Consider the following 57671-nt stretch of genomic DNA (forward strand, 5'->3'; position numbering starts at 1 on the left):
CGCCGTCGACCTCTCCGACGGCGGAGCGCACCCGCCCCTGGGCTGTGCCGAGCTCGTCCGTCGCCCCCGCGATGGAGGCGTTGGCGGAGGCGGCGCCGAGGCTGAGCGCGTTGGTGGACTCGACGAGCGCGGTGGAGGTGTCCGCGCTGAACCCGGCGGAGGACTTCTGTAGCTCGGCAATGATCCCTTCGACCTCTCCGAGGGAGGAGTCCACGGACCCGAGGGTGTCGTCGACGGAGCCGACGAGGGTGTTCAGCTCGGCGACAATCGGGCGCGCCCCGCTGATACTCTGGTTCATCGTGGCCACCCGCCCCTGGGCGGCGTCGAGGTCGGCGGCGACCTGGGCGAAGCTCCCGGAGGTCTTGTCGCGGGCCTTCTCGGCGCCGTCGCGGAGGGTGTAGCCCGTGCTACGCAGTTCGGTCGCCGCAGCCTCGCCGACCTTCTTCTTAAAGGCCTCGGACACGGCTGCGTCGACAGCGGAGGCGCCCGCGTCGGTGATCGAGGGGGTGACGCCGTTGCTCTTCTCGTTGACGTAGTACTCCAGCACCGGCTGCGTGTAGGTGCCGCTGACCAGGCTCAGCAGGTCCTCGCTGAATTCGGGCGGGATGAGGAACATGGCGTAGTAGTCGCCGCGCATGAGCCCGTCGCGGGCCTCGTCCTCGGGGAGGAACACCCACCCGATCTTGTCGTTGTCCTTGAGCTGCTCGGTGATCTGCTCGCCGATGTCGACCTCGCCGACGCGCTCGGCGGAGGCACCGCGGTCGTTGTTGACCACCGCGATGTGGATGTTCTGGGTGTGGGCGTAGGGGTCCCAGAAAGCGTTGATGTTGAACCACGCGTAGAGCGCGGGGGTGATAAGAACGCCGACGATGATGATGAAGGCGCGGGGAACGCGCAACAGGCGACGAATGTCCCGTTCAAGAATCTGCCCGCTTTTTCTCACGTGGCGAGCGTACCCTCGAATGGAGCGTTAGTGAAACGCTCCGCGGCGGCCCCGCTGGCCCGGAACGCATAAGCTTGCATTCATGCTTTCCGAATCAGCCCCCGGCCTGCTCGCCGCTGTCGGCGGCACGCCCCTCGTTTCCCTTTCCGAACTGCGGTACTGTCCTGATCGTGCCCGTCAAGCGGGCCCGCGGTTTAAGCGTCCGATTCGGTTGAACTCTCGCGCGGGCCGAGCTCTTCTTCGAGCACCTGCTGCGCGACCTTCATGGCGGAAAGGGCGGCGGGTGCCCCGCAGTAGCCGGAGGAGTGGATGATGGCTTCGGTGATCTCTTCGCGGGTGAGGCCGTTTGTCAGGGCGCCGCGGACGTGCCCGCGCAGTTCCTCGGTGGCGCGCAAGGCGACAAGCATGCCGATGTTGAGCAGGCTGCGGTCGCGGCGGTTCAACCCCGGGCGTGTCCACACTGAGCCCCAGACGGTGGCTGTGACGTGCTCCTGGAGTTCTTCGCCGTCGGTGCCAGCGGCGCGCCCGAGAGCGGCGTCGACAAAATCATCGCCCATGACCTCGCGCCGGACGCGGATTCCTGCGTCGTAGCGGCTGTCAGCATCAGACGGGGACGTGGTGGTGTGGGGGTTGGTGCCGGAATCAGTCATGGGACAAGCCTAAACCATCGAAGTCGGCATAAGCTTCCTGTTATGACTGAATTAGGGTGCGGAATACTTGGGGCCATCGGTAAAACTCCTCTCATTCGCCTCGACGACATTGCGGGGCAGGGGGGCGTGGCGTCTGACACCCGAGTGTGGGGGAAACTCGAGTCCTTCAATCCCGGCGGGAGCGCCAAGGACCGCACTGCGCGTGCGTTGGTGGGCGAAGCCGAGCGGCGCGGGGAGCTACGCCCAGGCATGAAGGTCGTTGAATCCAGCTCCGGCAACCTGGGTGTCGCACTAGCACGCGAGGCGGCTGTGGGGGGCTGGGAATTCCACTGTGTTGTTGACCAGCGGACCAACTCCGCCACATTGGCGTTGATCACCGCTCTCGGGGGAATTCTGCACCCCGTGACAGAGCCAGACCCTGAGACAGGTGATTGGCTCGTTGCCCGGCGCAAGCGTGTCGCCGAGTTGAAGGACGAGCTCGGCGCGGTGAATTTGGACCAGTACTCCAACCGGGCTGCTTTCGCGGCGCATGACGGGGGAACGATGGCGGAGATCGTCGATAAGCTTGGGCGCGCTCCCGATGTTCTGGTGGTGGCGGTGAGCACGACCGGCACGATCGGGGGTTGCTTGCTCCATATCCGCGAGCACGGGTACGACACACACGTTGTGGCGGTCGATGCGGCAGGTTCCGTGCTTTTCGGCGGCACCCGAGGATCCCGCCTTCTCCCCGGCTACGGTGCTGGCGTGGTGCCCGATCTCTCCACCGAAGTCGACCCCGGGCGGGTGATCCGGGTGGAAGCGGGCGACGCTGTGCGGGCTGCCCGCCGTATGGGTCGCACGACAGGGTTCCTGCCCGGGGCTTCCGGCGGTGCGGTTGCGCACGCGCTGCACGGGTTGCTTGAGGAGGGCGCACGCGGCGACATCGTCGGCATCTTCCACGATGATGGCCGTGCGTATCTGGATACGGTGTACAACGACGAATGGGTGGAAGAGAACCTGGGAAGCGGGGTAGTCGAATGAAGGTAGGCATCATCGGTGCGGGCCCGCGGGGATTGTGGGCCGCGGAGTCGCTCATGGAACGGGCGCGGCAACGTGGCGCCGCCATCGAGCTGACGGTGTTCAGCGACACTCCGCTCGAGGGTGCGTCCGCGCCCGGGGCGTTTGCGCAGGACCTTCCGGAGCAGTGGATCCTCAATGCCCCGAAGCACATCGTGCAGACGCAGTTGGGCAAGCTCGACGCCGCCGGTGAACACGGGGGCCAGTTCCCGCCGCGCAGAACAGTCGGGCATCTACTGCGGGAATCCTGGAATGCCCTGGAACACCATCTCCCGCCGCAATGCAGTGTCGAGCACCGCTTCACCCATGTCCGTTCGGTGCAGCCAGTGGACGGCGGGGTGGACGTGGAAGGCGAGCTCTTCCACGAAGTGCTTCTGGCCACCGGCCACGCGCACGATTGGCCGGGGTCGCTCGCCCACATGGATCTGGGAGAGTTGAGTGTGGTCGCGCCCGCGTACCCGCAGAAGAACCTCGACGCTGTCGGGGAAGATGATGTCGCCCTCGTCCGCGGTGCGGCTCTCACATTTGTCGACGTCGTCCGATACGCGAAAGCGAAGATCTTCTACCCGGTCACTCGTTCGGGCCGGTTCATGGAGATCAAAGCGTATCTCGACGGTGACAAGGCTAAGCAGGCGGCACCGGTGCTCGCGGCCGCATCCCGCGCGATTCTGCGGTGCGGCGGACTGGCTGAGCTGAAGGAGATCCTCGCGAACTGCGCGGTGGAGATCCTGCGGATCGCCGGCGGCGACGGCACACGTGCGGAGATCGCGGCCGTGATAGAGGGCGGCGACTTCAGCGGCGACCCGGTCGCGGAACTTCGGACGTCGCTTGCCGCGGCCCAGGGCACGCGCCCGTGGACACCGGCGTTGGCGGTGGCGCTCGCCTTCCGCGACACCTACGACGCGCTCATCGAGCGCGCGTCTTTTGGCGGCCGGGAGACGCTCGGAGGGAAGGACTTCGACGCATTCACCCGGACGATGGAACGCGTCGCTTTCGGTCCGCCGGCAGAGTCCGCCGCGGAAGTGCTCGCGCTCATTGATGCCGGGCGCATTCGCACGAACGTCATGGCCCGCGGCGGCGAGGATCTGCGCGAGGTGGCTGCATCCGTCGGGGCGAACATCGTCATCGATGCCGTTCTCGCTCCACCAGGGGTAGTCGAGGGAACACTAGTGGGAGACCTCGTGCAGGCCGGAGTTGGCCAACGCTACGCAGATACGAATGCCCTCCACGTGGGGCGCGACGGAACGCTCGTGGGACAGAAGCACATCGCCGCGGCGGGACGGATGAACGAAGGCCTGATCCTGGGGCACGACACACTGCGCCGCAGCGCCCACGATGTGGTGGAGCAGTGGGCCGACCGTGTCAGTGCCGTCGCCCTCGAGGACCCGCTGCGCGTCCACGGCTTGCCACCCCTGGAGCCGAGAACTTTTGACTGGTCGGCGCAGCTGCTGTCCGATGCCGAGGCATGCGCGGGATTGCTGGACACGTACGGAAGCCCCGTCAACGTGCTCAACGCCGGCCCGATGCAGGAAAATATCGCGGAATTGGTGAACGCCGGAGCCGCTGAGGGGGTGGAGACGAAGGTCTTCTACGCCCGGAAAGCCAACAAAGCGCTCGTTTTCGCGGACACCGTGCGCGATTCCGGTAACGGCGTAGACGTGGCGAGCGAGAACGAATTGCGCCAGGTCCTCGAGCGCGGGATGCCGGGGGAGCGGATCATCCTCTCCGCCGCCATCAAGCCGGAGAGCCTGCTCCAGCTCGCCATCGACAACGGTGTGGTCGTCTCCACCGACAACAGGGACGAATATGACAGGCTGTGCGCCCTGGCCGAGGAAGCGGGGACACGTGCGCGCGTTGCGCCTCGGCTAGCGCCTGACCCGGACACCATGCCCCCGACGCGATTCGGCGAGCGGCTGGACGACTGGTCCGGTCACCTGTCCATGCGGTCACCGCATGCGGATATCGTCGGCGTCCATGCGCACCTGCACGGGTACGCGGCACGGGACCGCCAGGCAGCGTTGCGCGAGTGCATGGAGCTGGTCGACCGTCTTCGACGCGCCGGGCACGCGCCCGAGTTCATCGACATCGGCGGCGGGGTCCCCATGAACTATCTGGCGCACAAAGAACAGTGGAACGCGTACCAGGAAGCAATCGCACATCAGCGCGCCGGGTACGCAGCTCCATTCACCTGGAAAGCCGATCCGCTCATCAACACGTACCCCTATTGGCAGACCCCGACGCGCGGGGAATGGCTCATGGAAGTGCTCTCGGACGGCATCGCGGACGGCATGCGGGAGCGGGGGTTGCGGCTCCACCTCGAACCGGGCCGTTCGCTTCTCGACGGCTGCGGTGTCATCCTCACCCGCGTCGCCTTCACCAAGACCCGCTCCGACGGGCTTCCCCTCGTCGGTGTGGAGATGAACCGGACGCAGTGCCGCACCACGTCGGACGACTTCCTGATCGACCCTGTGCTGGTCAAACGGCCGGGAAAACCGGATGGGGCGCGTGAAGCCGAGCCGGTGGAAGCATTTCTTGTGGGCGCGTACTGCATCGAAGATGAGGTGATTCTTCGCCGGAAGATCCGTTTCCCGGAAGGAGTGGCCGCGGGGGACATCGTGGCCATCCCGAATACAGCCGGCTACTTCATGCACATCCTGGAGAGCGCGTCGCACCAGATCCCGTTGGCGAAGAATGTCCTGTGGCCGGAAGGGGTTCTCGACGCAATTGACGGTTAAATCGCTTGTGTGAGGTTCCTCGCCGCGGCGAGGAGAGCCTTGCCCCACTTGTCGGCGGGGGAAGGCCTCAAGCGCTCCGCCGGACCGGAAATAGACAAGACGGCGAGCACTGTGCCGTTCGTCCCGTAGATAGGGGTGGAGAGACTGGCGAGCCCCACCTCGCGCTCTGCGACAGATTCAGCGACACCGGTTGAGCGGACCCCGGCCAATTCTTCCTCAGTGAATACGGCGTTGACGAGGTTGTGTGCAGCGAAGACCTTTGCGGCGGAACCGCGGTCGAGCGGCAGCTGTGAGCCGACGGGAACGGTGTGGGTGAGACCGCTCGGCGGTTCGACGGCGGCGACGCAGGTGCGCGAAGACCCGGTGAGTTCGTACAGCTGCACAGATTCGTTGGTGGTGTCCACAAGGTCCGCCATAATTGGCTTGGCAGCATCGATGATCTTCGACGGTGCCAGCGTGGCGTACCTGGCGAGTGCGGGCCCGATGGCCCATGCACCGTTATCGGTGCGGACGAGGATCTGGTGGACCTCCAGGGCAGTGGCGAGCCGGTGTGTTGTCGCCCGGGGAAGCCCAGTGTCGGCGCTGAGCTCGGAAAGGGTCTTCTCGCCGGACGCAGTGGCGTCGATAAGCGCGATCGAGCGGTCGAGGACCTTGATTCCCGAGCTGTTCTCCGCCGGGCTTTCCACAGAATTTCCCACGAAGTGGATCTTATCATCTCACTATATGGTCCTGGTGGCCCCTCGGGTTGGGTGCGGGCGGTGTGCGGGATAGGCACACGCTGCGCTAGACTGTCTCATTGAATGGAAACGTCCATCCCGTAATATGGAATGGCGCGACGACGGAGAAGGAGAGACCATGGCGCACGACCGACCCTTGACGCTGGCGGAGAAAGTGTGGCGCGACCACGTGATCACCAAGGGCGAGAACGGCGACCCCGACCTGATCTACATCGACTTCCAGCTGCTCCACGAGGTCACCTCCCCGCAGGCCTTTGATGGTTTGCGTATGGCCGGCCGCACGATCCGCCGGCCCGAACAGCACCTGGCTACCGAGGACCACAATGTTCCCACCGTGGGCATCAAGTCGGGCAACCTGCTGGAGATCGAAGAGCTCACCTCCCGCACCCAGGTATCCACGCTGCGCAAGAACTGCGAGGAATTCGGTGTGCGGCTGCACTCCATGGGCGACGTCAAGCAGGGCATTGTCCACACCGTCGGCCCACAGCTGGGCATTACCCAGCCCGGCATGACCATTGTGTGCGGTGACTCCCACACCTCCACGCATGGTGCGTTCGGCTCGATCGGCATGGGCATTGGTACCTCCGAGGTCGAGCACGTCATGGCCACACAGACGCTGCCGCTGAAGCCGTTCAAGACTATGGCCGTGGAAGTCTCGGGTGAATTGCAGCCGGGTGTCACGGCTAAGGACTTGATTCTGGCCATCATCGCCAAGATCGGCACCAACGGCGGCGCCGGGCACATTATCGAGTACCGCGGCGAGGCCATTGAGAAACTCTCCATGGAAGCCCGCATGACCATCTGCAACATGTCCATCGAGGGCGGTGCTCGTGCCGGCATGGTTGCGCCGGACGAGAAGACCTTCGAGTACGTCAAAGGCCGCGAGTTCGCGCCGAAGGGCAAGGACTGGGACGAGGCCGTCGCGTACTGGAAGACATTGCCGACGGACGAGGGCGCCGAATTCGACACCGTTGTGGAAATCGACGGCTCCGCGCTCACCCCGTTTGTCACCTGGGGCACCAACCCGGGGCAGGGCCTGCCGCTGGCGGAGTCCGTTCCGGACCCGGAGTCCTTCGGCGACGACACACTGAAGGCCGCCGCCGAGAAGGCGCTGAAGTACATGGACCTCGAGCCGGGCACTCCGCTGCGCGACATCAAGATCGACACCGTCTTCTTGGGTTCGTGCACCAACGCGCGCATCGAGGACCTCCGTGCCGCAGCTGAGGTGATCAAGGGCAAAACCATTCACCCGGAGACCCGCATGATGGTCGTGCCGTCTTCCGCCATGGTGAAGCAGCAGGCTGAGGAAGAAGGCTTGGACCAGATCTTCCGCGATTTCGGCGCGGACTGGCGCACTGCCGGTTGCTCCATGTGCTTGGGCATGAACCCCGACCAGTTGAAGCCGGGGGAGCGCTCCGCATCCACGTCCAACCGCAACTTCGAGGGCCGCCAAGGCCTCGGCGGGCGCACCCACCTTGTCTCGCCGCTCGTCGCCGCCGCCACGGCGATCACCGGCCACTTGTCCAGCCCCGCGGACCTCTAAGCACGTAAAAGGAAGGGCAACGAAAATGGAGAAATTCACCACCCACACCGGCGTCGGCGTGCCGCTGACCCGCTCCAATGTGGACACTGACCAAATCATTCCCGCCGTCTACCTCAAGCGTGTCTCGCGCACTGGTTTTGAGGACGGGCTGTTTTCTAACTGGCGCACCAATGAGCCGGACTTCGTCCTCAACCATGACGCGTACAAGGATGGCTCCGTGCTCTTCGCCGGCCCCGACTTCGGCACCGGTTCCTCCCGCGAGCACGCTGTGTGGGCGCTGATGGACTACGGCTTCAAGGCAGTATTCAGCCCCCGCTTCGCCGACATCTTCCGAGGCAACACCTCCAAGGCCGGTCTGTTGGCCGGGCAGATGACAGACGCGGACATCCAGTTGATCTGGAAGCAGCTTGAGCAAGAACCCGGGCTGGAGGTCACCGTCTCGCTCGAGGACCGCACCGTCACCGTCGGCGAGAACACCTTCACCTTCGAGATCGACGATTACATCCGCTGGCGCCTCATGGAGGGCCTCGACGACATCGGCCTGACTCTGCGCGACGAAGACGCCATTGAGCGCTTCGAGGAAGCCCGTCCGGCGTTCAAGCCGGCGATTTCGTAGGCGGCCGATCTAGCCGCTTACTCTGCAGTGCCCAGGGGGCGCGTTCCCCCTGGGCACTTAGCGCACCGGGAGCGCCGACGGCAGGTAGTCGGCGCCGGTGAGCCGGCCGTCGTTGAAGGAGAGGACCCAGACGGAGCCCTTCTTCGCCTTGATTTCCCCGTCGATGGGCAAGCGGCCAGTAGCCGATAGCCACGCGAGCATATTGGGGATGATGTCGCCTTGGGCACAGACGACGCTCACACCACCTTGGTCGACGACATCCATGAACGCCTTCTGCGCGCCGACCATGTCTTCCAGCCACGCGTGGTCACCGAAGCGCTGGTCAACTTCGACGGGGAGATTCAATTCGTCGGAAAGCGGGGCGACCGTTGTTTGGCAGCGGTCCGGAACTGCGGAGTAGATCCGGTCGGGGTGGAACGGCGCGAGCATGGGAACGAGCATCTCCGACTGGCGGCGGCCCTTCTTATCCAGTGGGCGCAAGTTGTCGTCGCCGGACCACTTCGCGCGGTCGTGCGCACGTGCGTGGCGGACGTAGAGAATGCGTGAGGTGCACGGCAGGCCGAAGCGCTTCTCGGCCTTCTGCAGCACCTGGCGGTCGAGATCGTAGGACATGATGTCCTTCGCCTCCTGGAACGGCAGCCAGCGGATCTCATCGACTTCCTCGTTGGCCTCGAATTCACCGCCGACGACTTCGCCGGTCCAGTAGTAGACCACCTTTGTGGAATCCTTCACCGGGTACACCGTCTTGCCCAGCAATTTTCCTAGGCGGACGTCGTAGCCGGTCTCTTCCTTGATCTCCCGCACAGCGGTGACCACAAGGGATTCACCCGGGTCGACCTTGCCTTTGGCGAGCGACCAGTCGTCGTAACGCGGGCGGTGAATGCACGCGACCTCGATGGTGCTGGGATCCGTAATTTCGCCCCGCCACAGAACGGCACCTGCCGCGAGCGTTGTGTTTTTGAATTCCTCGGCCGGTTTAGAGGGAATTTCCTGGTGGCGGCCGGTGAGGAACATCTCCCCATGGAGGTCTTTGTCCTCTTCGTGCATGTGTGACTTCTTGCCCATGATGCTCATTGTCCCGTATCTGCGGTGGGCGCGCATAACCTGATTTCAGTTTCGCGGTGCTCTACACTGTGACGGGCAGAAATCCGTTTCCTGCGGGGCGGCGGACGATGAAAAGAAAGGTGCACACATGGTCAAGGTCGCTGTTCTCGGCGCCGGGTCGTGGGGCACGGCTCTGGCGAAGGTCTTCGCTGATGCCGGCAACTCGGTGAGTTTGTGGGCCCGCCGCACGGAGCTGGCCGCCGCCATCCAGGAAACGCGCATCAATGCGGACTACCTCGACGGCATTGTGCTGCCGGACGCGATTGAGGCCACCGACGATGCGGCTGCCGCGATTGATTCCGCCCAGATCGTCGTCCCGGCGGTACCGAGTCAGACCATGCGGGAAAACCTCGCCGATTGGGCGCCGGCCATCTCCGCCGACTCGACGGTCGTGTCCATCTCCAAGGGCATCGAGTCCGGCACGTACAAGCGGATGAGCGAAGTCATCGCTGAGGTGACCGGGGTTGAGCAGGAACGCATCGCCGTGCTCACCGGGCCGAATCTGGCGCGCGAAGTCGCCGACGAGCAACCAGCCGCAACAGTCATTGCGTGCTCGGACTTGAACCGCGCCAAACTGGTGCAGGCGGCGTGCGCCACCTCCTATGTGCGCCCTTACACCAACACCGATGTGGTGGGCTGCGAAATCGGCGGTGCCTGCAAGAACGTCATCGCTCTCGCCTGCGGCATGGCGGCGGGCAAGGAGATGGGGGAGAACACCCAAGCCACTTTGATCACCCGGGGTCTCGCCGAGATCACCCGTTTGGGCATGCAACTCGGGGCAGACCAGCGCACCTTCGCAGGCTTGGCGGGCCTCGGCGACTTGGTGGCCACCTGCGGTTCAAAGCTCTCCCGCAACCGCACATTCGGCGAGCGGCTCGGCCGGGGCATGACGCTGGATGAGGCGCGCGAGGCGACCAACGGCCAAGTAGCAGAGGGCGTGATCAGCTCACAAAGCATTCACGAGCTGGCCATCGCCAACGGGGTGGACATGCCGCTGACGGAGGCTGTGTTCTCCGTGTGTCACCGGGATCTGCGCGTGGACGACATGATCGCCGCGCTGATGGGCCGTTCCAAAAAATCCGAGTAGCGGCTTGTAGTGTGGTCTCCATGATCACAATCGCCGTTATTTACGGTGGAATGTCCTCTGAGCATTCCATTTCCTGCATTTCCGCCGGCGCCATCATGGCGGAGCTTCCCCGGGAGAAATACGAGATTTTTCCGGTGGGCATTACCCAGGACGGCACGTGGGTCGCTGGCACGACCGACCCGGTCGGGGACTCCCAGCTGCCTAGCGTCGACGGCGGGCGCGAGGTCGCCTTGTCTGTGAACCCCGCACGCCGCGGCGAGCTCTACGATCCGAACACCGGCGAGGTTCTTGCCACCGTGGACGTTGTCTTCCCCGTGTTGCACGGCACGTTCGGTGAGGACGGCACGATCCAGGGGTTGCTCGACCTCGCGGGCGTGCCGTACGTAGGTACGGGCGTCTTGTCGTCCGCGTGTTCGATGGACAAGGAATTCACCAAGACGATCGCCCGCGCCGCTGGCGTGCCGGTCACGCGTGAGTTCATTCTCCATGAGCACGCTGAGGTCACAGCGGTGGACGACGAGGTGCGCGAGTACCTGGGCCTGCCTGTCTTCGTCAAACCCGCCCGCGGCGGATCCTCCATCGGCATCAATAAGGTCGAGTCCTGGGACAAGCTCGCCGACGCGGTGCGTTCCGCCCGCCTCTACGATTCCAAGGTGATCATCGAGGCTGAGCTCATCGGTGACGAGGTGGAGATCGGCGTGATCGAGCGCCCCGACGGCGAGCTCGTCGCGTCGCCGCCGGCCAAACTCAACGGCACCTCTGATTCGGACGAAGGCTTCTACGGATTCGAGACAAAGTACCTCGACAACGTCGTCACAGCCACGATTCCGGCGGGATACGACGATGAGCTCAACGAGCAGCTCGCCCAGCTGTCGCTCACGACCTTCCGTGCGCTGAGCTGCCAGGGTCTGGCCCGGGTCGACTTCTTCGTCACCGAGTCCGGCCCCATGCTCAACGAGGTGAACACCATGCCCGGCTTCACGTCGATCTCTATGTTCCCGCAGGTCTTCCAAGCTGCCGGAATGACGTACGGGGAGTTGCTGGAAACACTCATCGCTACTGCGCTGGAACGTTCTGCTCAATAGCGTTCGTCAACGCTGTGAGCGCTCCCTCACCGGCTCCTGCAGGTAGGGAGACCGCGATATCCGTCGCTCGGCCCAGCGCGTACAGGGTCGTCGCTTGGGTCAGGTTTCCTGCCTCAGTCTCCTCGAACCAGGGGATGCCGTTGATCTGCGTCAACTGTGCACCGGGCGCGTAGCTGGGCGGCGGAGCGACCCCGCACTTCAGCACAACGGGTTCTAGGCCGTCCGCACTCCACGCTGCGGCTTGATCGCCCAGGCCGTCGACAGCGGAGACGTCGATACGCGCATAGCCGTCCGCGAGTTCCTGCGGGAGCGCGGCAACGAGGTCGCGGCATGTCGCGCTGGACGCATTGCTTAGCGACGTCTCGAGCTCCGCCAACGGTGCCTTCCCCGGTGCCGGATCTGCGGCAGGCAGCGCGCTCACATCAAGGTCCTCGACGGGGGAAGTGCGGCCGCCGAGTGCCGCATCGTCGGCGGTGACTGCCACGACAGGGGAGCGGTCCACTGTGAACCATGTGGTCAGGTTCGATCCCGGGGTCGGGTCGACGACTTTCATCCACCGGGCACCCGCGATCTCTTCCGTCGGTGTGAGCTCGGTGAACTGCAGTGGCGCATCGACTCCGCAGCGCAGAGTCACGCGCTTGGCGGACGAGGACTGCCATACAGCTGCGCCGGCTGGCGCGGGGTCCAGCAACTCCGCGCGGGAATGCCCCGCAAGCTCATCGGGCAGGGAATCCACCAGCGCCGCGCACTCCGGGGAATCGGCGTCCGGTGACGGCAACTCGGTCAGCGCCACTGGCTGGTTGTTAAGCTGCTTGAGGTAAAGCTTCGACCCGATCAACACACCGGCGACGAGCAGCAGAGCCAGCCCGAGGCTGAGCAGGATCAGCGGGCGCCGCATGACGGATGTCTGGTCGCTATGGTCGGCGGGTGGTTCCGGGCGCGTCCTGCTGGTGGTCATACCGGGCCATTGTATTGCAAGACCATTTGACGGAAAGGCCCTCATCGACTGTGATCCAGACTGGTTTTCCTACGGGCGGCCCCACGCTTGGGGATGTGGGTGAGCGAGCCGTCATCCGGTCCATCGTCGAGGCGACCCCGTCGGCCATCAACGGCGACGATGCCGCGGTACTGTACTGGTCGTCGCCCAATTCTCGTGTTGTGGCTACCACTGACATGCTGGTCGAGGGCCGCCACTTCCGCCCGGATGTGACAACTCCGCGGCGTGTGGGCAGGAAAGCCATCGTCCAGAATTTCGCCGACGTTGAGGCGATGGGCGCGCGCCCTGTAGCGGCGCTGCTCTCCCTGTCCGCGCCGAAGAACCTGCCAGTGGCTGTTGTCGAGGAGCTCGCGCACGGCATCGGGGAAGAAGTGGAAAAATACGCCGCAGAGCTCGTCGGTGGCGATGTCACATCCGGGGACAGCTTGGTCATGTCGGTTACAGCGATCGGGTCGCTCGGCGGCAACCGCCCGGCTCTCACCCTGACAGGTGCCCGTTCTGGCCAGAACCTTGTTGCGCACGGACGCATCGGGTACTCAGCGGCAGGACTGGCCCTGCTCGAATCTGGGCGGAAGATTCCGGAGGAATTCGCGCCGCTCGTCGATGCGTACCAGGCACCGGAGATCACGCCCGGCTCCGGCGTCATTGCCCGTTCCGCTGGTGCGACGAGCATGACGGACAATTCCGACGGTATGCTCCACGACCTCACTCTCCTGGCTGTCCGGTCGGGCGTTCAGCTCGACATGGATTCCGCAGCGGTGGCGCCAGATGATGTTCTCCGCCAGGCAGGGGACTTCCTCGGCCACGATCCGTGGCAGTGGGTCTGCGAGGGCGGGGAGGACCACACGTTGCTGGGGACGTTGAACGCGGACGCTCCCGTCGGCTTCCGCACTATCGGAACTGTGTCGCGGCCCGGGCCCGGGGATCAGCCGGGAGTGACCATCGATGGCCGTGCCCCGCACTACGGCGGCGGATGGGAGAGTTTCGCATGAGTTTGCCAGTGCACCCCACCTGGGAGGAGCCGCTCGCGCCTGTGGAGGATACGATCCACCAACTCGGCGATTTTCTTCGGAGCCAGCCGGCGTACCTTCCGGCGGGCAACGATATTCTGCGGGCCTTCCACGACCCGTTCGATGACGTCCGGGTTCTCATCGTGGGCCAAGACCCGTACCCGACACCGGGCCATCCCATGGGTTTGAGCTTTTCCACCCAACCGGGCGTGGCCCCGCCGCGATCCTTGGTGAACATCTACAAGGAGCTTTCCGACGACCTGGGTATCCCGCCGCGCCCCGACGGCGATCTCTCCTCCTGGGCGAGTCAAGGCATCCTCTTACTGAACCGTGTTCTCACGGTCGCACCGGGCAAGCCTGGTTCCCACCGCGGTGTCGGATGGGAGAAGGTCACGGAGACGGCCATTCGCGCGTTGGCGGAGCGTGATCTGCCGTTGGTGGCCATCCTATGGGGCCGCGACGCACAGACGGCCAAGAGGTTCCTCGGCGACATTCCTTGCATCGAGTCGACCCACCCGTCGCCGCTATCCGCCCGTAACGGGTTCTTCGGCTCCCGTCCGTTCTCCCGAGCCAACGCAGCACTGCGGGCTCAGGGCGCGGACGGTGTCGATTGGGCACTGTAGAGTAAGGCCCCATGACCAATTCCCCGGTGATCGACGGTGCGCGACTGTTGTCGTGGGCCCGTCGCGCCGCGCGGGAACTGGAGCTCCACCGGGAGGAGATCAACAGCCTCAACGTCTTCCCGGTGCCGGACTCGGACACGGGCTCGAACATGGCCCACACGATGACAGCTGCGGTGCACAGCGCCGAGGCCCTCGGCCGTGACGCGAGTGCTGCAGACATCGCATCAGCGCTAGCTGTCGGAAGTGTCAGGGGAGCCCGCGGCAATTCCGGCGTAGTGCTCTCACAGGTCCTCCGCGGAGTCGCACAGGTGGCCGCCGAAGGGGACATTGACGGTTCGAGTGTCGCCGATGCCTTAGCCAACGCAGTGGAATACGTGGAGCGTGCCATCAACGAGCCGGTGGAAGGCACGATCATCACCGTCCTGCGGGAAGCGGCTACCGCTGCCCGTACGGCTCAAGAAAACACCGACGGCTCATCGCTCGCCGCAGTGACATCTGCGGCTCTCACAGCAGCCGAGGAAGCCCTAGAGAAGACACCGTCCCAGCTACCAGAATTACGCGCCGCAGGCGTCGTCGATGCCGGTGGACGCGGCCTCGTGCTATTGCTAGCGACGTTGCGCGACGAGGTTGACGGCCATCACCCAGACTCAAACCACCCCGATGGTTCGGTTGCGACAGGCGGGGCGACCTCCCCAGGGAGTGCTCACTCTCACGGCCGCGCCGGGTGGTTGGAGATCATGTTCATGTTCACTGGGCCGGTGGACGATCTTGAGGGCGCTCTTGCTCAGATGGGCACGAGTTTGGTCATTGCCCGCGCGACGGACACCCAAGCGATGATTCACATTCACTCCCTCGATGCCGGTGCCGTGATCGAGCACGCTTTCGCCTTGGGCGAGGTTTCCGAGTTGCGGCTGGAGATCTTGCCGGAGGCCGCGCACCACGACACAGCGATCGTTGCCCGGTGCATTGTTGCCGTGACGCCGGCTGGTGCTGTGGCGGAGCTCTTCCAGCAAGCGGGCGCGGTTCCTCTGCACCCTGGTGACTCATTCGAGGAACAGCTGAGGCGGGCAGTCACTGACCTCGGGGTGAAAGAACTGGTGGTTCTACCTAACGGGCATGTCGGTAGCGATGAGATGAAAGCAATCTCCGCTGTAGTCCGGGAAGCTGGCGCGGATGTCGCGGTCCTGTCTACACAGCGCCTCGTTGGAGGGATCGCTGCGTTGGCGGTGCACGACCCGCGCTTGCCGCTCGACGCAGCTGCCGCGCAGATGGATGAGGCAGCCGCAGACATGCGCGCGGCAGACATTATGGCGGGTCAGGGGCATCAGGCAATAGTGCTCGCGCCCAGTGGTGAAGTGCTGGCGGAGGAAGATTCGGTTCAGGGGGCCGTCGATAAGTCGTGCCGCGCGATGCTCGCTGATGGAGGCGAATTGGTGACCTTGCTGCTTGGGGCTGAAGCTGCGGCAGAGCTCAACGCCGCTGAGCTTGAGACGGCGCTCGGTGCCGAGGTGCTGGTCTACCCCGCGGACGGATTGGGCATGCTGGGACAAATCGGGGTGGAATAAGCACATGCTGGGCATCAATTACACCACCCCGCTGAACCTTCTCCTCCCCACGCGGCCCGCCCGCGCCATCGCGAAAGCCTTTGGCATCGAGACCGCGGAGGGGCTTTTGGAGCATTATCCGCGGAAGTATCTGCGTTACGGTAGTGGCTCCGCCCTCGAGGGTGCGCTGCCGGACGACCGCATCACGTTCATCGGAACCGTGATGTCCACGCGGATGCTCACCGGCAAACGTCCCATTTTCAAAGTGCAGATCTCCGACGGGCACGACACTATCCATGCGACGTTCTTCAGCGCGCGCTACGCGCCGCGCGTGCTCCACGATGGCGTGCGCGCGATGTTCACCGGCAAGCTCAGCTATTTCAACGGGCAGCCGCAGCTGCAGCACCCGGATTTTCTCATCCTCGACGCGCCGCGGTTCAAAGAAGGCGGCGAGGAAAAGCCAGCACCGAAGGGCGGAGCGACCGGCTCGATGAAGCAGCTGTCCGTGTTCGGGGACCCCGACGAGATTCTCGCCGGGCGGGAATGGCTGCCTGTGTACAAGGCCACGAAGAACTTGTCCACATGGACGATCATGGGCGCAGTCAACACAGTCCTTGACACCTTGCCGCCGGTGGAAGAACCGCTGGGATTCACCCCTGAAGGATTCATCTCCCTTGACCACGCGATCCGGCAAATCCACAACCCGGGGCCCGCCGGCCCAGATCCTGCCCGTGAACGGTTGAAGTACAACGAGGCCCTTCGCGTCGCTTTGATCATGGCGCTACGTCGGGCTGATTCGAGCCACCGCACCGCTCCAGCGTTACCGAGGGTGGAGGGTGCCTCCCAGGAACAAATGCTGGGTAACCTCCCGTTCGCGTTCACTGCGGGACAGGAAGAAGTCTTCGGCGAGATTTCCCGGGACTTGGAGGGCACCACCCCGATGAGCCGTCTCCTCCAAGGCGAGGTGGGCTCCGGCAAAACGATCGTGGCGCTCGCCGCCATGCTTCAAGCGGTGGACAACGGCATGCAGTGCGCGTTGCTCGCCCCGACGGAGGTGCTCACCCTCCAGCACGAGAAATCCCTGCGCAAAACGCTCATGCGCACCGGCGTCCATGCGCGCGTGGTGGCTCTCACGGGATCGATGTCCACGGTGCAGAGGCAGGAAGCGCTGCTGGCGATCATGACCGGCGAGGCGGACATCGTCGTGGGAACGCACGCCATCATCCAGGACAACGTCGACTTCTTCAAACTCGGGTTCGTCGTCGTCGACGAGCAGCACCGCTTCGGCGTGGAGCAGCGCGACCGCCTGCGCGATAAAGCGGGGGAGACCACGCCCCACTTACTTGTGATGACGGCGACGCCGATCCCGCGGACGATCGCCATCACAGTCTTCGGTGATCTCGCTGTATCCACACTCCGTGAACTTCCCGGCGGCCGGAAACCGATTCAATCCTCGATCGTGCCCGAGTTCAAGGACGCCTGGGTCGAGCGCGCGTGGGAGAAAATCAAGGAGGAAGTCGCCGACGGGCACCAGGCCTACATCGTGTGCCCGCGTATCGACGGCCCCGGGGGCGTCCTCGAAATCGCCCACCTCCTCGGGAAAACCCATTTCCGGGGGCTGAATGTCGGTGTCTTGCACGGACGCATGAAGGGCGACGACAAGGACGAGGTCATGTCGGCCTTCGCCGCAGGGGAGATCGACGTGCTCGTGTCCACCACGGTGATTGAGGTCGGCGTCGACGTGCCCAACGCCACCGTGATGATGGTGCGCGAATCGGAGCACTTTGGCGTGTCCCAGCTCCACCAGCTCCGCGGACGCGTGGGGCGCGGCGGGCACCAGTCGCTGTGCTTGTTCCATACCTTCGCTGAGCCCGAGACACCGCAGTTTGAGCGCGTCTCCCAGATCGCCGCGATCTCAGACGGGTTCCAGCTCGCAGAACTCGACCTGCAAAACCGTCAAGAAGGCGATGTTCTGGGCACACACCAATCCGGCAACGAACGGCAACTGAAACTGCTCAACCTCGTTGAGGATTACGGCATTATCCAGCGAGCGTACGACGACGCTGAAGCAGTGGTGGCCGCCGACCCGGAGCTGGCGCGTTCCGTGACCGACACCGAAATCCTCGAGGAATTCGAGTACCTGGAAAAGAGCTAGTGTCACCGCTCCCGTTAGAGTGAGGGCCATGAGCCGAATCATTTCGGGCGAAGCCCGCGGACGCACGATCAAGGTTCCCCCGGAGGGAACCAGGCCCACATCGGACAGGGCCCGGGAAGGCCTGTTCTCTTCGCTCCAGGTTCGTTTCGGATTCGCTGGGCAGAATGTTCTCGACCTTTTCGCAGGTTCCGGCGCGCTCGGCCTCGAGGCCGCTTCCCGTGGCGCGGATGAGGTCGTGCTGGTGGAATCCAACCCGCACGCCGCGGAGATCATCCGCCACAACATTAAAGTGGTGGGGCATCCTGACGTGACGGTTGAGCAAGCCAAGGTGTCTGACTTTGTGTCCTGGGCGCCGCGGGATCACTTCACGATGGTTCTCGCGGACCCGCCCTACGACCTGCCCGATGAGGACGTCGTAGAGATGCTCAATGCTCTGATACCGCTTCTCGCCGATGAGGCCGCCGTGGTCATTGAGCGCCACCGTGATAGCCCCGAGACCGCGTGGCCCGCCGGCTTCACACCGACCGGGCAGAAGCTGAAGAAACGGCTGTACGGTATAGCTCGTATGGATATGGCGACATTCTGCCGAAGCGATATTGACATCGACTCCGCTGTGAACCAGTGAAGCCGTGACCCCCGTGAACTACTGATAAGAGAGAAGAATAATGACGAAAGCGGTCTGCCCTGGATCCTTCGACCCAGTGACCAACGGCCACCTGGACATTTTCACGCGTGCTGCGCGCAGTTTCGACGAGGTGGTCGTCCTAGTTACTGGGAACCCGAACAAGCAGACCGGGTTGTTCACCATCGAGGAACGCATGGAGTTCATCCGGGAGGTCACCAGTGATTTCCCGAACATCACCGTGGATACGTGGGGCGGGCTGCTCGTGGACTACACCACCGCCCACAAGGTGGGTGCACTCGTGAAAGGGCTGCGCTCCTCGCTCGACTACGACTACGAGCTGCCCATGGCGCAAATGAACCGCCGCCTGTCAGGCGTGGACACTTTCTTCCTCATGACAGACGAGAAGTACGGTTATATCTCCTCCTCGCTGTGCAAGGAAGTGGCCAAGTACGGCGGCGATGTCACCGGCCTCGTGCCCGATTGCGTGGTCGAGGCGATGAACGCCAAGTTCCGGGATTAAGCGCCTGGGCGCCCTGAAAAATCCTGGAAGATCCTAGAAGATCGAGGACAGGAATTCCTTCGTCCGCTCATGCTGCGGATTGTCCAGCACGTGTTCTGGTGTGCCTTTCTCCACGATCGTGCCGTCCGACATGAACGCCACGGTGTCGGCGACCTCGTGGGCGAAAGCCATCTCGTGGGTGACCACGATCATGGTCATGCCGCTGGCAGCAAGATCCTTCATCACACGCAGGACCTCGCCGACGAGTTCGGGGTCGAGGGCGGACGTTGGTTCGTCGAAAAGCATGAGCTTCGGATCCATAGCGACGGCGCGCGCAATGGCCACGCGCTGCTGTTGGCCGCCCGAAAGCTGGACAGGGTACGCCTCTGCCTTGTGGGCGAGGCCGACCTGTTCAAGCAGCTCCATGGCCTTCTTCTTCGCGGCCTCGGGCTTTTCACCCTTGACGTGCACCGGGGCTTCGATGATGTTCTCCAGCACTGTGCGGTGGCCGAAGAGGTTGAAGGACTGGAAGACCATGCCGATGTCGCGGCGCTGAAGTGAGGCATCCTTCTCGGAGATCTCGTGCAGCACGCCGTCCTTCTCGCGGTACCCGATGAGGTCGCCGTCGACGTAGAGGCGCCCCGCCGTGACCTTTTCCAAGTGATTGACGCAGCGGAGGAATGTGGACTTTCCGGAACCGGACGGGCCGATCAGGCAGGTGACCTCGCCGGGTTGGACGTCGAGGTCGATTCCCTTGAGAACGTCGAGGGAGCCGAAGGATTTCCACACATCCACGGCTTGGACCATCGGTGTGGAAGAGGGAGACACAGAGCTAGTCACGGTTAACGGTTCCTTTCCACGACAGTGACATTGTTGGGGGCCTTTCCTTCGGCGTCGGTGAGCGCCGCCAGCTGGCGTGCGGTCAGTTCGCGTGTGACACCGCGGTCGAAGTAGCGCTCGAGGTAGAACTGGCCGACCATAAGGATCGAGGTGATGACCAGGTACCACGTTGCAGCGACAAGCAGCATCGGCACCGGTTCGAACAGCGCTGCGGCGATGTCCTGGGAGCGGCCGTAGAGTTCGAGCGAGTAGGGGACTGCGACCACGAGCGACGAGGTCTTGAGCAGCGAGATGAATTCGTTGCCCGTCGGCGGAATGATGATGCGCATCGCCTGGGGGAGGACCGTGCGGCGCATGGTCATGCCCCAGCTCATACCGAGCGCCTTGGATGCCTCAATCTGTCCCTCCGGTACCGAGTTAACGCCGGAACGGACGATTTCAGCCATATATCCGGCCTCGTTCAGCCCCAAGCCGATGACGGCGAGCGCGAACGCGGAGGACGTCAGCGCCTCGAGCGACACCTCCGTGAAACCGAGGTTGACGGATTGGTAGATCGCTCCGAGCAGACCCCAGAAAACGAGCTGGACATAGATCGGGGTACCGCGGAACACCCACAGGTAGAGCCACGCGATGGACTTGAACACTGGGTTGGGCGACATGCGCATGACGGCGAGGACAACGCCCAGCACGACACCGATGATCATGGACAGCACCGTGATAGCCAGTGTGTGGCCGGCGGCGGTGAGGATGCGGGTGTCAAAAAGGTAGGCCCAGTAGGTGTCCCACCCGTATGCTTCGCGCCGCGCCGCATCGAGCACGAAAAGGGCGAAGAGAATGAGTAGAACGGCGGCGGCGATCCAGCGGCCGGGATGACGCAGCGGCTTCGCTTCAATCCGCTCAGGTTTCCGCGAAGAATCATTCTTCGCCGCTGATGCTGCTGTGGTGCTCATGTTCACTGCCCTCCTACAGGCTGTTCATTGATCTGCGCCTGCTCCAGCAAGCCTGTCTCCACTCCCCACTGGGAGAGGATGCGTTCGTATTCGCCCGTGTCAATCAGATGCTGCATCGCCGCCGCCATAGCGGGGCCGAGCGGCGATCCTTTCGGTACAGCGAAGCCGTACGGCGCCGCGTCGAACATCTCGCCCACGAGCTCGAGTTGCCCGTCAGCGCGGTTCACAGCCCACGCGGTGACGGGGGAGTCGGCACTGAGTGCATCCGCGCGACCGACAAGCGCGGCTAGAGCCGCGTTATCGGAAGTGTCGTACGACAGGATGGTGATCGGGTTGCCTTCCGCCTCGCATTTCTCGGCTTTCGGGCGCACGTCGTCAGTTTCGGACACCGTGGTGCGCTGGACCGCTACCGTCAAGCCGCAGGGGTTTGACGGGTCAACGCCCGATCCTGGCTGGGAGGCCCACTGGATGCCCGCGTAGAGGTAGTTGACAAAGTCGAAGTTCTCCCGCCGCTCCTCGGTATCGGTGAAACCGGATATGCCGGCATCCAATGTGCCTGCTTGGACAGCGGGCAAAATCATGGCGAAGTCTTGCTCTTGGGCATCAAAATCCAAGCCCATGACGCTAGCTACCGCACGGCCCAAGTCCATTTCCATCCCGATGATGTTGCCCTGGGAGTCCTTGAATTCGAAGGGGGCGAACGGCGGATTGGCGCCGATAGAGAGTTTTCCGGATGCCTGAATATCTTCCGGCACCATGGCGGCGATCTCCGGCACAGCGGCGGGGGAGATCTCCTCCCAGCCGTCGGGGTGGCCGCCCTCGGTATTCGTGACGCAGCCTGCGAGCATGGCCGCGGGAAGCAGACCGACACAGGCAAGAGCCCTCTTGGCACGGGTGAACATAGCGGAAAGCATACTATGCTCCGCCCTGATTAATAGAAAACGGCCGCGCGAAGCAGCGCGGCCGAGGGGTTAAGGCAGTCCCTAACGGGGCAGGTTGGACATGATCATCTGAACGGCCTGACCGACGATGGTCACGCTGGCAGTGATAATGGCCCAGTTGATCAGCACCTGGGTGAAGCCCTGGGAGCTTAGCTCAGTATTGCCGGAGAACATCAGTTTGTACGGCCTGAACAGCATCTCCATGAAGCCCTTGAAGGAATCCTCTTGCATTGAAGACGCTACGTCGGGGTTGAAAGCGTTCTCGATGCCGCGACCGAAGTCCGTAGTGGCACCGGCTTCCGCCTCGGCGGCCTGAACAGTAGCAGCGGCGGGGGACACAGCCGGAACTGCGGCGAACGCGAGCGACGCAGCCAGCACGGAGGAAGCAATCTTTTTGCGCATGCCGGTGAGTCTACAGTTGATCGCCCTGTCACGGAACTTCTACGGCCGGTGTTTGAGCGGAGCCGGTTCCTTCAGCCTGAGCTTCCATTCTCATCACTTTGGGGGAGCGACCGCATTCGAGTAGGCGCTGCGCCGCAAATGGCTTAGGATGATCGGGGTTTGTACAGGAAAATGTACGGTTTCATTTATTAAGCCGTTCCGCCCCTAAACTTAAGGAGCCATCCTCAATGTGGAAGAAGATTGTTGCAGCGGTCGCAGCCACCATTGGCATTGTGTCCGCGAGCACCGCACCTGCCCAGGCGCAGGATCTGAGTTCCCTGATTGAGTCCCCGAACGTGACCAGGTGCTCCGAGGAGTTCTTGATCGCTATTCCGGGCGGCGGAAACACCGTGTCGTTCCTACCGGAGAAGCTACCGATCGGCGGCAAGGAAACTGAGGTAGCAAAGGGTGCCTACCACGGTTCCCGCGGCCGTATTCAGCCTGTGTGGATTTCGTACAAGTCCACCCCGTTCACTCTGCTGAGCTACAACGACTCCGCGCGCGACGGTTACCGGGTGGCATCGAACACCATCCGCCGGCTGGCCGCCATGTGCCCAAACGCCACGTTCAGCATCACCGGATACTCTGAGGGTGCTGACATCGGAGCGCAGCTAGTCAACTCGATTGGCCACGGCCGTGGGCCGATCCCGGCTAACCGGGTGAACTCGGCGGTGTTCGTCTCCAACCCGCACCTCGCTGACAACGGCGGCTCCTTCGCCGGGGGCGCAAGTCACGTCGACCAGGGCGCGCTCGAGCGGCTCGATGGCGGTTACGGTGAGCTCGGTCCGCGTGTTCTGGACATCTGCCGGAAGGACGATCCGATTTGTGCCTTCCCGATGGAATGGCGCGTGCACGTCGAGCCATTCCTCCGCGTCGCCATGTTCCGCGGGCAGATTCCGGTGACCGAATTCCTAGCCATCATTGCGAAGCGCTCGCCCACGACGCTTCCGCTGATTTTCAGCATGGCCAATCACGTCAAGTACGGTGGCCCGGATTTGGCCGAGGGGTCGCGCTGGATCATCTCGCGCACGGCACCCATTCGCCAGCCGTAACCTACACCCGCGCCTTCTACAGGACTTCCGAAAAAGGCCTTCGCTCAAGCGGCTGAGCACGTTCTCACCTGGGATGCCGGGGTAGCTCTAGCCCTTCGCAACATTACGGATATCGTTATATGCGGCCAGCGCGGTCTTCCGTGATTCTTTCACATCAACCATCGGTTCCGGGTATAGCGGCGTGTGGCGTTCGGGGACCCACCGATTCACGTACAGCCCGTCGGGGTCGAATTTCTCCACTTGGAGCAATGGGTTGAAAATGCGGAAGTACGGGGCGGCATCGTCGCCGCAGCCGGCCACCCACTGCCAGTTGAACGGGTTGGACGCATAATCGGCATCGACGAGGGTATCCCAGAACCATTCCTCGCCGTGTCGCCAGTGGATGCCCAGATTCTTGGTCAGCCAGCTGCCCACGACCATGCGTACTCGGTTGTGCATGGTGCCGGTGGCCCAGAGCTCGCGCATGCCGGCATCCACGAGCGGGATTCCCGTCTCACCCTTCTGCCATGCAGCAAGTTCGTCGAGATGCTGCCGCGCGTCCTCATCTGGTTCCATGTCCATATGCGCGAACGCGCTTTTCGACGCCCCCGGGTCCGCCTTCGAGCTCCACGCCCACGGAAACTCGTTGAACTGGCTACGTACATTCTTCTCCGCCATCTCCGGCAGGTAGTAAAGCCGGTGCCACGCGAAGTCGCGCCAGAGCAGCTGGCGGAGGAACGCCCAGGCATCCGCAGCTGCTGCTGGGTGGGCATCAGCGAATCGTGCTGTTTCTCGCCATAGGTATGCGGGGCTGATTTCTCCGAACCGCAGATGTGGTGAGAGCCCCGAGGTAGCTGCGCGTGAAGGCACATCGTTCAATTCTTTGTAGCTTTGCCCGGACAACAAGCTATCCAAGAAGCACGAGAATCGCTCGTGAGCGTGGGGTTCGCCCGGGGTACAGTGCTTGGTCAGCGTATCTGTGGCCCAGGAAGGCTCAGGCGCACCCATGAATGCTTCGACGTCGAGCACGTACTCTGCGTCTGCGAAGACATCATCGGGCAGGTAGATTCCCCGCAACTTCGGTACGGGGAAGACTTCCGGAGGGGATAGGTGAAGTTGTTCCTGTGCAGTCTTTGAATAGGGTGTGAACACCTTGAATGGCGTTCCGCTGCCAGTTTGTACCGTCCACGGCTCGGTAAGTAAGTATCCTGGGTGCGACTTGACGCCGATGCCATACCGCTGCAGAGCGGTCTTGATACACGCATCTGCCTCACGGAATGGCTTATGATAGCGGCGATGCCAGGTCACCCCGGCTAGGCCTAGCGACTCGCTTAAGCGCCGTGCAACGTCGATAACGATCTCCACCGGGTCTCCCGCTGCGAGGATGAGCGGCACGCCATGCTCGGTTAGCCGCTGCTGTAGCGACGCAATGCTCCGCCTTTGCCACCACGATGCAGCTGCACCGAGAGGCCGGGCGGTAGACAGTTCCTCCACGACGAACAACGCAACAACTGGTCCACGTTGGACTGCCCAAGTAAGAGCGGCATTGTCTTCTAGGCGCAGATCGTCTGTGAACCGAACCAAACTAACTGGCTCAGTGAAGGCGGTAGAGGGGTCAAGTCCCGTGTAGTGGTGTAGCCGTTCGTGCTTTCGGCTCGGTATGAAGTTCGGGGTTTGGTTAGGCGGTTAGCTGGTGCTGCTCACCATGATCGTCTCCTGTGCGGTGCATGAGGTGTTTGGTCTGTTCGAGTGCGGATAGTGACATGTAGCGTTTCTGCTGGATCCAATCGTCGTGTTGCTCTGCAAGTACCGCACCAACAAGCCGGATGATGGATTCACGATTCGGGAAGATACCCACAACATCGGTGCGCCGGCGGATCTCCCGGTTTAACCGTTCTGTGGGATTGTTCGACCACACCTTCGTCCAAACTGGTTTCGGGGCGGCGGTAAACGCCAACACCTCATCGAGTGATTCCTCTAAGTACGTTGCTACCTGGGGGAACTTCGGTTCCAACAGATCAACGACCTCATGGGCTTGCCCCCAGGTGGATGCCGCGTCAGGTTGCTGGAAGATCGTCTGGAACATCGCTGAGACCATCGGCCACTGTGTTTTCGGGACCTGCTCGTAGAGGTTCTTAGCGAAATGGGTGCGGCACCGCTGCCACGACGCATCAGGCAGCACCTCAGCAATGGCGTGCTGGATGCCTTCGTGAGCGTCACTGGTGATCAGGAAGACACCGCGAAGTCCGCGGGCTTTTAAGTCTTGGAAGAAGCCTTTCCACGATGCGTTGGATTCCGCGGTGGCGACGTGCATGCCGAGCATTTCGCGGTAGCCGTCGGCGTTGACCCCGGTGGCCAACAGCACGCAGCATTTGACCACCCGGCCGCCTTCACGCACCTTGATCGTCAGCGCATCGCACGACAGGTAGGCGTACCCACCGGGATCGAGTGGACGGTTTTTGAAATCGGCGACCATCTCGTCGAGTTCTTCCGACATCCGTGAGACTTGCGATTTCGACATGTTGGAAATGCCAAGTGTTGCCACCAGATCGTTCATTCTGCGGGTGGAGACCCCTTTGAGATAGCACGTCGCGATCACGGTCGATAAGGCCCGTTCGGCCCGTGAGCGTCGCTCGAGCAGCCAGTCTGGGAAGAAAGCGCCGTGGCGTAGCTTCGGCACTGCCACATCGATCGTGCCGACGCGGGTGTCCAGATCGCGGTGGCGGTACCCGTTGCGGTGGTTGACCCGCTCGGTGGAAGCAACACCGTACTCGGCGCCGCAGACGGTGTCGGCCTGGGCGGAGAGGATCTGGTTGATAAACCCTTGCAGCATCTGCCGCATTAGATCTGGCGACGCTTGGGCGAGCAGATCGTCCAGATAGGTTGTCGGGTCGATAGAATGCGGAGCAGCGGTCATCGTCATGTGCCTTTCGGTGAGATGTGGTAGTTGAGTCGAAAGGTTACTGACGGTGGCCGCCCCACTATTTTCAAGGGCCCACCATCAGCAAGCGTTACACCACACTAAGGGACGCAACCCGGTAGAGGTGTGATCCGAGTCCGTTAGCGGGGGCTGATTCATTCGGTCCAGTGTAGGAATCCTCTTCAGAAGGCGGGCCACGAGCGAGGCAAACCACGCCTCAATCACACGGAAAGTCCAGATCCATGGTCATTCTAAAAAAATATTGGGAAAACGATCACTTTCGTGTAGCTAAACCGTTACGAATCTGTTCTAATCATGTCAGCCCATTGTGGTGCCATCTCAATATTCACTCGCGACCAAACGCCAGTCACCGTCAGGCGAGAGGCCGCTTCTCCAAGAAGGAAACTCATGGCTTCCAAGATTCGTTCCCGCCGCACCGTCATCGCGGCTGGTGTCATGTCACTCGCGCTTGTCGCACCGCTCAGTCCAGCGCTATCGGAGAACCCGAGTTATAGCCTTCCAAGCGCCGCCGCAGCGACAGTAAATGATTTCAACCCTCGCTACACCACAGAGAATGCCTTCGGGAAAAAGAAGGTACTTGTCGAGGGTTTGCAACTTGCCCCCGGTGACACTGTGAGTCCCCGTACTGCATTGACTCCCACGATCAACCCTGACTACACCTTCGAAAACATCAATGGTCAGCTTTACGTTGTCAGGGAGAAGGAAAAGCCATTAGAGGCTGGGGAGAAGGATATTTCTATTTTCTTCCAACCCGCAGGTGGCTCTAGAGCCAATACCACCCTGAAGCTGACGGTGGTAAATAGCCAGTCGTGGGACACTGTGCTTTCGGGCTTCGAGGACCCAGGTCGTCCTTCACTGGACTTCACTGAAGGGCCAGTACGAGCGGAAACAATTAAGTTGCCAGCCGATGCGAAAATCTCAGTCACATCAGGTGGATGGACCGTGACCAACGATCAGGGAGTGGCGCGCATCACCGCACCTAGGAATTACGAGGGTAACGACGCTGACGTGGATATCCCTGTAAGGATAACCCTCCCTGCCGGAGATCAGGTTGATCGAACGATTCAGATCCGCGCGACTAAGCCAGCGCCGCAGAATCTGCCGACTTGGGCGCGACTCCTGGGAGATTTCTTGGCGAAACTGATCGGAGGAGCAACCGGTGCAGGCGGCGCTGGTGGCGGAGGGGGAAGCAGCCTTCCAGCAGGTCTTTTCGACGGCTTAATTAGAGTTACCGTCAACGCAGACAACGCAAGCATCAACGTCACCGGTAACGGTGTCATTCACCCGGGCGCGATCTCTGGAAATGGTGTCATTCAAGACGGCGCCATTAGTGGGAACGGTGTTATTCAAGAAGGTGGGGTCGTCGGTGCAGCCCCGGGCGCTATTGCCCCGAGCGCTGTCATGGGCGTCGCTCCGGGTGCACTGGGCAGCTCGAGCAAGGCCAAGAACGACTCTGGCAATGGTGGAGACAGCGCAGCGAAGAACAAGCTGAAGGACCCGAAGTGCATCGCTAGCCTCGTGGGCTTCGGTGTGCCGGCAGCTATCCTCATTCCGGTACTCCTGTCGAACATTCTCCGCATTCCGGGCTTCGAAGGCATCCAGGATGCTATGAAGGTCGCCGCCGCATCGATGGGCCCGGGCCTGAACATCTCGCCTGAGCAGCTGGCAGCCGGAGTCGGCGGATTCGCAGGTGCTGGTGCGGTTGCTGGTTTGATCGCCTCCATCACACAGTGTGTTCCGTCCAAGGAAGAAAAGGCTGCTGCTAGTGCGTCGGCCGCCGCAACGTCTACGCCTACCTCCGCAGCTCCCGCTCGTGAGCCTAAGCCGGCGCCGGCGGCATAGGCTGACTAATTACTGCAAGGCTCGGAACCCCATTACGGGGCGTTGAAGAGCTGAAACCGCTGCCCGGCGATATGAGGGCACAAGGCAAATAACCCAGGATTCGTCCTGGGTTATTTGCATTTTCGGGACTGTACAGGTGCACAAAAAATGCGCGAAAACCAATCATGGGGAATTCCGATCGACTAAATTCATAGAAAATTTTCCGAAAGACCTGGGAGGTACATGTGGAAGACATCATTAACAGTCTCAATGATGCAATTTGGTCGAATTGGCTCGTGTACTTATGCCTAGGTGCGGGCGTGTACTTCACGCTGGTGACGCTCTTTCTCCAAGTGCGCTGCTTCCCGGACATGATCCGGCAGCTTAAAGCAGGGGAGGACTCCGAGGCTGGGATTTCGTCCTTCCAGTCGCTGATGATCTCCCTGGCCGGCCGAGTTGGTGTAGGCAATATCGCCGGTGTGGCGACCGCCATCGCCTTCGGCGGGCCGGGTGCGGTGTTCTGGATGTGGATCGTTGCGTTCCTGGGCTCGGCTACGTCCTACGTAGAGTGCTGCCTGGCTCAGATCTATAAGGAGAAGGACCAGGATACGGGTGAGTATCGCGGTGGTCCGGCCTACTACATCGAGAAGGCTTACAGCCACACGAAGGCTCGTCCGTTTGCCCTGGTGTACGCTGTTGTGTTTGCTGTTTCGATGATCCTAGCCACGTCGTATTTCTTGCCTGGCGTGCAAGCGAATGGAGTCGCCATGGCGGTGGAGAACGCCTGGACGATTCCCACGTGGGTGACGGCCGCGGTCATGGTCGCCTTGCTGGGCGTGATCGTCATTGGTGGAGTGAAGCGCATCGCTTGGTTCGCTTCAATGGTCGTCCCGTTCATGGCGGTCATCTACATTCTTGTGGCCCTCCTGATTCTCCTTGTCAACGCACCCCAGATCCCCGAAGTTTTCGGATTGATCTTCCGTTCGGCATTCGACAAAGAGGCCGCGTTCTCTGGTCTCCTCGGCACCGCGATTATGTGGGGTGTGAAGCGAGGCATCTACTCCAATGAAGCAGGGCAGGGAACCGGCCCGCAGTCCGCGGCCGCGGCGGAAGTCTCCCACCCGGCAAAGCAAGGTTTCGTGCAGGCATTCGCGGTGTACGTGGATACTCTGCTGGTCTGCTCCGCGACGGCGTTCATCATCATCTCCACCGATATGTTCCGTGTGTACGAGAACGGAAGTGAAGACGGGCCGGTGCGCTACACCGGCGCTATTGATGACACTGTCGCTGTTGGCCCCGGTTTCGTGCAGTCCGCGCTGGACCTGTACACCCCCGGACTCGGAGCCAGCTTTGTCGCCCTCGCGGTTCTGTTCTTCGCATTCACCACGATCGTGGCGTACTACTACATGGCTGAAGTCAACTTCACCTATTTGAATAGATGGATCAAAAACGAGAAGATCCGCGCAGTCGTGATCTGGTTCCTCCGCATCTTGATTCTGGTGTCCGTGTGGGTAGGTGCAACCACGACGCCAGGTACCGCATGGGCGCTCGGTGACATTGGTGTGGGCACCACCGCCTGGCTGAATATCCTTGCCATCCTGGTGCTCCAAGTGCCTGCACTCAAGTGTTTGTGGGATTACCGCAGCCAGAAGAAGGCTGGCCGTGACCCGCAGTTCGATCCGGAAGCATTGGGGATCCGTAACGCCGACTTCTGGGTTGAGCGTAAAGCTGCGATGATTGAACGAGGCACGTGGGAGGCCCCGACGCTAATCGACGGCACCGGTAGCTCCGTTCATCGATCACGTTAAAAGTCCATAACAACAAAGCGCCGGCCCTTCTTTCCGAGGGGCCGGCGCTCATTTTTTCGTCGATAAGCGAGCTCTGTCTAGAGTGTTTGCTGCACACGCGTGGCCACATACCGCGATCCTGCGTAGGACGGGTGGAAGGCCATGTTGTAGTCCGGTGTCGTGGTGTCGATGATGCCGGCGACCCAACGGTGCTGGTCGGGCGCGCACGTGTGGTTGTTGCGGGACTCGTGCTTGATATCGATGAAGGTCGCGCCGATCACGCCAGCCGCGTGACGCTGGGCATCGCGGGCAGCGAGCTCCATGGCCTGAAGGTGGCCAAGCGGAATTCCTCCCGGCATGTTCGGGATGACGTTGACGCCGCAAAGTCGCTGCAGGCCCACCGGTTCTGTGATGGACAGCATTCCCGGCATGATGATGCGCGCGTTGGGGGCGACGCGACGGATCTTGTTCGCGGCGGTTCGCAGGTTATTCACGTACATGTTGTGGATGATGCGGAAGTCGGTTGGGCGCCCCTGAAGTGCGTTCAGGGGAGCGAAGTCGTTGATTCCCGTGGAAATCAGCACTGTCGACGTTCCACGGTGAAGGTCGCCGGACCGGATCGACCAGTCGATGCGGCCGAGCAGTGTTTCGGAGTTGCCGCCGGAGCAGGACCAGTCCGTGACGGGCCGTCCCGTCTGCTTGGCCAGGATCCGGGGCCAGTTGTTGGGGGCCTGGAGGCAACCGCCCTTGGTGGGGTAATCCCATGCGTGCTGGCGGACCGAGTCGATCGAGCTCGATCTGGTGAAGTTCCTGATCTGGTCCGGGTTGGCCACAAATGAATCGCCGAATGCGACGATGTTGCCGTTCGGGGCTGCGGCCGCTTGGGGTGTGGCAACCACCGACGGAATGAGTAGGGCGGCGAGCGCGGCAAAGGCGGCGATAGCGCGACGGAGCGTCATGGTGCGTTCTTCTTTTCTTCTCGTGCTTCGGGTCGTCTTTTTTAGTTGATGTCTGTGTCACTCAGTTTCGTTACAGCCGTGGGGCTGATGTGAAAAGAGTGACACATGTTGCTTCGGTGAATGAAGTTTAGCGTAAATGGGGCTTGCTGGCGTCCGCCGGACACCGTAGAGGACGCTGAGCGTGGCGCAAAACAGCACGGGCGGGTCTCTGTTGCGTTTCGCGGGTCAGGGCACGGTATCCCGTGCGGGGTGGAAGGAGGGGGCGCGGTCTGCCCGCTAGTCCGTCACTGAGACCTAGAATGTGAGTAGTAACCACCGCGAAGATGGAGGTAAAACTGTGGTCAACCAGAACATCGAGAAACTGATCGCCACTCTCGAAGAGACCCGAGCCGAGCGCGAGGAACTGTACAAGTGGTTCCACCGCCACGCGGAGCTGTCCATGCAGGAGCACGAGACAGCTGCGCGCATCGAGGAAGAGCTCAAGCGCATGGGGCTCGAGGTCCAGACATTCGCGGAGACAGGAAAGGTCGCGGTCATCGAGAACGGTGAGGGGCCGACCGTCCTGTTCCGCTCTGACCACGACGCATTGCCCATCGCGGAAGAAACGGGCGCTGACTACGCCATGCCGACTGAGGAAGGGCTGATGCATGCGTGCGGCCACGACATGCACACGACGGCGCAGCTCGGTGCCGTCAATGCGCTTGTGCGCAATAAAGACGCATGGTCGGGCACCTTCATCGCGCTCTTCCAACCGGGCGAGGAAGCCGGCGGCGGTGCGCGCCGCATGGTCGAGGACGGTCTTGTGGATCGCCTGCCCAAACCCGATTACGTCTTCGGTCAGCACGTCCTTGCCGAGGATCCGCCGCTCGGCTTCTTCTTCACTCCTGGCCGCATGACCACTGCGGCGTCGAACTGGAAGGTCCGCATTCACGGCAAGTCCGGCCACGGGTCGCTTCCGCACCGCGCGATCGACCCGGTGCCCACTGCCGGTTCGATTGTCACCCGCCTGCAGGCCGCTGTCGCGCGCGAGGTGGACCCACTGGAGATCGGGATTATCTCGGTGGGCTCGATCCACGGAGGAACGTCGTCGAACTCTATCTGCGATCTCGTGGAGTTGGGCATCAACACCCGCGCCTCCACCGACGAGATCTCCGAGCAGATCCAGGACATCATGAAGCGCGTCATTACCGCCGAGTGCGAGGCCGGCAACTGCCCGGAGCCGCCGGAGTTCGAGTACCTCGATTCCGTCCCGGTCATCTACAATGACCCGGAGCTGACCGAACGTGTCCAGCAGACGTTCACCGACTACTTCGGCGAGGAGCTCGTCGGTTCCGGTGCAGGCCTGTCCGGATCCGAGGACTTCCCGGTCATCCCGAATGCCTGGGACGTGCCCTACGTGTTCATCGGCTGGTCCGGGTTCGAGGACGGCCACGACGGCCCGCCGAACCACTTCAAGGGCTTCCTGCCGCAGCTCCAACCCACGTTGGACCGCGGCTCCATGGCCGTCATCCTCGCCGCAGCCACAGTCATGTCCGAATAGCACGTACGCTTATCGACGAAACGGCCCCGAGTTTCCCTCGGAGCCGTTTGCTGTGTGAGCTTATCCGGGCGTCTACTTTTTCGTGTTCTTCGCCCAGAGCTTCCTGGTGTTCTTCACCGACAGCGTGAACCCGAGCATGAAGATGACGGTGACGAACGGGACGAGGACAAAGCCCCAGCCGTAGGTGCCCAGTTTGTCCGGGAACGCACCCCACAACGGTGTGCCCACCGCCAAGCCGATGGGGTAGGCCATTCCCAGCACACCCCAGATCTTGGCGAAATCTCGTTGACCGAAAGCGGCTTGAGCTACCAGCGGGGGCGAGACCGTGCCGTTGGATGTGCCCAATGACATGATGACGATGAGCAGCAGGTATGGAATGAAATACGTCACCCATGCCGAGATGAACACCGCAATACCGGCTACCCCGAGAGTGAGCCACATGGCCGGTAGCAACCCCATCTTGTCGATGAGCCAGCCAATCAGCGGCTTGAACACGATCAGGCACAACGTCGCTGTGATGACCACCGCGGAGATCTTTCCGGGGGAGACGTCGATCCCCCACGGGGTGTCCGACAGGTACGCCACGAAATGCTGCGTCATCGCGTACGTCATGCCGAAGAGGACGTAGGACACGATGAGCACGTAGAACCAGGGGAGTTTAAAGGCTTCCTTCTGGCTGAGGCCCGGCTCCACACCGGAGGCGTCGGCAGCCTCGTCGGTGCTCACAGCCAGCTCACCGTACCCGGGGATGTTGTGGTCGAGCGGGGAGTTACGGACGAGGAACAGTGCCGGCAGAATCGTGAACGCGGCCAGGAAGGCGGCGAGGAAGAAAGCGGAGACGCGCCAACCAGCAACGTCAAGCAAATAGGGCAGGCCGATGCCGAGAATCATGCCTCCGACACCCGACCCGGCCAGCACGACCCCCATGATCGTGCCCTTGTTCTTGAAAAACCACCTGTTGACCACCACGATCGGCACATACTGAGCAGACAACCCCACCCCGGCGCCGATCACTATCCCGGCCAGGTAGAACATCCACAGAGACGACGAAAGCCCGAAAATGACCAGACCCACCGCGGCGATGATTCCCCCGATGATGAGCAGCCCCTGTGCTTTCACCTTCTCCACGAGCTGTCCCGCCACCGGCATGGCCAGCGCCGACGAGACACCCAGAAGTGTGTAGTACACCAAGAACGACGAGCTGGTGAATTCAGGGAATGCCCCCAGAATCACCGGGGTGAAGAAGCTCATCGCGGTGAAGGATACCGCCATCGCGATATTCACCAGCAGCGCGCCGACGGCCACCCGCAAGTAGATACCCGACATTTTTTCGCTGGCGGCGATCTCCCCGCTCGTGAATGCGTCTCTTTCCGGGGCCGCGTCCCCGTTGGTGCTCATAGCAGTAGACATCGCGTCTCCCTTCTCTCTATGCATGAGATTACCGCCGCAGCAGACCAAGGCCGGCACATTCGCGTGTACCATGGCCGACCCAACGCGCTGGAGCAACAGGCCTCCAGTAAACGTGAACAACGAAACAGAACTAGAGGTGGTTCAGATCATGATGTCCCGCACCCGTATGTCCGTCCTCATTGCCGCTACAGCAGCTCTGGGGCTGACGGCGGCGGCTTGCTCGTCGGAAAGCGGCGATAGCGCTGGTAGCGAGTCCACAGAGGGCACGTTGGCGACGGAATCCGTGGTCCACGAGACGACGGCCGCCGACGCGCACGAGGACCACGGCGAGCATGGCGGTCACGATGAGCACGGCGGCCACGACCACCCTGCCGACGGCGGCCCAGCACCGGAGGGCATGGTCGAGGCGGCGAACCCGACCTACCCGGTCGGCACTGAGGTGATCCTCGAGGCAGACCACATGCCGGGTATGAAGGGCGCGAAGGCGACGGTCGTCGGTGCCTTCGACGACACGTACACGTACGCCATCTCCTACGATCCGACCGACGGCGGCGAGCGCGTGACCAACCACAAGTGGGTCGTCCAGCAGGAACTTGAGGACGCCGGCACGGACCGGCTTGCCGACGGCACCGAGAAGGTGGTCACCGCCGAGCACATGAACGGCATGAAGGGCGCTCATGCCACCATCGACAGCTCTACCGATGAGACGGTGTACATGGTCGATGTCGAGGCCGACGGCATGACCATGAAAAACCACAAGTGGGTCGTCGAGAGCGAGATGAAGCCGGCCAGCTAGCTCCATGAGACTTACTGCCGTGCGCGGATCATCCGCGAGCGCGTCGATGCCATCGTCAACGCTGCCAATTCCTCCCTCCTCGGTGGAGGAGGGGTCGACGGCGCGATCCACCATGCGGGCCCTGCGCGCCACACTTCAGCGCTGGCCTAGGCCAAGGTTCCTTAATCGGACTGCGTGGCTGCCGCGGGGGTCACAATAGAACGGGCTATAGCTTGACTCGTGGGCTCAAACCTCGAAAGGCCCTGCGAAGCCTCCGCGCACTTGCCGGGTCGACCGCTCCCGCGCCTCTTCAACTCTTCAACGTCGTAGCCTGCTTCCGCCTCGGCTACCCATTCTTCGAGTTGGGATTCATCGAACTTAACCGGCATGCCAATATCGTAATACAGCTTGGCGCGAAGAGTCGGCAGTGTCTAAGTGCGGCGCGATTTGGTATCCGAGCGGGGGTTTCGGAAAACTCATTGACCACTGCTGATGTTGCCCGATTCCAACCCTAGTTCCACGGACCCGACGATCTAGTTCCAAACTTCGAAGGTGACCTTGGTCTATAGCCTTCTCACGGGTATACGAAGGGGCGAGAATGGAAGACCCCATTCACGCCGAAATCAGTCAGCATGAATGGGGTCTTCTAGCCAGCCGACTCCGTCAGGAGCCGACTTCTTCGGCTAAACCCGCTGGCGGATGGTTCCGCCGGGGTTCTCGTCGCCCCAACGCCTCGTTACGAAGCGACCCGTCGTTGCAGAGCGGGTTACGGTGCGATTGTTGCTGGTTCCCTTCCCGACTCGTTCGGTAGTGGTCTTGTTAGGCCACCGGCCCCTAGCCGCGTTGGAAACGAACTTGCCGGTCTTTGCAGACCGATTAACACTGCGTCGAGCCATTCTCGACAACCTCCTATGGAGTCTGACGAGAGTGAGCGCGTTTCGTGGGTGAATCGCTGTCAACTCAGTTAGACTCGGTGTATCACGTCCAAGTGGTGACCGAGACTAATCTCTCGTCGGAACGGGGTCGAGCGCCAACTCGGCCCCGTCACTCAGTCTTAGGGGGTAAGCGTACGAATTTCCCCTTTTTGCTGGTAGTGGCACGTTTTTGAGCGAGTTTTCTTGCCATTTCTGCGGTCTGCTCATTCGACACTTTCGACCGCATTTGGCGTACCTCTTGAGTGCCAAATGACGAGCGCCCCAATGCTTCCTTGTAACGGTTCGTCATGCCACGCCTCCTTCGTTCCTGTGCTTTCTGGCTTTCCCTCGCACCCTTTCCAACGTTTTGTTCACATTGCGAGGGAGCATTCCGAGTCTGCCCGCAATGTCCTTCGCAGAAAGTCCCTCAGCATGCAGACGCACGACCTCCCACTCTCTCTCCGAAAGCAACCTGGCAACGAGGCGCAGTTCGTCGTCGCGTTCAAACTGCGTCTCCAAAGGCATTTCGCGGGAAGGCAGGTTGAGCAATTCATCATCTTCAACCTCTTGTATGTAGGGTGCAGTCCTCTTGAGTTCTGTGGCGCGTTGTTCCAGCACCTTGCACGCCTCAATCAAGCACCTGCCGACGAAGAAGGTCTTCAAACTTGCTCCGCCAGTCGGTGACCACTTTCCTCCAACAAGCGCGTCTTCCCGAAACCCGAGGACGGATTCCACGACGATGTCTTGGGCAATTTCTTCCGCCTCATCTGGGGTGAGGAGGTCTAAACGGACATCCTCGTCCTTGGGGACGAATTTCAGTTTCTCACGGCATTTGGAAAGCAGTTCTTTCGTCAGAATCCACTTCTTAATACATGCGAACCCGTACCCCATGAGCTCGATTTCAAAATCGTCGTAGTCCCTGCCCTGGAAGCCTTGTTCCCGCAGAACTTCATAGAGCTCGCGGTCACCCGCAAGGCGATCTGATTCCCCGCTCGGCTTTGTGGACTCCGTCCACGCGACGGTGGTCTTACGCTTACGCCGCCCTTCGTTGCGAAACCTGTCTAAGTCGCTCACGAGCCTCCCTCATGTTCTAGGAGGAGAGTTTAGCTTCTGGGTATCACCTCTGGCTAGGCAGTTTCGAGACGCGGCCGAGCACCCCCTGGGTCAACCTGGTCGCGTGCGGGGCATCAATTCTCGGGTAGAGCGCTCGTCCTTGGGCGGGGCAGGATCACCAATCTGACATCTAGTTGTCAGCCGGCACAAACCACCGTCGCGTCTGGCACACCACGGCCGGCAGGCCTTCTTTTCGGCAGTTCTCCGCGATCTTCCGGGCGAGCGGGAGCTTGTTCGTGCGGCCGAGAAACACGGTTCCACACTCTGTCCACACCTCGTAGGTCTGCTTCCCGAAGCGAGGGTCAATGAGCTCACGCGGCACGTCCTCGTAAACGCCGGTGTCGGCAACAAGGGTGTCTTTCTCCAGGTGCGTTTCAGCAACGAGCCGAGAGCGCTCCCACATCGACAAGTTCCGCGGGTCTGCGTCGGCCTCAAGAGTTACGAGTCCGGTGGCGCGGTCGCAGTTCTTCACGAGCGCGGTCAAGAACTTTTTCGCTTCGGCCACGTCGAACTCGACGTGCTCGCCGTCGGGACCGAGCAGGCGCACGGTCTCGGCGTTGCGGCCGAGGAACACGTTCATGTGGGACAGTTCGTCGCGGTCGAGGAACAGGTCGAGATGGAGAAGCACTGACTCGGGGCGCCTGCGTTTCGGAACCGGTACGGAAAGGAACTCGATGTCTGATTCGTCAAAGTGGTGGTGGCTCATACGCCAGAAGCCTGCCTAGAGCCCAGGGTGGCAAACAACCACAGGGGTACGAGGTTCGATAGAGGCTAGGACGCCTCTTTGAGCAGAGGGTCGTTGTCGGTTTCGATCCTGTCCCACCGCGCGAGGTACACAGCAGCTTTCTCACCGCGGGCCAACCTCTCACCGGTCTCGCCGAGTGCTGCGGCCGCCGACCAGTGGATGGACAGGAGGTTGAAGTTCTCGTCTCGGACTTCGATCCGAGACCCCGTAGCGGGGTACGGAGCGGTTCCGCCTGGTGTCAGTGCGTAAAAGCTGTCGGGTGCGGCTTCGTTGGACCAAGAGTTGTCGTGGTGTGAGGTCATGCTTTGAGCATGTCGTCGAGAACCACTTCGGCGCTAGAACGGGGGTGTCGAGCACCAGCCAAGTTAGGGCGCGGTAAAGGAAGGCTAACTGGAAATTCGCTCACGCAGAATCTCTCGAAAATGGTCGCCCGACAAGACTTCGATGTCGTGTTTCTTCGCGAGATAGCGAACGCCCCCGTCGTCTGTAACGATCACCCATTTATCCTTAAGCAAGCAATCCCTTTGCTGCTCGCGGGCATGAAGTACCACTGCGGTTAAGACTGGATCGGCAGCACCCTTGTTCTTCCAGAGATTGACTACTCGCTTGTCCTTGATGTCGATTGTTGTCATCACCTCCATCAATATCCTGAGTAGCTCCACTGTGGTCGGGTACCTCAGTTTTCGAAGGTCTTCGATGTCGGGGAAACCGGAGGCTTCATCGAGAACGGCATCTGGGAGCAAGCAACTGGTCGTGAAGAATTGACTTGCGCGTTCGTGAACGTCGATCTTGTTGAGCACGTTTGTGTCAATGATGTATCGGGTTTGCAGGTACATCACTCTACAGCTCTCCGGAGGTCTAGAAGCTGACGTTTGACCAACTTGTTGTGGGTCACAACCAGACGAAATTCACTCTCTGACAATTTTCCGGCATCTAAGGCATCGAACATGCGCCGCACGAACTCGTGGTTAGCAAACTTCGCAATCGCGTTCTCGGGCTTATGGCGGCCCCGGTTTTCAGATTTAGGGGCGCTTTGAAACTCTCGACGCAGTTGGTCGAGGAAATCTGTTGCACGATTCCACGGCATGAGTCGTGACCTTGCACATCGGACCACCAAAGCACTCGGGGTCACCTGAAAATGCTTAGCGGCCTCCCTCACTCCCTCTAGAGTTTCGAGGTTCCTTGGGTTCAAGCGGTCACGAGGCATCAGAAAAGCGGCAGCGATGTCGTATGCCAATACTCCTTCCGATTCGATTTCGAAACTTTCGGGGTTGCCGTCATTCCATTCCACAACTGAAAATTGCTTTTGAGCAATGAGCACAGTGAGTAGAGCTAAGGTAAAGATTTTCCGCCGAGGAACTTCTTGGTGGTCGTCGTGTCTTCCCCTGGTTAAGTAAATGTAGGGGTAGCACTTGTCTCGAATAGTCACCCCACTGCACCCAATGTCGCGTGTGCTTTGAGGCATGAACTGATCCTCAACGCCTTGAGAAACTAAGACGTTTTGCGCTGCTAATCGGCTGATGAAGTAGTCGAGTGCCGTTCCTGCATCTTTGCACTGCTGGAATTGGGGATAGGAGAAATCTAACTTGCTCGCGAGCAGTTGAGCCTGCTCTTCTGCACTCAGAGCCCTCTGCTTTTGGAGCAGTCCTAGAATCTTGTTGTCGGGCGCTTTGCCTCCATATTCGCGCAATTTCGCCTGTTTGCGCATCAGGTCCATGACAATCAGGTCAACTTCGCTCACGTCGACGGACCCTCTCGTCCCAACACTGATGGAGTCTCGGCGGGGAACGCCTTTTCTGAGCTCTTGAGCTTTATGGCGAACTTGCTCATTAACGAGGTCCTCGGGTGCGAAAAAGAGACACCAGGGAATCTCGGCTTTGTGCGCGAGTTTTTGCAGTTCGGACAGCGAGATTCTTCCCTTGTCGATCGCGTCCCTGTAGGGGGCAGAATACTTCTTGAAAGACTGCTCGAAGAGATGGAGAAAGACGGACTTCGGAATGTCAACGCCCTCTCTGTCTACGGTGACAGTAATACATTCGCTGGCGGCCGAGATTTGACCCAATCGTGCCTCCTTAGACCACGGTTTTCAGCCCAGCTCAATCATAGTTTGAGCTGAAACCAACGAGAGAGGCACAGATGGCCACCTCTACCTAATGTGCCACTACCATGCCCGTGCGGAGTCGGGCAAGAGGTTTTTGCATGGTTTCGTCTGTCCGTTCGTTACTCTTGACTGAGAACGAGGAAGGACACCCCATGTCACGACTTACTGACCTGCTTGCGCAGGCAAAAGGCTTCGACCCGAAGTTCGCGGCCGAGCTGGAGAAGGAGATTCGTCACTCCCAGAATCAGCGTTCCTTCGGCCTCGTCTTTGAGCGTCACCTGCCTGACGCTGTCGAGCTTCCGACCCGGCCGGTGCGCCGGGGCGATACGGTTCACATTCTCCCTCCCCGCGGCACGGCAGCACCCACCGACCCGACGCTGTGGACAGTGGCGAAGATTGACCGCACGGCCGAGGGAGGGGCCACCGCGGTGGTTGTCGAAACGAAACCCGCTGAGGGTGTCGAGCCGGAGGTTCGAGACGGAGTTGCAGTAGACGATCTTGTCGTGGTCGCCCAGCACGATGACACGATCTACCCCGGGCTTGTCCAGACCGGTGAGGTCGTGAACTCTGATGACCCCCAGGCGCCGTTTCACACAGTCATTAACGCCGAGAACCTCCACGCTTTGAACTTGCTGACGTACACCCACCGTCACAAGGTGGACTGCATATACATCGACCCGCCGTACAACACGAGGGACAAGGACTGGAAGTACAACAACGACTACGTTGACGGCGACGACCAGTACAAGCACTCCAAGTGGCTGTCGATGATGGAGAAGCGTCTGGAGCTCGCAAAGGAGCTGCTCAACCCCGAGGATTCGGTGCTCATTGTCACCATTGACGAGAAGGAGTATCTGCGGTTGGGGATGCTGCTGGAGCAGACGTTCCCGGAGGCGACGATTCAGATGGTGAGCAGTCTAATCAACCGAAAAGGAGTGGCCCGCGGGAAATCGTTCAGGCGCGTGGACGAGTACGTTTACTTTTGCTGGATGGGGAGTGCTGGTGCGGCATCAGTTGACCTCGAAAAGCTCTGGCCGAAAGATTGCGACTGCGCGAAGAAGAAGCGGACGTCTAGGAAAAACACGAGGAAAGGACCCGACTGGACGTCCATGATGAGGCGAGGCTCTAACTCGCTTCGAAGTGATCGCGAGAACCTTTTTTATCCAATTTACGTGGACCCCCAGCGGCAGGAAGTCGTGACCTATGGGCCTCCAATTCCAGATGGCGAACATGAAGCGCCCCAGATGGAAGGATTGGTCGCCGTACTTCCTCTGCGGACGAACGGAGAAGAGGGGAACTGGCAGTGTGAGGGTCCTGAAATGATGAGACGCAAGGGCCAGGGCAGGATCAGGGTTGGAAGCCCTACTTCATACGGCTTTGTGATTAACTACCTCCCAAAGGGAGCTTACGCCGCGGTTTTGAGCGACGCTTTTGAGATTGAAGGTTTTGCCCCCGATGGCTCTCTCGTCGCTTATCGGGCAGACGGTTCGAACAATCAATCCATTCCTCCAACTCAATGGTCTGCTCGTTCTCACAATTCCTCTGAATACGGAACCGGATTGGTCAAAGACGTTCTGGGGGGTAAGCGGTTTACTTACCCGAAGTCACTCTATGCAGTGGAAGATACTTTGCGTTTTTACCTTCAAGAAAAACCCAACGCAACGGTCCTCGACTTCTTCTCCGGTTCGGGAACCACGGCACACGCCGTCATGCGACTGAACAAACAGGACGGCGGCAAGCGCCGCTCCATCTCGGTGACCAACAACGAGGTGAGTTTCGAAGAGGCCAAGAAACTCACCAAGGAGGGTTTTCGCCCCGGCGACCCCGAATGGGAACGCCTCGGAATCTGCGACTACGTGACCAAGCCGCGCATCGAGGCGGCCATCACCGGCAAGACCCCGGCCGGCGATCCGATCAAAGGCGACTACAAGTTCACCGACGAGTTCCCTATGTCAGACGGCTTCGAAGCCAACGCCAGGTTCTTTACACTCACGTACGAGCCGCCGACACGGGTGCGTCACGGCTTGGCATTCAAGCAGATCGCTCCGCTGCTGTGGATGCGTGCTGGACAGTTTGGGCGAGTCATCGAGTCCATTCCTGACCGCGGTTGGGACGTGGCCGAAAGCCACGGTGTCATCAAGAACATTGCCGCAACCGACGCGTTTGCCGAAGCGGTCCGCGAGGCGGGAACCGTCACGACTATCTACGTCGTGGCCGACGACGACCTGATGTTCCAATCTGCGGTTGCAAAACTGTCCGACTTCGACGTGGAGTTCGTGCAGCTCTATTCGACATACTTGACCAACTTCGCGTTCACCCAGTCTGGAGGAGCGATCTAGCCATGAAGTACACGCTTAAGCCCTACCAAGAGACTGCCTCGCGCGAGATTCTCGAACATCTTGATGAAGCCAACCAGGTTCGCTCGATTGGGCAGCAGGCCGCGTTCGCGCTTTCCGCACCCACGGGTGCCGGCAAGACCGTCATCGCCACCGACGTGTTCGAGCGACTTCTGCTACCGTCCGACGACCGGGTGCCAGACGAGAAGGCAGTCATCATCTGGTTCTCGGACAACCCCGACCTGAACCGTCAATCCCGCCACCGCATTGAGGGCGCGTCCAGCCACCTGGCGTCTCGCACGGTCGAAATTGATTCCTCGTTCATCCGGCCTGAGCTGGAACAGGGCAAAATCTACTTCCTCAACACTCAGAAGCTCTCGAAGGGCAGTCTGCTTACGGGCGGGCGGAGGAAGTCGAACAACTTCGAGCTCTTCGAGGCCGCTCCCGACACTGGTCAGGTGACGATCTGGGACACGCTGCGGAACACTCTTGAGTCGCCAGACCACAACGTGTATTTCGTCGTGGACGAGGCCCACCGCGGCTCTGGTAAGCAGTCTGACCGCGAGACGATCCTCCACCGTCTAATCGCCGGCCACACCCCGGACGGCGCTACCGCCCCGGTGCCGCCGATGCCGGTGGTCATGGGTATCTCGGCGACACCGGGCAAGTTCAAGACGATGATGCACAACATGCCAGGGGCCCGTCTTGTCCTTGATGATGTTGAGGTGCCCGTGGACGAGGTGCAGGAGTCTGGTCTGCTCAAAGACATTGTTGAGCTCCAAATTCCAGGCGAAGAAGGTGAAGCGTTCGAGAACGTCTTCGTCACCCAGGCCGCAGGATTGCTCGCAGAGTCTACCCGCCGCTGGGCGGCGTACCACGCTGAGCAGGGCGGGGACGGCAAGCGGGTTGTGCCTCTCATGGTTGTGCAGATGCGGGATTTGGCGACCCCGGAGGACATGTACCGCGTGATCCAGTCACTGCGTGAGGGCTGGCCGGAGCTGCCGTATGACTGCTTCGCCCACGTCTTCGGCGAACACACGCCTATCCAGGCCGGCGACGTGCTCGTACCGTATGTCGAGCCTCAGTCAGTTGAAGATCGCGAGTGGATTCGCGTTCTGTTCGCCAAGACGGCTATCTCCACTGGCTGGGACTGTCCGCGTGCAGAGGTGATGGTCTCCTACAGGCCGGCCAACGACAAGGACTTCATCACTCAGGTCATTGGCCGCATGGTGCGGTCTCCGCTCGCGCGTCGTATCCCCGGAGACGATTTGCTCAACTCAGTTCTGTGTTTGCTGCCGCGCTTCAACCGCACCGCTGCCGAAGAGGTCGTGCAGGGCATCAATGCCCCGGACGACGACGGCACGATCAAGCCACCCATCGACCCTGTGGTGGAGCCCGAGCTGCTTACACCTGTGGACAACGACGATCTGTGGGAATTGTTTACGCAGTTGCCCCGGGAAATCGCGCCGAAACGCTCCGACAAGCCTATTTCCCGTTTGCTCAACGTGGGTGTGGAGCTGGAGAGCGACGGGTTGCTCGACAGTGGGCAGGTCAAGGCAGAGCGCGAGCTGATCGCTGCCGTCAACGGTTTGCTCGTGCGCTACGCCGACGAGGTTGACAAGGCCAAGGAAGACATCTTGAAGGTGGAGACCACCCGCCTTGTCTACCGTTACTCCGACCGCGAATTGGACGATGAGAACGTTCTGGAACTCGTGGCCGATGACAGGGTCATTTCTGCGGCGTTCGAGCGAGCAACACCGGTCTACACCCGGGCTCTCGCGAACCTGTGGGTCAACGACTACCTCGTGGCCGGCATCGAGCGTGGTGAAGAGGACGAGAACCTCATCATCGAGGCGCACCTGACGCTCGCCGCACTCGGGAAAGTCGAAGGTGCCCGCGACGCATTGTGGCGCGAGGCTGATCTGACCGCGAAGAAATGGCTCGACGCCACCCGCGCTGAGATTGCCGCGCTGCCGGACAGCCGTGAAACGACGTACACCACTCTTCGCGAGATGGCAGAGGACCCCAGCTTCGTCTACCTCACGAAGCCGAAGAACCGACTGATGTCCCCGGGTGCCTGGAACGCGCAGACGAAGGAAATTGACCCGTTCCCGCGCTACGAAGGCCACGCTTTGGCCGCCGAGGACGGAACTGCTCCGGCCAAACTCAACGAGTGGGAGCGGAAGGTAGTAAGCACCGAAATGGGACGCTCGGGTGCCCAGGCCTGGTACCGCAACCCGTCTCGACCAAGCCCAGACGCAGTGACCGCGGTCTACTACGACGAGGCCACCGGCCGCTGGCGTTCTGTGCAGCCAGACTTCATCTTCTTCCTCCGCGACCGGGAAGGCGCCATGCGGGCGTCCATCGTTGACCCGCACGGGGCGTACCTTGGAGACGCGCTCGGGAAGTTACGCGGGCTGGCACGCTACGCGGAGCAGTACGGAGACCGTTTCGTTCGCATCGAGTCGGTCTCCGGTGCGGACGCCGAGTCGCTTCGAGTTCTCGACTTGAAGTCCGAGGCGGTTCGCGCAGCGGTGGCCGAGGCGGTAAGCGCGGAGGCCGTGTACGAGAAACACGGGTACGACTACAAGTAACGGTCGTTTCGTGGACCTCAAGGCTTACCTGGCCAGTGAATGACTAGTCGATTGGCGCGACCCGAACGCGATTGCCGTCAGGGTCGGCAACGACGAATGTAGTGCCGAATACGTCCTCGTGCGGCTCTTCGATGACGCGAACACCCTTCGCAACCCAGGCGTCGTAAGTCTCCTGCACCTGCTCTGCCGTGACGTTCAGACAAACTTCCGAAGTACGTACTGGTTCGCCCGCCAGAGCTGATGACTCTCCAGTCCACAGGGCCAGAGCAACGCCTTCCGCTAGTCCGAAAGTGACGTAACGCGGTGTTTCAAAAGTTGTTTCGACTTCGAGCAAATCCCTGTAGAAGTCAACCGATTTCTGGATGTCGCTGACGTAGACGATGAAAACCAATTCGCGGTTCATTTTCTTCCTCCAAACTCAAGATTGTTCTGTCCACGTTACCTGGGACATCGGTGGACCCATAGGAATCTGGGTTTCGGGAATCAATACAAGCCACCAGCACCACAATCCGTACTGAGGAAGTCGGACTGAGCAGCACAAGTGCATTCATGGCTACACAAAACTTATCTACGGCGTACCGGATTATTCCGTTTTACCGTTTCGAGACGACTTGTCGTCTCATTACGGCGTGATGAATTACCCCCACTATTTTCTGCTGGTGTTTGTTCTCTCCCACGACACGGTGGAGATATGCAAAACGAACTACGTATTTCCGCGGGTGGCCTTTACCCCCGGCCACAGACGCACACCGAGTCCGACTTCGAGCCTGGCCACGGTCTCCAACGTCGGCCACGAATTGCCGTTGAGGATGTCCGAGATTGTCGAGGCGGCGACGCCAGACTTCTCCGCGACCCCTTTGACGCTTCTATAGCGGTTCCGCTCGCGCCGCAGATTGATGACCATGGCCTGGATCATCTGGTGTTCGGGCACCGTCACGTCGAGACTGTCAGGCCAGCCCGGATACATCTTTGCCGGACTGCCGGGCTTCGGTCGTACCATGCCCCCACCGTAGCGGCAGGGACAAGAAGTCTGCTGCTAGGGGTAGTCGTAGCCGCCTTTAGAGCGCAGGTGCGGCTTGCGGGCGAGTTGGTGCGGCCAGAGCGACGTTTCGAGCACCGCCTCGGCCGCCGCGACGGTATGCACGGCCGGCCACCGCTCGCCGGAAAGCCAACGACGGAGCACGGTCTCTCCAATGCCGGCTCGCTCCGCGAAGTCCTTCTGGGACGCAGCCCAGCCGCGCTCGATATACCGCTCGATCTCGCGCACGAGTGCCTGTCGCATGCCGAGCGCCTTTGCGTAGACGGGCGGAAGCCCCTCTGGGTCGACGTCAGGCCAATGGGGGTAGGCCTCGCGCGGCGGCGGGAAAGTGGACATGGGTTTCACCGTACCGGGGTTCGGAGCGGTCTCCGCAGCGTAGGTCGTTTCGGGGGTACGACACTTGCTCGTGAAGGGGGCTTGTCGTGGGGCTAACTGTGCAAGAGCGTGAGTACGTCGAGCGGCGAGTAGCTGGGTACAAGCCGAAGTTCGTCAGCGACACCACTTGGGCAACGGTCGCGCCAGTAGTGAGAGAAATTGCTCTGGAGGCTTTCGAAGCCGGCGGCGCCGAGCACTTCCACCTTCGGCAAAACCGCCACAGCGAGGTCTCAAAATACATGCGTGCGCTGACCCACGTCGCCGCGTACTGCCACCGCGTCGGCCGGCCAGTGACCCGCGAGACGGTACTCGACGTGGACATCTGCCGCATGGCGTTGGACGACCTAGCCGAGTCGCACCGGGACACCACCGTGCTTCGCTCGTACCTCAACAAGATCACCATGACGCTCACCGTCAAGTCGATAAGCCTTCAACCGCGCGAGCCTAAAGAGCAGGCGAAGCCGTACACGAAACATGACTTTGACGCGCTCCGCCATTGGGTGCAATCCCAGACCACGCCACTCACACGAAAGCAGGCTTTCACTGTGCTGGCGCTTGGACTCGGAGCGGGTATCTGCGACGGCATGGAAACTGTCCGCGCGAGTGACGTGACCGTCCGTGACGGGGTGACCTGGGTAAATGTCAAGCGACTTCGCAGCGCAGGCTACGCCCCGGAAGTGCCCGTCGCTTCGGTCTTCGGGCCGAGGCTCGCTGCGGTGGCCGAGGCGAAAGACCCAGGCGAACCCTTGCTGCCGTATAGCGACGTCAATGACCTGGTCAAGAAGGAGCTGAACCGAGGACGGAAATTCAGAATCTCGCTGCGCCGACTCCGTGCAACGTGGGCGGTACAGGTAATCCGCGCGGTCCCGCGAGAAGTTGCGGTTGCCGCTATTGGAACGACGCACTTGTACGAGTTTGAACGTCTCGCGAGGGTGAACCCCGAGCGCCCAGACACTGTGGAAGACCACGTCGAGGTGCTTACTGATCCGTACACGGACTGGCCTGGTCTGACAGCGAGCGCTGGCGGTGTCGGACATTGGGCAGGTATCGGCTCAAGAGCCGGCACCGAGGTGACGGAGCAAGGCGTAGGCCAGGGAGCCTACCCCCAGACGGGTGAACCAAATAGTACGCATAGTGCATCTCTGCGCGTCGTTGAAGGAGGCTTGAAATGAGTGAAACGTGCAGTACAAAGCGTGACCCGATGCCAGCTTGCTGCGATGGCCGAAATCACTTTGGCCGGCGCATGAGCCGGTCGTGGACCTTGACGACCTTTAGGTGTCGACCCAGGCTGGTGCTATCTCACCCCACCACAGAGATAGCCCACGCACCCGCCACCTACGGCGTGGGCGGACAAGGACAATTCGACATGCCCACCACACATGAGGTCATTGCCGGTTACACCCCGACGGTCCTGCCGAGGGCTCGCTGGGACGCGGTCCGAGATTTCGTTACGGAGTCCGTTTCGACTGCCGTGACGGAGGAATGGAGCGCGGACAAGACCCGCGCCGCACTTCGCACCGTTGCTCGTCTCGCTGATTACGTTTCGATGACCGGACGGGAAGTGTCAGTTGAAACGGTGTTTACCGAGGCCACGGTTAATGCCTACGTTGACCAGTCCGGCTACTCAACCCACGTCCAAGGCACTACTCGCTCGTTGCTTCGCGTTGTCGGCCAGGCCGCTCACCGCCACTACGACACGCCCAGGGAAAGGCCGCAGTACGGCACCGACAAGAAGAGCGCCCCGTACACACAGGACGAGATGACTCGCCTACGGCATTGGGCGGACGGTGAATCGACACAGGAGCGTCGCCGTCAGGCAAACCTACTGTTGGCGCTCACTCTCGGAGCGGGTCTTCGCTCCGGAGAGGTCGCAACGCTTACCGCCGCGGATGTCGAAACGGACGAGGCCGGGACGGTGGTGTACCCGTCGGGCTACCGCGGGGCAAGCAAGCGTTTTGTACCCGTCGACCATGATTGGGCCGAGGTGATTCGAGAGGCCGTCGAGCGTTCGGTGAGCGAAGAGAGCTGGCTGTTCCGTCCGGAGCGGACGACCTCGTCAGCGGGCACTGTCGCCTTGTTCCTCAAAAGGTCACACCGCCCATCGCTGGCAGTGGACATGTCTCGCGCGCGCACAACCTGGATTGTCACCCAAGTCCGTCGAGGCGTACCCGAGTCTGCGGTGATTGAGGCTGCGGGCTTGAGCGACTTGCAGCACTACCGGCGCTTCCTTGTCAGTGACGAGCAAACCACCGCGCGAGAAGCAAGGGCTCTACTGCATGGAGGTCCGAAGCGAGAGGCGGGACGGGCTTCCCTCACCGTGATTCGAGGCGGAGCGTAAACGCCCCAGAACTAACCAAACACCAACCGTAAATCCCCTGGTGAGTACCCGGGGCGAGTCCTTTATTGCCAAAAACACCCGCGAGAGGAGGTGAACCACGATGTCCCAGCACTACGAGAGCGAATGGCTGGCGCAGGTACGTCAGCACTGGGCGAGGATCGACACCAAGCCGACGAAGAAGCGGAAGAAGGCTTGGGACGAGGCGTTAGTTGCCCCGTCCGAAAAGGAGCTCGAAGCACGCGAAGAGAAGGCCGCGGACCGCGACTGGCTGTATATCGAGCAGCGTCGCGAGGTCTACTCGACGGTCAAAATGGCTTGGGACATTGTGGAACGCTCCGGGGTCGTCGGCCTTGTGGAGCAATGGCGCATTGAGGACGGACTCATTACGAACCGGGGTGGGCGGCCAAGGAAAGTGAGCATCCACGCGGCATTGACGCTCTGGCTTCTGCTGGCTATCCAGCGCGAGGCGCAGCACTTTCAGGACATGGGCCGGAAAATTGCGTTCGGTCTGACTCCTGCCATCTGGGAGCTGCTCGGCCTAGAAGAAGAGGAGTTCGACGTAAAGGACAAGCGCCAGCGTCGCTGGATTCGCGAGCGGTGGGCAGACCGCGTTTGGTACACGATCTGGGTGACCCGCGAGACCATGGAGCCCTACCCGGAGATTCGACTGCGAGAGCGCTACACCGTCGGCGAGTGGCTCGACTTGGTCCCCGGTGGACAACTCGACGTTAACGATGACGAAGAGACTGCGGCTTTCCGCGAGAAGCGCCGCGCACGCGGAACGGAGTTCACGAATCGCCTTATCTGGGCCAGTGTGGAACTCATGGACCCCGAGGCCTTCGCCCAGTGGGACGGCACGGTCGCCGTTGACGGCACATCGCTCCAGGTGTCCCGGCGAGGCACCCCGGCACGCAAGCGGATGCAACAGGGGTCTGTTCCAGACGACGCTCTTGTGGCTTCGACCCCTGTGGCTGGCTGGCACCACAAGGAGACCACCGACCATGACGGGGAGAATCCGGAGGTTAAGGGTGGAACCTACGTATGGGGTTTCGAGGCGACCATCGCCGCGATGACCGGGCCGGGGTTTGCGAAACGGGGCGGCAACCCGGGTTTGATTCTCGGCATGGGCTTCCACCGTCCGGGTGTGAACCCTACCGAGCGGCTCTGGGAGTCGCTCCAGAATGTCACTGAGAGGCCGGAATTACCCCGCGGTTTCATGCTCTTCGACCGTTTGTACCCAGCGCAAAAGCCGGAGGGCATGCACATTCCGCTGCGTGAAGAGGGGTATGACCTCGTCTTCGACTACAAGGACAAGCAGCGTGGACTCCAAACTGTTTTGCCGTCCGGCGCGGTGGTCATTGACGGCGGACTCTACTCGCCGGGAATCCAGTCTTTCCCTGGTCTCATAGACCCGCACTCCGAGTACGAGGCTGGCGACATTGACCACGAGACGTACATGGGCCGATTGGAGGGGCGGAAGAAGTTCGCGCTCGCCACAAAAGGCACGACGAACGAGAACGGCGACCGTCGATTCCGGTGCCCGGTCAAGGCTCCAGGCGCGGCCCTTGCTTGTGCTCTCGTGGCACGAGGGGACGAGAAGCCCACTGCTAAACAACGACTCGAACTGACCGTCAAGGACGTATCTGGCTTCTCTGCTGCACCACCCGCGATTTGCCGACAGGCTTCGGTGACTATCAAGAACAGCGTCGAGGACGGTGCCCGGTGGCTCCAGCAGGGTCCCGCGTACGGCACCCCGGAGTGGCAGGATGTGTACGGTCAGCGCAACATGATTGAAAGCCGCAACGACAAACTCAAGAATGCCCGCGGCGTCGGCATTGGCGACTCAACTATGCGCCTCATGCGGGGGTGGGCAGGCCAGCTGATTGCGACCGCGATTTCGTGCGTGGCCGTGAATGTCTTACTTCTCGCGTCCGACTCGTCCTGGTTTGACGAGAGCGGCGATGACAATGACCCGACACCGCGCGGCGGTCGCGATGACCTCGAACGCAAGAGGAGTGAGAAGTCAATCGCCGGTACGTTCCCGAACGCCCCGCCAGTCGCCGCGTAAACGCAGGCCGCAAGCCACCAGAAAAAGAGTTCTGGAGGGCCGCGGCCTAGAAGTCGTGTTCGAATAGCAAAAATCGCCCGGAAATCGGTCTTAATCTGCCGATTTCCGGGCGTTTGGCGTTCGGCGAAGCTCTTTTTACCAGCGGGTTCCGTCGCGACTTGCTGAAAACAAAAGTAAAGGGGGTTCCGGTGAAAGTTTTCCGAACTCTTTCGAAAAGTTCTCCGAAACCCCCCGAGCTGGTGGTGCCCCAGGTGAGACTCGAACTCACACTGGACGGGTTTTGAATCCGTTGCCTCTGCCAATTGGGCTACTGGGGCGTGCTGGTTAAGAATAGCGCAGCGGGATTCAAGGACGAAATAAGGGCGCTGTCAGGGGAGAACCCCGGGTGCCGTGCCGCCGCGGATCACCCCGCCAGGGGAAGGTCGGGCACTCGGTAGAGTGGGTCGCTGTGAGTGAGAACAAGAAACGACTTCTGCTTATCGACGGCCACTCAATGGCCTTCCGCGCCTTTTACGCCCTCCCGGCGGAGAATTTCTCCACCTCCGGCGGGCAGCACACGAACGCGGTGTACGGGTTCCTGTCGATGTTCTCCAATATTCTGGCCGAAGAGCAGCCCACGCACGTGGCAGTCGCCTTCGACATCGGCCGGCAGACATTCCGCACAGAGCGCTTCCCGGAGTACAAGGCGCAGCGCGCCGCCGCACCGGAAGAGTTCAAGGGTCAGGTTCCGATCATCCAGGACGTGCTCGGGGACTTGAGCATTGTCACACTCACCAAAGAGAACTACGAGGCCGACGACATCCTGGCCACGCTGACCACCCAGGCGCAGGACGAGTTCGAGGTGATCATCGTCACCGGCGACCGCGATTACCTCCAGCTGGTCAACGACGCAGTCACGGTGCTCTACCCGACGCGCGGTGTGTCTACCCTGACGCGTTTCACGCCCGAAGAGGTGGAGAAGAAGTACGGGCTGACTCCCGCGCAGTACCCGGACTTCGCGGCGCTGCGCGGCGACCCGTCCGACAACCTGCCTAATATCCCGGGCGTGGGGGAGAAGACCGCTACCAAGTGGATTGTCCAGTACGGAGACTTGAATTCGCTCATCGAGCACGCCGAGGACATCAAGGGCAAGGCGGGCAACGCGTTCCGCGAGCGCATCAAGCAAGTCCAGCTCAACCGGGAGCTCACCCAAATGGTCCGCGACCTCGAGCTGCCGGTTAGCCCCGACGACCTCGAGCTCAAGCCCGCGGACGTCACCGCCGTCGCGACGGCTTTCGACGATCTCGAGTTCGGCGTCAACCTCCGCGAGCGCGTCCTCGCCGCAGTCCCCACCGACGTCGCCGTCCCCGAGACCGCGGCGGAGGAACTGCCGGAGCTCACTATCGACGACGAACCTCTCGACTCCTGGCTCGCCGCCCGTGAAGGTCAAGGCCTCGCCCTTTTCGTCACGGGCGACGCCACTCCGGGGGCGGGGGACGCGTGGGGTGTGGGGGTCGTCGATAAGCAGCGCCACGGAGTGAGCAAGCGGTTGAGCGACCTGTCCGCAGCCGAGGACTCCGCGCTGAAGACGTGGCTCGAGTCCGACGCGCCAAAGTACCTGCACAGCGCGAAGGCCGTGTGGCACATGCTGCGCGGACGCGGAATTAGCCTGCGGGGCATCGCGCACGACACGGCTATCGCCGCGTACCTTCTGCGTCCCGGTCAGCGCACGTACGACCTCGCCGATGTCTACCAGCGCCACCTGCAGCGCCAGCTTTCGGCACACACCGACCAGCTGAGCTTGCTCGACGAGGACACGTCTGACGTCGATTCGGCACTTGCCATCCTCGAACTGTCCGCGGCGCTTGCCGAGGAACTCCGCGCGATCGATTCGTACGAGCTCTACGCAGACCTCGAGCTGCCTCTTTTGAGAATTCTCGCGGAGATGGAGGACACCGGCATCGCGGTCGACGTCGACGTCCTCGAGGAGCAGCTCGCCGAGATCGCGCAGAAGGTCACCGACGCCGAAAACACGGCGCGCTCGCTTGTCGACGAACCCGACCTCAACCTCTCTTCCCCCAAACAGCTCTCCGTCGTCCTCTTCGACAAACTCGAGCTGCCTAAGACGAAGAAGACCAAGACCGGCTATTCCACCGCCGCGAAAGAGATCGAGGCTCTGGCCGCGAAGAACCCGCACCCGTTCCTCGACCAACTGCTCGCGCACCGTGAATGGCAGAAACTCAAGTCCACGATCGAGGGCCTGATCAAGACAGTTCAGGACGACGGCCGCATTCACACCACCTTCAACCAGACCGTCGCCTCCACCGGGCGTTTGAGCTCCACAGAGCCGAACCTGCAGAACATTCCCGTCCGCACCGAAGCTGGACGCCGGATCCGTTCCGCGTTCACCGTCGGCGACGGCTACGAATGCCTGCTCACCGCCGACTACTCCCAGATTGAGATGCGCGTCATGGCGCACCTGTCCGAGGACCCCGGCCTAATCGAGGCGTACAAGGAAGGGGAGGACCTACACAACTTCGTCGGCTCCCGCGTCTTCGACGTGCCTATCAGCGAAGTCACGCCCGAACTGCGTCGCCGCGTCAAAGCCATGAGCTACGGCCTCGTCTACGGTCTCAGCGCCTTCGGCCTGTCCAACCAGTTGAGTATCCCGGCGGGCGAGGCAAAGAAGATCATGGAGGCCTATTTCGAGCGTTTCGGCGGAGTGAAGCGCTACCTTGACGACGTTGTCGAGCAAGCCCGCCGCGACGGCTTCACCTCCACCGTCTTCGGACGACGCAGGTACCTGCCGGAGCTCACCTCCGACAACCGCGTCGCCCGCGAGAACGCCGAGCGCGCCGCACTCAATGCGCCGATCCAGGGCACCGCCGCAGACATCATCAAGGTGGCCATGATCCGCGTCGACGCAGCCCTCGCCGGTGCCCGCCTTAACGGTGAGCCTCTCGCGTCCCGAGTTCTGCTCCAGGTCCACGACGAACTCGTCGTCGAAGTCGCGCCCGGCGAGCTGGAGCAGGTCCGTGCGATCGTCGAGGAAGAAATGGACCGCGCCATCTCCCTTAGCGTCCCCCTCGAGGTCTCCGCCGGAACCGGCTCCAACTGGGACGAAGCCGCGCACTAGCCGTCGCGCAACCCCGGGCAACAGAAAACTGGCGCAGCTTCCCGTGAGATTCGGGGGCTGCGCCAGTGTTGTTTCTATTGTTCTCCTTGGGCCCTAGATCTTCGTCGAGCCCGATCCGGTTGCAGGCCCAGACGCACTTCCGGAGCTATCAACGTCAGCGGACTCGAGGTCCACTGCGCCTTCAGCGTCCTCGAGCTCGGACTCCAAAGCTTCGCGGAACTCTTCGTTGTCGAGACTGGACTCTTCCGCGAGCTCCTCGAGCGACATGTCCGCGAACTCGCTGTCCGGGTCGAGGTTTTCCTCGTCGGACATGAGGTCCACCGCCGCGGTGCGCAGCTCGCTTTCGCGGTCCAGGAGATCGCGGTAATGGAAGTACTGGTACACCAGCACAGCAATGACGAAGAGCCCGAGGTAGCCCAGGATCGGGTAGAGGTTAGCCACCAGCGGCTTGAAACCAATGAACGACAGGACGAAGCCAATAAGGCACGCTGCGACGTAAACAGCGTAGAAACGGCCCGGGTTGTTGCGCGTCAGGCGCTTCGCCAGCGCGTAGATCATGCCCAGGCACGTGTTGAACACCATGAGGAAGATGACCCACGTCATCACCTGGCCAAGGATCGGGTTGATGTTGAACAGCACGGTAAGCAACGGCATGTCGTCGCCGTTGACGGCCTTCGCCTCAATGAAGAGAGTGACCACCAGCAGCGCCAGCATCGCCGCGTACAGGAAGCCTGCGATCAATCCGCCGATGCGCACCGATTTGTTGTCGAAGTGGTCGCCGCCGATCACGATCGCCATGGACACCGTGCACAGCGCGTTCAGACCCGTGTGGTTCAGTGCACCGAGCCACCACGCCGGGGCTCCGGCTGCGCCTTCGACATTCGCCTGAGTCCACTCGCTCTGAGCGGAGAAATCGACGCTGGCGTGCGTGAACGTCCAGATCGACGCGATGAGCACGAAAATGATCAAAAGCGGCGTGACCAAGCCCAGCACGACGGAGATCTTGTCCACGTCCAGCCGGCCCACCAACAACATGATGGCCAGCATCAAGACGCCGCCGACCCAAATCGGCCACCCGTACGCCTGCTCTAAGTTCGAGCCGGCGCCCGCAAACATGACGAAGCCGACGCTGAACATGCACGCGATCGCCGACCAGTCCATGATCTTCGAAGACAATCCGTCTGACACCTCGCCGAAAACGCGAGTGTGCTCCGTCGCCTGGAAATACGAGCCGAAAGCGAGAAAGGCCACTGCGGCAAACGCCATGACAACGCTCGCGAGAACGATGCCCCACATGCCTTTTTCGCCGTAGGAGACGAAGTACTGGAACGCCTCCATACCGGATGCGAAACCGGCGCCCACAACGACGCCGATGAACGCGAAACCGATCCCGATACCGCGCTTCAACATAAAAACACCACCTATGCGCCCGCGGGCGCTATCAAATTTGGTTGACTGTATAAGGGTAATGCTATTGCTGAGCAAATGCTCAATGCGTGCCGCAGCTCACTGCGCCGACGCACCGGACCAAAGTTTGCTCGAGCAGGGGAAATGGACTAGTCTCGCTAGGGCGTATCTACGCTGTCCGCGAGGTCACGGTCGTAATAGGAGGGCCGCCCGCGCTGGAAGCGAGATCGAAATCCCAGCTCTGACACGGCGTGCCGTGCTTTGGCTGTGCCTTTAGGTAGTTGCTTGAAGGTGGGGCAGGAGATGATGAAAGGCTCGTCGATAAGCTGCTTTTTCGAGAGATGCGCTCATGTCCAATTGCTATCTCCTATCCATTTCGGAGCAACATAACCTATGCCCACTTCTACTACCCCGCAGGTTGCCATCAACGACATTGGCAGCACTGAGGATTTTCTCGCCGCAGTTGACGCCACCATCAAGTACTTCAACGATGGGGATATCGTCAGCGGCACCGTCGTCAAGGTCGACCACGATGAGGTCCTCCTCGACATCGGATACAAGACCGAAGGTGTCATCCCGACCCGCGAGCTCTCCATCAAGCACGACGTCGACCCCGACGAGGTCGTCGAAATCGGCGATGAGATCGACGCACTTGTCCTGACCAAGGAGGACAAGGAAGGTCGCCTGCTTCTGTCCAAGAAGCGCGCCCAGTACGAGCGTGCCTGGGGCACCATCGAAGAGCTGCAGAAGAACGACCAGCCGGTCACCGGCACGGTCATCGAGGTCGTCAAGGGCGGCCTCATCCTCGACATCGGTCTGCGCGGCTTCCTGCCCGCATCCCTCGTCGAGATGCGCCGCGTCCGCGACCTGGACCCGTACATCGGCCAGGAGCTCGAAGCCAAGATCATCGAGCTGGACAAGCACCGCAACAACGTCGTTCTGTCCCGTCGCGCGTACCTCGAGGAGACCCAGTCCGCAGTCCGCTCCGACTTCCTCCACCAGCTGGAGAAGGGCCAGGTCCGCAAGGGTGTCGTTTCCTCCATCGTCAACTTCGGCGCATTCGTCGACCTTGGCGGCGTTGACGGCCTCGTCCACGTGTCCGAGCTGTCCTGGAAGCACATCGACCACCCGTCCGAGGTTGTCACCGTCGGCGACGAGGTCACCGTCGAGGTTCTCGACGTCGATCTCGACCGCGAGCGCGTCTCCCTGTCCCTGAAGGCCACCCAGGAAGATCCGTGGCGCGTCTTCGCCCGCACCCACGCTGTGGGCCAGATCGTCCCGGGCAAGGTCACCAAGCTCGTCCCGTTCGGTGCGTTCGTCCGCGTCGAAGAGGGCATCGAGGGCCTCGTCCACATCTCCGAGCTGGCACAGCGCCACGTTGAGGTTCCGGACCAGGTCGTCGGCGTCGGCGAAGAGGTCATGGTCAAGGTCATCGACATCGACCTCGAGCGCCGCCGCATCTCCCTGTCCCTCAAGCAGGCAGACGAGGACTACTCCGAGGAGTTCGATCCGTCCCGCTACGGCATGGCCGACTCCTACGACGAGCAGGGCAACTACATCTTCCCGGAGGGCTTCGACCCGGAGACCAACGAGTGGATGGAAGGCTACGACGAGGCTCGCCAGGAGTGGGAGGCTCGCTACGCCGAGGCCGCCCGCCTGCACGAGGCTCACACCGCTCAGATCGAGCGTCACCGCGCTGCCGCCGCAGAGGCCGAGGCAGCCGGCGAGGGCGAGACCAACTACAGCTCCACCTCCGGCGAGGCTGCAGCTCCGGCAGCACCGTCCGCTGGTGAGGCTGAGCAGGGTGGCTCCCTCGCCTCCGACGAGCAGCTCGCCGCACTGCGCGAGAAGCTCGCAGGCAACTAACGCCGCCAATCAAGGCCCGCACTTCGGTGCGGGTCTTTTTGCATGCTTATCGACGCCCCGCCAACCTTTCATGGAACCTTCCCTTTCCCCATGTCAGGAACGTCTTTCGGTTTCGTTTATCCACAGAACGCTGACACGTCAACGCAGTTATCCACAGGTTACGGGCTGGGTGCTTTCCTTCGTGGTTGTCGGGTTTTAGCGTGTGGGGCATGACTTCGTTTGACGTGTTCCTCGGCTCGATCACGAGTCCCATGGATGTCCTGGCTGGTTTTGACCGTCAGGTTGCTCGTGACGCCGGCGTCAAACCCGCCACTGTTGATGAGTGGGAGCGTGTCCACACCATCTATTTCGGCACAACCCGGTTCACCCGTCAGCAAGCCCATGCCATCCGTATTGCTCGGGAGACGGGGAAGTCTCTGGATCAGTTGGTGTTGATCGAAAACCAACTCAAAGCAGTCACACCGGCCAGTGAGACGTGGCGGCTCCGCCTCGCGTTGTTGTCCGTGCACGGGGACTACAACACTCTGCGCCGTCGGGCGAAGACCATCATTCCCGATCCCGATCAGGACACACCCGCCCCGGAGTCGACGGTCCGGTTCAGCACACCGAAGAAAGGCAAACGCTCCTTTACCGCCACGGGTGACGCTAGTTTCATCGCCGCCTTGGAGTACGCCTTGCGCCGGAATCTGGATCCGAATCGTCCGGCAGGCCCACAAATGTACGAAGCACTGACCGACATTCTGCGTGGTGAGGGTGGTGTGGCTGATGCTGTACCCCGCCCACTGGTGGTGGTGCCGCTCGCAGAGCACACGAGGATTCTGCGTGGTGAGGGCAACGACACCATCCTGGGACTGTCTGACGGCACCACCATGACAGGTGCGGAGTATTTGGCTCGGTTCCATGGTGAGGATCTTGAGGTGGCGGTGTTCCATCCGCAGGCGGGTGCGGTGAACCTATACGACACGAAACGTTTCGCCAATGCGAAGCAGCGTGACCTGGCCCGAGCAACACTCACAACGTGTCCTGTGCCGGGGTGCCGGCACGCCGCGGATCATTGCGAGGTGCATCATGTCACCGCGTGGTCACGCGGCGGGCAGACCAACATGGATAACTTGGCGGTGGTGTGCAGGTATCACAACCGCACCAACGATGATGACCCCACCCGCCACCACCGGGGACGGGTAGAGATTAGGGCAGGGACCCCGGTGTGGGTAT

General features: G+C 61.5%; 48 protein-coding genes, 1 tRNA gene and 2 pseudogenes (1 of these 51 only partly in view). 26 read left to right on the forward strand and 25 right to left on the reverse strand.

Going from position 1 to position 57671, the window contains the following annotated elements; genetic code table 11:
- Together CZ338_RS10895 and CZ338_RS02535 are read right to left on the reverse strand one after the other, a co-directional pair.
- Window positions 1–943 (reverse strand): YhgE/Pip domain-containing protein (locus tag CZ338_RS10895; RefSeq protein ID WP_162287291.1); only part of this gene is annotated, 943 nt, incomplete at its 3' end.
- A 194-nt stretch (window positions 944–1137) separates the two neighbouring features.
- Entirely contained in the window at window positions 1138–1593 is a 456-nt protein-coding gene (locus tag CZ338_RS02535) for a carboxymuconolactone decarboxylase family protein (RefSeq protein WP_087116707.1), read from the reverse strand.
- A 42-nt stretch (window positions 1594–1635) separates the two neighbouring features.
- Here CZ338_RS02535 and CZ338_RS02540 point away from each other — a divergent pair, with 42 nt between their 5' ends.
- Together CZ338_RS02540 and CZ338_RS02545 are read left to right on the forward strand one after the other, a co-directional pair.
- The gene (locus CZ338_RS02540; protein ID WP_087116708.1) at window positions 1636–2613 is read left to right on the forward strand and encodes a pyridoxal-phosphate dependent enzyme; all 978 of its coding nucleotides are present in this window, start codon (window positions 1636–1638) and stop codon (window positions 2611–2613) included.
- Window positions 2610–5384 carry an FAD/NAD(P)-binding protein gene (locus CZ338_RS02545; RefSeq protein ID WP_087116709.1) on the forward strand — a complete coding sequence of 925 codons (2775 nt, stop codon included), beginning with the start codon at window positions 2610–2612 and terminating at the stop codon, window positions 5382–5384. Before CZ338_RS02540 ends, CZ338_RS02545 begins: the two co-directional genes overlap by 4 nt.
- Here CZ338_RS02545 and CZ338_RS02550 read toward each other — a convergent pair.
- Window positions 5381–6082: an IclR family transcriptional regulator gene (locus tag CZ338_RS02550; protein WP_235839399.1), complete on the reverse strand. Its 702-nt coding sequence runs from the start codon at window positions 6080–6082 to the stop codon at window positions 5381–5383. The genes CZ338_RS02545 and CZ338_RS02550 overlap by 4 nt on opposite strands.
- 157 nt (window positions 6083–6239) lie before the next feature.
- Between CZ338_RS02550 and leuC the strand changes: the two genes are divergently transcribed.
- Together leuC and leuD are read left to right on the forward strand one after the other, a co-directional pair.
- On the forward strand, window positions 6240–7664 hold the full coding sequence (leuC, locus tag CZ338_RS02555; protein ID WP_087116805.1) for a 3-isopropylmalate dehydratase large subunit: 1425 nt from the start codon (window positions 6240–6242) through the stop codon (window positions 7662–7664).
- 25 nt (window positions 7665–7689) lie between these two features.
- Window positions 7690–8280, forward strand: a complete 591-nt coding sequence (gene leuD / locus CZ338_RS02560; RefSeq protein WP_087116710.1) for a 3-isopropylmalate dehydratase small subunit — start codon at window positions 7690–7692, stop codon at window positions 8278–8280.
- A 57-nt stretch (window positions 8281–8337) separates the two neighbouring features.
- Here leuD and CZ338_RS02565 read toward each other — a convergent pair whose 3' ends face one another.
- A complete protein-coding gene (locus tag CZ338_RS02565) occupies window positions 8338–9345 on the reverse strand; it encodes an NUDIX hydrolase (protein ID WP_087116806.1) in 1008 nt (335 codons plus the stop codon).
- Between the two features lie 127 nt (window positions 9346–9472).
- On the opposite strand from CZ338_RS02565, the gene CZ338_RS02570 reads away from it, so the two are divergent.
- A complete protein-coding gene (locus CZ338_RS02570; RefSeq protein WP_087116711.1) occupies window positions 9473–10471 on the forward strand; it encodes an NAD(P)H-dependent glycerol-3-phosphate dehydrogenase in 999 nt (332 codons plus the stop codon).
- Window positions 10472–10491: 20 nt separating this feature from the next.
- A complete protein-coding gene (locus tag CZ338_RS02575; RefSeq protein WP_087116807.1) occupies window positions 10492–11556 on the forward strand; it encodes a D-alanine--D-alanine ligase family protein in 1065 nt (354 codons plus the stop codon).
- On the opposite strand, the gene CZ338_RS02580 is transcribed toward CZ338_RS02575, so the two are convergent.
- Entirely contained in the window at window positions 11528–12514 is a 987-nt protein-coding gene (locus CZ338_RS02580) for a DUF3515 domain-containing protein (RefSeq protein WP_235839400.1), read from the reverse strand. The two genes, CZ338_RS02575 and CZ338_RS02580, sit on opposite strands and share 29 nt — an antisense overlap.
- A 50-nt stretch (window positions 12515–12564) precedes the next feature.
- Here CZ338_RS02580 and CZ338_RS02585 point away from each other — a divergent pair, with 50 nt between their 5' ends.
- Genes CZ338_RS02585 through coaD form a run of 6 tightly spaced genes read left to right on the forward strand, consistent with a single transcriptional unit; the run spans window position 12565 to window position 19030 of the window.
- Entirely contained in the window at window positions 12565–13545 is a 981-nt protein-coding gene (locus CZ338_RS02585; protein WP_235839401.1) for a thiamine-phosphate kinase, read from the forward strand.
- Window positions 13542–14186, forward strand: a complete 645-nt coding sequence (locus CZ338_RS02590; RefSeq protein ID WP_087116714.1) for a uracil-DNA glycosylase — start codon at window positions 13542–13544, stop codon at window positions 14184–14186. Before CZ338_RS02585 ends, CZ338_RS02590 begins: the two co-directional genes overlap by 4 nt.
- Before the next feature lie 11 nt (window positions 14187–14197).
- Window positions 14198–15751: a DAK2 domain-containing protein gene (locus CZ338_RS02595; protein ID WP_087116715.1), complete on the forward strand. Its 1554-nt coding sequence runs from the start codon at window positions 14198–14200 to the stop codon at window positions 15749–15751.
- A 4-nt stretch (window positions 15752–15755) separates the two neighbouring features.
- Complete coding sequence (locus tag CZ338_RS02600) at window positions 15756–17885, forward strand: ATP-dependent DNA helicase RecG (protein ID WP_087116716.1); 2130 nt, start codon at window positions 15756–15758, stop codon at window positions 17883–17885.
- 28 nt (window positions 17886–17913) lie between these two features.
- Complete coding sequence (locus CZ338_RS02605; RefSeq protein ID WP_087116717.1) at window positions 17914–18510, forward strand: RsmD family RNA methyltransferase; 597 nt, start codon at window positions 17914–17916, stop codon at window positions 18508–18510.
- A 40-nt stretch (window positions 18511–18550) separates the two neighbouring features.
- Complete coding sequence (gene coaD / locus CZ338_RS02610) at window positions 18551–19030, forward strand: pantetheine-phosphate adenylyltransferase (protein WP_087116718.1); 480 nt, start codon at window positions 18551–18553, stop codon at window positions 19028–19030.
- 33 nt (window positions 19031–19063) lie between these two features.
- Here coaD and CZ338_RS02615 read toward each other — a convergent pair whose 3' ends face one another.
- From CZ338_RS02615 to CZ338_RS02630, 4 genes are all read right to left on the reverse strand, one after another.
- Window positions 19064–19816 (reverse strand): amino acid ABC transporter ATP-binding protein, encoded by a 753-nt coding sequence (locus CZ338_RS02615; protein WP_087116808.1) that lies wholly within the window; start codon window positions 19814–19816, stop codon window positions 19064–19066.
- A 35-nt stretch (window positions 19817–19851) separates the two neighbouring features.
- Window positions 19852–20799, reverse strand: coding sequence for an amino acid ABC transporter permease (locus tag CZ338_RS02620; protein WP_087116719.1), 948 nt, complete (start codon window positions 20797–20799; stop codon window positions 19852–19854).
- A 2-nt stretch (window positions 20800–20801) separates the two neighbouring features.
- Window positions 20802–21701 carry an ABC transporter substrate-binding protein gene (locus tag CZ338_RS02625; protein WP_087116809.1) on the reverse strand — a complete coding sequence of 300 codons (900 nt, stop codon included), beginning with the start codon at window positions 21699–21701 and terminating at the stop codon, window positions 20802–20804.
- 81 nt (window positions 21702–21782) lie between these two features.
- Entirely contained in the window at window positions 21783–22142 is a 360-nt protein-coding gene (locus CZ338_RS02630; protein ID WP_087116720.1) for a hypothetical protein, read from the reverse strand.
- A 227-nt stretch (window positions 22143–22369) separates the two neighbouring features.
- Between CZ338_RS02630 and CZ338_RS02635 the strand changes: the two genes are divergently transcribed.
- Window positions 22370–23233: a cutinase family protein gene (locus tag CZ338_RS02635; RefSeq protein ID WP_087116721.1), complete on the forward strand. Its 864-nt coding sequence runs from the start codon at window positions 22370–22372 to the stop codon at window positions 23231–23233.
- A gap of 87 nt (window positions 23234–23320) precedes the next feature.
- Here CZ338_RS02635 and CZ338_RS11320 read toward each other — a convergent pair whose 3' ends face one another.
- The 3 genes and pseudogenes from CZ338_RS11320 to CZ338_RS02645 all read right to left on the reverse strand — a co-directional run bounded on the left by CZ338_RS11320 (window position 23321) and on the right by CZ338_RS02645 (window position 26129).
- Entirely contained in the window at window positions 23321–24082 is a 762-nt protein-coding gene (locus CZ338_RS11320; RefSeq protein ID WP_328588351.1) for an FAD-binding domain-containing protein, read from the reverse strand.
- A gap of 237 nt (window positions 24083–24319) precedes the next feature.
- A pseudogene (locus tag CZ338_RS11325) lies at window positions 24320–24796 on the reverse strand (deoxyribodipyrimidine photo-lyase); the annotation flags it as partial.
- Between the two features lie 94 nt (window positions 24797–24890).
- Window positions 24891–26129, reverse strand: coding sequence for an IS256 family transposase (locus tag CZ338_RS02645; protein WP_204211789.1), 1239 nt, complete (start codon window positions 26127–26129; stop codon window positions 24891–24893).
- Window positions 26130–26540: 411 nt separating this feature from the next.
- Here CZ338_RS02645 and CZ338_RS10785 point away from each other — a divergent pair, with 411 nt between their 5' ends.
- Entirely contained in the window at window positions 26541–27995 is a 1455-nt protein-coding gene (locus CZ338_RS10785) for a hypothetical protein (protein ID WP_143341238.1), read from the forward strand.
- A gap of 224 nt (window positions 27996–28219) precedes the next feature.
- The gene (locus tag CZ338_RS02655; RefSeq protein WP_087116724.1) at window positions 28220–29782 is read left to right on the forward strand and encodes an alanine/glycine:cation symporter family protein; all 1563 of its coding nucleotides are present in this window, start codon (window positions 28220–28222) and stop codon (window positions 29780–29782) included.
- A 77-nt stretch (window positions 29783–29859) separates the two neighbouring features.
- Here the strand turns inward: CZ338_RS02655 and CZ338_RS02660 are convergent, their stop codons facing one another.
- Entirely contained in the window at window positions 29860–30720 is an 861-nt protein-coding gene (locus CZ338_RS02660; protein WP_087116725.1) for a GDSL-type esterase/lipase family protein, read from the reverse strand.
- A 337-nt stretch (window positions 30721–31057) separates the two neighbouring features.
- Between CZ338_RS02660 and CZ338_RS02665 the strand changes: the two genes are divergently transcribed.
- Window positions 31058–32260, forward strand: coding sequence for an amidohydrolase (locus tag CZ338_RS02665; protein ID WP_204211819.1), 1203 nt, complete (start codon window positions 31058–31060; stop codon window positions 32258–32260).
- Window positions 32261–32332: 72 nt separating this feature from the next.
- Here the strand turns inward: CZ338_RS02665 and CZ338_RS02670 are convergent, their stop codons facing one another.
- Window positions 32333–33670, reverse strand: coding sequence for an MFS transporter (locus tag CZ338_RS02670; protein ID WP_162287292.1), 1338 nt, complete (start codon window positions 33668–33670; stop codon window positions 32333–32335).
- 151 nt (window positions 33671–33821) lie between these two features.
- Between CZ338_RS02670 and CZ338_RS02675 the strand changes: the two genes are divergently transcribed.
- Both CZ338_RS02675 and CZ338_RS02680 read left to right on the forward strand, forming a co-directional pair.
- Window positions 33822–34466, forward strand: coding sequence for a YdhK family protein (locus CZ338_RS02675; RefSeq protein WP_087116811.1), 645 nt, complete (start codon window positions 33822–33824; stop codon window positions 34464–34466).
- Window positions 34467–34493: 27 nt separating this feature from the next.
- Window positions 34494–34586: pseudogene (locus CZ338_RS02680) on the forward strand (macro domain-containing protein); the annotation flags it as partial.
- A 903-nt stretch (window positions 34587–35489) separates the two neighbouring features.
- On the opposite strand, the gene CZ338_RS10790 reads toward CZ338_RS02680, so the two are convergent.
- From CZ338_RS10790 to CZ338_RS02715, 6 genes are all read right to left on the reverse strand, one after another.
- A complete protein-coding gene (locus CZ338_RS10790) occupies window positions 35490–35669 on the reverse strand; it encodes a hypothetical protein (RefSeq protein ID WP_143341239.1) in 180 nt (59 codons plus the stop codon).
- Window positions 35666–36433: a LuxR C-terminal-related transcriptional regulator gene (locus CZ338_RS02695; protein ID WP_087116729.1), complete on the reverse strand. Its 768-nt coding sequence runs from the start codon at window positions 36431–36433 to the stop codon at window positions 35666–35668. Before CZ338_RS02695 ends, CZ338_RS10790 begins: the two co-directional genes overlap by 4 nt.
- 169 nt (window positions 36434–36602) lie before the next feature.
- Window positions 36603–37178, reverse strand: coding sequence for a hypothetical protein (locus CZ338_RS02700; protein ID WP_087116730.1), 576 nt, complete (start codon window positions 37176–37178; stop codon window positions 36603–36605).
- 65 nt (window positions 37179–37243) lie between these two features.
- Window positions 37244–37519, reverse strand: a complete 276-nt coding sequence (locus tag CZ338_RS02705) for a hypothetical protein (protein WP_087116731.1) — start codon at window positions 37517–37519, stop codon at window positions 37244–37246.
- An 84-nt stretch (window positions 37520–37603) separates the two neighbouring features.
- Window positions 37604–38017 carry a hypothetical protein gene (locus CZ338_RS02710; RefSeq protein ID WP_143341240.1) on the reverse strand — a complete coding sequence of 138 codons (414 nt, stop codon included), beginning with the start codon at window positions 38015–38017 and terminating at the stop codon, window positions 37604–37606.
- A 35-nt stretch (window positions 38018–38052) separates the two neighbouring features.
- The gene (locus CZ338_RS02715; RefSeq protein WP_087116733.1) at window positions 38053–39279 is read right to left on the reverse strand and encodes an ImmA/IrrE family metallo-endopeptidase; all 1227 of its coding nucleotides are present in this window, start codon (window positions 39277–39279) and stop codon (window positions 38053–38055) included.
- 191 nt (window positions 39280–39470) lie between these two features.
- Here CZ338_RS02715 and CZ338_RS02720 point away from each other — a divergent pair, with 191 nt between their 5' ends.
- Window positions 39471–41657, forward strand: a complete 2187-nt coding sequence (locus CZ338_RS02720) for a site-specific DNA-methyltransferase (RefSeq protein WP_087116734.1) — start codon at window positions 39471–39473, stop codon at window positions 41655–41657.
- Between the two features lie 2 nt (window positions 41658–41659).
- Window positions 41660–44248, forward strand: coding sequence for a DEAD/DEAH box helicase (locus tag CZ338_RS02725; protein WP_087116735.1), 2589 nt, complete (start codon window positions 41660–41662; stop codon window positions 44246–44248).
- 43 nt (window positions 44249–44291) lie between these two features.
- On the opposite strand, the gene CZ338_RS02730 is transcribed toward CZ338_RS02725, so the two are convergent.
- The 3 genes from CZ338_RS02730 to CZ338_RS02740 form a co-directional block, all read right to left on the reverse strand.
- Window positions 44292–44651: a VOC family protein gene (locus CZ338_RS02730; protein WP_087116736.1), complete on the reverse strand. Its 360-nt coding sequence runs from the start codon at window positions 44649–44651 to the stop codon at window positions 44292–44294.
- Between the two features lie 300 nt (window positions 44652–44951).
- On the reverse strand, window positions 44952–45248 hold the full coding sequence (locus CZ338_RS02735; protein WP_087116737.1) for a helix-turn-helix domain-containing protein: 297 nt from the start codon (window positions 45246–45248) through the stop codon (window positions 44952–44954).
- 36 nt (window positions 45249–45284) lie between these two features.
- Window positions 45285–45530 (reverse strand): helix-turn-helix domain-containing protein, encoded by a 246-nt coding sequence (locus CZ338_RS02740; protein WP_235839403.1) that lies wholly within the window; start codon window positions 45528–45530, stop codon window positions 45285–45287.
- Between the two features lie 179 nt (window positions 45531–45709).
- Here CZ338_RS02740 and CZ338_RS02745 point away from each other — a divergent pair, with 179 nt between their 5' ends.
- The 3 genes from CZ338_RS02745 to CZ338_RS02755 all read left to right on the forward strand — a co-directional run bounded on the left by CZ338_RS02745 (window position 45710) and on the right by CZ338_RS02755 (window position 50068).
- On the forward strand, window positions 45710–46834 hold the full coding sequence (locus CZ338_RS02745) for a hypothetical protein (RefSeq protein WP_087116739.1): 1125 nt from the start codon (window positions 45710–45712) through the stop codon (window positions 46832–46834).
- A 194-nt stretch (window positions 46835–47028) separates the two neighbouring features.
- The gene (locus CZ338_RS02750; RefSeq protein ID WP_087116740.1) at window positions 47029–48000 is read left to right on the forward strand and encodes a tyrosine-type recombinase/integrase; all 972 of its coding nucleotides are present in this window, start codon (window positions 47029–47031) and stop codon (window positions 47998–48000) included.
- Between the two features lie 100 nt (window positions 48001–48100).
- Window positions 48101–50068: a hypothetical protein gene (locus CZ338_RS02755; protein ID WP_087116741.1), complete on the forward strand. Its 1968-nt coding sequence runs from the start codon at window positions 48101–48103 to the stop codon at window positions 50066–50068.
- Between the two features lie 240 nt (window positions 50069–50308).
- Here CZ338_RS02755 and CZ338_RS02760 read toward each other — a convergent pair.
- Window positions 50309–50385: transfer RNA gene (locus tag CZ338_RS02760), tRNA-Leu, on the reverse strand.
- A gap of 131 nt (window positions 50386–50516) precedes the next feature.
- Here CZ338_RS02760 and polA point away from each other — a divergent pair.
- Complete coding sequence (gene polA / locus CZ338_RS02765) at window positions 50517–53183, forward strand: DNA polymerase I (RefSeq protein WP_087116742.1); 2667 nt, start codon at window positions 50517–50519, stop codon at window positions 53181–53183.
- Between the two features lie 93 nt (window positions 53184–53276).
- Here polA and CZ338_RS02770 read toward each other — a convergent pair whose 3' ends face one another.
- The gene (locus tag CZ338_RS02770; protein WP_087116743.1) at window positions 53277–54593 is read right to left on the reverse strand and encodes a YkvI family membrane protein; all 1317 of its coding nucleotides are present in this window, start codon (window positions 54591–54593) and stop codon (window positions 53277–53279) included.
- A gap of 390 nt (window positions 54594–54983) precedes the next feature.
- Here CZ338_RS02770 and rpsA point away from each other — a divergent pair, with 390 nt between their 5' ends.
- Both rpsA and CZ338_RS02780 read left to right on the forward strand, forming a co-directional pair.
- Window positions 54984–56456 carry a 30S ribosomal protein S1 gene (rpsA, locus tag CZ338_RS02775; protein WP_087116744.1) on the forward strand — a complete coding sequence of 491 codons (1473 nt, stop codon included), beginning with the start codon at window positions 54984–54986 and terminating at the stop codon, window positions 56454–56456.
- A gap of 209 nt (window positions 56457–56665) precedes the next feature.
- Window positions 56666–57671: the 5' portion of an HNH endonuclease signature motif containing protein gene (locus tag CZ338_RS02780; RefSeq protein WP_087116745.1), read on the forward strand. The gene runs 62 nt beyond the window's last position; the window shows 1006 of its 1068 coding nt (coding positions 1–1006); it begins with the start codon at window positions 56666–56668; its stop codon lies beyond the right edge, outside the window.

Source organism: Corynebacterium urinipleomorphum (assembly GCF_900155535.1).
Taxonomy (GTDB): Bacteria; Actinomycetota; Actinomycetes; order Mycobacteriales; family Mycobacteriaceae; genus Corynebacterium; species Corynebacterium urinipleomorphum.

Bases quoted from the DNA above. Each gene is read 5' to 3' on its own strand.
- CZ338_RS02535 (WP_087116707.1), bottom strand. From the start codon at position 1,593: ATGACTGATTCCGGCACCAACCCCCACACCACCACGTCCCCGTCTGAT.
- CZ338_RS02540 (WP_087116708.1), top strand. From the start codon at position 1,636: ATGACTGAATTAGGGTGCGGAATACTTGGGGCCATCGGTAAAACTCCT.
- CZ338_RS02545 (WP_087116709.1), top strand. From the start codon at position 2,610: ATGAAGGTAGGCATCATCGGTGCGGGCCCGCGGGGATTGTGGGCCGCG.
- leuC (WP_087116805.1), top strand. From the start codon at position 6,240: ATGGCGCACGACCGACCCTTGACGCTGGCGGAGAAAGTGTGGCGCGAC.
- leuD (WP_087116710.1), top strand. From the start codon at position 7,690: ATGGAGAAATTCACCACCCACACCGGCGTCGGCGTGCCGCTGACCCGC.
- CZ338_RS02565 (WP_087116806.1), bottom strand. From the start codon at position 9,345: ATGGGCAAGAAGTCACACATGCACGAAGAGGACAAAGACCTCCATGGG.
- CZ338_RS02570 (WP_087116711.1), top strand. From the start codon at position 9,473: ATGGTCAAGGTCGCTGTTCTCGGCGCCGGGTCGTGGGGCACGGCTCTG.
- CZ338_RS02575 (WP_087116807.1), top strand. From the start codon at position 10,492: ATGATCACAATCGCCGTTATTTACGGTGGAATGTCCTCTGAGCATTCC.
- CZ338_RS02580 (WP_235839400.1), bottom strand. From the start codon at position 12,514: ATGACCACCAGCAGGACGCGCCCGGAACCACCCGCCGACCATAGCGAC.
- CZ338_RS02590 (WP_087116714.1), top strand. From the start codon at position 13,542: ATGAGTTTGCCAGTGCACCCCACCTGGGAGGAGCCGCTCGCGCCTGTG.
- CZ338_RS02595 (WP_087116715.1), top strand. From the start codon at position 14,198: ATGACCAATTCCCCGGTGATCGACGGTGCGCGACTGTTGTCGTGGGCC.
- CZ338_RS02600 (WP_087116716.1), top strand. From the start codon at position 15,756: ATGCTGGGCATCAATTACACCACCCCGCTGAACCTTCTCCTCCCCACG.
- CZ338_RS02605 (WP_087116717.1), top strand. From the start codon at position 17,914: ATGAGCCGAATCATTTCGGGCGAAGCCCGCGGACGCACGATCAAGGTT.
- coaD (WP_087116718.1), top strand. From the start codon at position 18,551: ATGACGAAAGCGGTCTGCCCTGGATCCTTCGACCCAGTGACCAACGGC.
- CZ338_RS02615 (WP_087116808.1), bottom strand. From the start codon at position 19,816: ATGGTCCAAGCCGTGGATGTGTGGAAATCCTTCGGCTCCCTCGACGTT.
- CZ338_RS02620 (WP_087116719.1), bottom strand. From the start codon at position 20,799: ATGAGCACCACAGCAGCATCAGCGGCGAAGAATGATTCTTCGCGGAAA.
- CZ338_RS02625 (WP_087116809.1), bottom strand. From the start codon at position 21,701: ATGTTCACCCGTGCCAAGAGGGCTCTTGCCTGTGTCGGTCTGCTTCCC.
- CZ338_RS02630 (WP_087116720.1), bottom strand. From the start codon at position 22,142: ATGCGCAAAAAGATTGCTTCCTCCGTGCTGGCTGCGTCGCTCGCGTTC.
- CZ338_RS02635 (WP_087116721.1), top strand. From the start codon at position 22,370: ATGTGGAAGAAGATTGTTGCAGCGGTCGCAGCCACCATTGGCATTGTG.
- CZ338_RS02645 (WP_204211789.1), bottom strand. From the start codon at position 26,129: ATGACCGCTGCTCCGCATTCTATCGACCCGACAACCTATCTGGACGAT.
- CZ338_RS10785 (WP_143341238.1), top strand. From the start codon at position 26,541: ATGGCTTCCAAGATTCGTTCCCGCCGCACCGTCATCGCGGCTGGTGTC.
- CZ338_RS02660 (WP_087116725.1), bottom strand. From the start codon at position 30,720: ATGACGCTCCGTCGCGCTATCGCCGCCTTTGCCGCGCTCGCCGCCCTA.
- CZ338_RS02670 (WP_162287292.1), bottom strand. From the start codon at position 33,670: ATGTCTACTGCTATGAGCACCAACGGGGACGCGGCCCCGGAAAGAGAC.
- CZ338_RS02675 (WP_087116811.1), top strand. From the start codon at position 33,822: ATGTCCCGCACCCGTATGTCCGTCCTCATTGCCGCTACAGCAGCTCTG.
- CZ338_RS10790 (WP_143341239.1), bottom strand. From the start codon at position 35,669: ATGACGAACCGTTACAAGGAAGCATTGGGGCGCTCGTCATTTGGCACT.
- CZ338_RS02700 (WP_087116730.1), bottom strand. From the start codon at position 37,178: ATGAGCCACCACCACTTTGACGAATCAGACATCGAGTTCCTTTCCGTA.
- CZ338_RS02705 (WP_087116731.1), bottom strand. From the start codon at position 37,519: ATGACCTCACACCACGACAACTCTTGGTCCAACGAAGCCGCACCCGAC.
- CZ338_RS02720 (WP_087116734.1), top strand. From the start codon at position 39,471: ATGTCACGACTTACTGACCTGCTTGCGCAGGCAAAAGGCTTCGACCCG.
- CZ338_RS02725 (WP_087116735.1), top strand. From the start codon at position 41,660: ATGAAGTACACGCTTAAGCCCTACCAAGAGACTGCCTCGCGCGAGATT.
- CZ338_RS02730 (WP_087116736.1), bottom strand. From the start codon at position 44,651: ATGAACCGCGAATTGGTTTTCATCGTCTACGTCAGCGACATCCAGAAA.
- CZ338_RS02735 (WP_087116737.1), bottom strand. From the start codon at position 45,248: ATGGTACGACCGAAGCCCGGCAGTCCGGCAAAGATGTATCCGGGCTGG.
- CZ338_RS02740 (WP_235839403.1), bottom strand. From the start codon at position 45,530: ATGCGACAGGCACTCGTGCGCGAGATCGAGCGGTATATCGAGCGCGGC.
- CZ338_RS02750 (WP_087116740.1), top strand. From the start codon at position 47,029: ATGCCCACCACACATGAGGTCATTGCCGGTTACACCCCGACGGTCCTG.
- CZ338_RS02755 (WP_087116741.1), top strand. From the start codon at position 48,101: ATGTCCCAGCACTACGAGAGCGAATGGCTGGCGCAGGTACGTCAGCAC.
- CZ338_RS02770 (WP_087116743.1), bottom strand. From the start codon at position 54,593: ATGTTGAAGCGCGGTATCGGGATCGGTTTCGCGTTCATCGGCGTCGTT.
- rpsA (WP_087116744.1), top strand. From the start codon at position 54,984: ATGCCCACTTCTACTACCCCGCAGGTTGCCATCAACGACATTGGCAGC.